Source organism: Archaeoglobus neptunius, from assembly GCF_016757965.1.
Lineage (GTDB): Archaea > Halobacteriota > Archaeoglobi > Archaeoglobales > Archaeoglobaceae > Archaeoglobus > Archaeoglobus neptunius.
This window is the reverse complement of sequence record NZ_JAEKIW010000002.1, coordinates 1-52,863: the sequence shown is the minus strand read 5'-3', so window position 1 is coordinate 52,863 and position 52,863 is coordinate 1. Positions and strand designations below refer to the sequence as shown.

Sequence of the window (52,863 nt, the reverse complement as noted above, 5' to 3'; positions counted from 1 at the left end):
GATGCCCAATTTTGTGAAATCGAAGTTATACTCTATTGGTGTTCGTCCTGAGAATGACATTTTTGCATAAGCTATCCAACCAAATGTGGCAATTACAGGTATTAAAGCAATAAAAGCTAAGTTTTTCCTCTTCCTAGAGGAATATACTATGTAAAACGGGACGTATACCAACGCCGTACTCCTCGCAGCAAAAGATAGCCCAGCAGAGATTGCTGAGAGAAAAGCTTGCTTTTCAAAAGCGTATATTGAAAGGAGGATAAAGAAGAGAGCATACGGTTCCAGATTGTATCTGCTCCCATAACGCAAAATTATAAAGGACATCGTAAAGATGATGGAAGATATTAAACCAACTTTCTCGTTGTATTTATTCCTAACCAGGCGATAGAGAAGTAGGATATTAAAGAGAGTAAATACTGCCGTAGTAATCCTTGATAACCATACAAGTAATAAAAACGAATTCATGCGAGAAATAATATGAACCATCAAAAAGGCAAGAGGTGGACGGGGGGGGAGTATGTCGAAAAACCTTGTTGCCACGTGCAGGTAAAGACCCTCGTCTTGGTAAAAACGAAGAAGGAAGGCTGGTACAAGTACTGATATAAACCAACACACAGTGAGCATTTTTTCAACTTTTGAAGTCATCAAACAATTTTTTTAAAGAGGATTAAAAAAACTTAGTTTAGAGATATGATCTCCGTCATAATTCCGGCATATAACGAGGAAAAGAATATAAGAGATGTTTTGAATGTAACTGCGAAAACATTAGATGGTATTGTCGGCGAGTGGGAGATTGTTTTGGTGGATGATGGCAGCAAGGATTTGACACTTGCTATAGCGAAGGAATTTGCAGCACTTGACGGCAGAATAAAGGTTTTATCCTATGGTAGGAATAGGGGTAAAGGCTTTGCCCTAAAATATAGTTTCGAACGTTCAAGCGGAGATCTTGTGGCATTCATGGATGCGGACCTAGATTTGCACCCGAAAAACTTGGCAACGCTTCTCGAGGTCATGGAAAAAGAAAAAGCTGATGTCGTCGTCGGATCCAAGAGGCACCCAAGATCGAAGATAAATTATCCTCTAAAAAGGAGACTCATGAGTGATGTATATTATCTTATAGTTAAAATATTGTTCAACCTGAACGTCAGAGATACACAGGTTGGACTTAAACTGTTTAGAAGGGAAGTGCTGCGAGATATAATGCCGAGACTGCTGGTAAAAAGATATGCGTTTGATGTAGAACTGCTTGCCAATGCCGTAAGAAGAGGATACAAGATTGTGGAGGCCCCTATTGAGTTGGATTATAGGTCCAGCAGCAACATAAACTGGGCGGAAATCTGGAGAATGTTTGTTGATACTCTGGCAGTTGCTTACAGAATGTATCTAAGGGGGTACTATGATTGAAACTCGGAGTTTTTGTCGTAGATTTTGACGTAGAATTTTTACTTGAGTTGGGAATTGAGGGCTTAATTTTACCTTTCGAGACGCATGAACACATACTAAAAGAAGCGGAAAAAGACTTTGAGATATTTTTGGAGTTTAGGCCCTTTGATGGTGGGGTGATTGAGAACGTTTTCGGTAGGAAGACGAGAATTAGGTCATTAGGCTGTGCATCAGACGAGGGGTTGTGGAAAAGAAATTTCTCCAAACTTGAGGATGTGGAATATGAGATAATACTCGACTTTGTCAGGTTTCCATCCCCAGCTAACGGCAATTTCTTTTACTCTTGCTTTTGTGAAAAATGCCACAAAAAGGCTAGGGACTTTGGCTACAACCTGAGAGTGATTAGGGAAAATGTAAAAGACTATCTGAAAACAGATGATTTGGTCTTGTTGGAAGATTGGTTTCACTTCAGGCAGAATGTAATCAATGAGTATATAGATTGGTCCGAACTCAGGAAGGCGTTCTTCTTCACACCGTCACTTAGCTTCTTGGTCGGTCAGAGATATGATTTCAACATGAAGTGCATTTGTCCAATGTTATATCCAGAGACCGTAGGGCCAGCATGCATAGGATATGAACTCGCATATATGACGGGAACACTTAAACATGTAGTTTTGGAGAATCTTGGGTCGAGTGGTGACGAAGTGATCGGAACCGAATTTAAAAAGGCTTTAAAATCTAAAGCGAAAATTGAGCCGATAATAATGATATCGGACAACATATTACGGAGACTTGAAATGGTTAAAAAAGCTAAAAGAGTCTTCATATTTGCGTATTCAAATGATAAGAAAGGCCTATTTGCCAAAATAAAGGAATTTTAGCGTATTTCTTGATGGTGTTATTTATGGACATTCTATGGTTCAACTGGAGAGATATAAGAAATCCCGAGGCTGGAGGGGCTGAGGTCTACACACATGAAATTGCTAAAAGATTGGCTAAAAAAGGGCATTCGATCACTCTGTTTACATCCAAGTTTAGAAATTGTGAGAAAGAAGAAGTTATAGATGGGATCAGAGTTGTTAGAGAGGGTGGAAAGTATACAGTATATCAAAAGGCAAAGAGATTTTACAAAAGAAATTGTAGTAAATTTGATGTGGTAATCGATGAGATCAATACTAAACCATTTCACACTCCTAAATTCGTCGATAAGGGTAAGATCGTAGCTTTAATACATCAGCTTGCAAGAGAGTTCTGGTTTTATGAAACACCTTTTCCGCTAGATTTAATTGGCTATTATCTCTTGGAGAAAAGATGGTTGAAAAACTACGTAGACTTACCAACGATCACCGTTTCAAATTCTACTAAAGAAGATTTGGAGAGTTTAGGATTCAGGAAAACTTACATCGTCCACAATGGACTTAATGTTAACTTGGTAAATAAGGACTCAGAAAAAGCTGATAAACCAGTCGTCATATTCGTTGGAAGAATGAAAAAGGCGAAAAAACCACAGGATGCAATCAAAGCCTTTGAAATTGTTAAGAGAGAGATAAAAGATGCGGAGCTATGGATGGTTGGGGATGGTTACCTCAGAAAGAAATTGAAATCAAAAGCTGAAAAAGGTGTAAGATTCTTTGGTTATGTTGACTGGAAGATAAAAGACGAGCTGGTAAAAAAAGCGTGGGTTATCGCGGTTCCCGGAGTAAGGGAAGGTTGGGGACAGGTAGTTACGGATGCAAATGCTCTGGGAACGCCCGCAGTAGGTTACAACGTTCCCGGTTTGAGGGACTCGATAAGAGATGGTTACAACGGACTGTTAGTGGATACTCATCCAGAAGCATTGGCAGATGCAATAATAAGAATCCTGACTGACAACAAGCTGAGAGAAAAACTGAGCAGAAATGCCATTGAATGGGCTAAGCAGTTCAGCTGGGATAGAAGTGCAGAGGAGTTTGAGAGGGTTATCGAGGAAGTTGTCCAGCAGAGCTGAAAACCATGTTTGGCTGAAATTTGAATATGGTTATACTGAGTTGCTCATCAGTCCATTGATGGAATATTTTAATAATGTGAAGTTATAAGGAAATGATAGCATGCCCGGAATTGATGTTGATCTTGTAAACAGAAGACTCGCTGAGATTAAACAGCTTCTTGGCGAACTCGGAGATATCGTCGAATTGGGCCTGGGAAAGTTTTTATCTGACCCATACGTCAGGGATGCGGCAAAGTATAAGTTGATTGTAGCGATTGAAGCGGCTATTTCAGTCTGCAACCACATCGTTGTGAGGATTGTTAAGGAAATTCCGAGTAGCTACTCAGATTGTTTCATAATTCTCGGCAAACACGGAATAATTTCACAAGACTTGGCTGAAAAACTTGCTGCTATGGCAAAATTCAGGAACATGCTCGTACGTATCTACTGGAAAATAGACGACGAAAAAATTTACGAAATAATGAAAAAAGACGTTTCAGATCTGGAGGAGTTTATTAAGGAGGTAATGGATTATGCCGGTAAACAAAGAGGAGACAAAGAAAAAGATTAAGGAGATTCTGGCTGAAGGGGATGAGGTTATCTTTGCATACCTTCACGGCAGCTTTAACGAGATTTACATCAGGGATGTTGATATTGCAGTTTACGTTGACGAGAGTAAGGTAGAGGATTTTTTGGATTATGAGTTAAAGCTCTCTGCGGAGATTGAGAAAACCGTAAGATTGCCGGTTGATGTTAAAGTTTTGAATTCTGCACCGCTGAGCTTTAAGTACAGGGCTGTTAAGGGCGAACTTCTGATCAGTAAGAACGAAGAAGTCAGGTTAAGATTTATAGAGAAGACTTTAATGGAATACCTTGACTTCAAACCTATAGAAGAGAAAATAATAGCGGAAATTTTAACGACATGACACCGGCAGTTATACCAATGGCTAGAAGGTGATAAAAATTGTCATTGGGCAAGAATTCTGGAGATTCTTTGGTTTCTGTTATCATTCCAACCTACAATTCAGAAAAAACTATCGATCTATGCCCAAAATCGATAAAAAATCAAAGTTATAGAAATATTGAAATAATGGTAGTGGACAGCTTCTCAAAAGATAATACGGTTGAAATCGTAATCAGATATACACCACAGGACTGGTTCGAGTGGTTTGATGATTTCTGCAACAACCTTCATCGGCTGCATTACCTACCTATTCTACGACTGGAGGAGGGAAAAAGGGGATGGATGGGCTTTAAAGGTTCAAAACAGAATTAAGAAGTTCAGGCGGAAACTATTTTAAATTTCAAATTAATCATAAAATATGCCAAAGGTTATAGAGGTTATTTACGAAAACGGAGTATTCAAGCCACTTGAAAAGGTTGATTTAAATGAAGGGGAGAAGTTAAGAATAGAGATAAGGGAAAAAGTCAGCGAAAAGACTAGAGGTGTGATAAAAGGCTGTGATATAGACTCGATATTGGAGGAGATAGAGAGTGGAGGTATTCTTTGATTCTAACGCGTTCTTACATAATAGAAAAATACAAGCTTCTGCCGAACGATGCTTTAATTGCTGCAACCTGCAAGCATTACGGAATAAAGAAGATAGCCACTTTTGATGAGGATTTCAAGAGGGTTGACTTCTTGGAAGTTATAGAATCTGAATGAATTGCCACTTTACTATTTTATTTTTATTAAAATAATAATATGGTATAGATGGTGAAAGATTCTCGAAAAATAATATTGATGTTGCTGAAAGGTATGCTAAATATTCTGTTTGTGGATTTGGTGTGGGGTAAATAAGGGGTGCGTTTGAACCAACTGATAATGACGACGAAAGCAGAAGAATGGTAGTAGAAAATCTTAAGTAAACAAGAATTGAATTTGTAAACATGGGTGTAATTTCAGTTAGACCAAAACCGGATCTGGAAAAAAAGATCAGGAAGCTCATGGAGTTTGAAAAAGCTGACAAATCGTCCGTAGTCAGGAGGGCTTTGGAGAGAGGGGTCGATGAAGAACTCAAAAAGATTGCGGTGAACCTTTACTCAGAAAGGAAGGTTTCGCTTGCAAAGGCTGCTGAAATTGCGGAAATATCCATAAGGGATATGCTTGAGCTGATTAGGGAGAGGGGATTATCGCTCAACATAACCATCAATGATTTGAGGAGGGATTTTGAGGAGGCAATGAAGTGATATGGGTTTTCAACTCCACACCGCTTATCTATCTCAGTAAGGTAAGTTTGAGCTGGATTTTTGAGGAACTCGAAGGAGAAAAAGTTATTCCGAAGACAGTGTATTCTGAAGTCGTTGTTAAAGGGAAAGAGAGGGGAGAGGTCGATGCGTTTATAGTTGAAAAGCTCGTGAAAAAGGGGGCTTTCAGGATAATCGAAGCTGAACCCATCGACTGGCTGAAGGGAGTTAAAGAGATACATACGGGTGAGATCGAAGCTCTGTCTCTGGCAAGGAAAAAGGGTGGAATTGCGGTAATTGATGACAGTATAGCAAGGGAGATCGGTGAAATCTTAGATGTAAATGTTCACGGAACCCTCTATCTGATATTTCTGATGATGAAAAAAGGTAAACTCGACAGGAGAAATGCAATAGACAAGGTTGACATGATGATCAGAAATGGATTCAGGCTTAGCGTTGAAGTTTACTCGGAATTCCTAAGACTTCTGGGATATGAGGATTGAAGATGCATTTCAGGTTTTCTGAAGATGGAACTGTAAAACTTGCAGAAGAGTACAAAGCCAAGGTTTATCAGCGGAATGTGAGAGGGCAAAGGCCAATTTGGATACATTTTCGAAAAATTGCAGGGAAGTGCGTCGAATTGATCGCGAGTGGTTATGGAGAACTTTAAAGTTTTTACGAATTTTTAGAATATTCTGGTGGAGATTCAGCCATCGATTGTAGAGACATTTAAACGGAAAATTGTAAGTGAAATACATGAATGTAACGGTTAGAAAGCTCAGATTCCCTGTGATTGTTGAAATTGATGAGGACGGATACTATATAGTCAGCTGTCCCCTCCTAAGAGGTTGCCACACTTATGGAAAAACGATAGAAGAGGCTTTGGAGAATATAAAAGAAGTAGTAGAGCTGTGTTTGGAGGAAGAGGATATAGATGATAGCCAGAAGTTCGTGGGTTACAGAGAGGTCGAGGTAGAATATGAAAACTACCACTAATAAAGGCGAGAGATTTGCTTAAATTTCTTGAAGAACTTGGATTTAAACCCGTAAGGATGAAAGGTTCTCATGTAGGGCTAAAGTCGGAGGATGGGAGGGTTACTACTGTTCCGGTACACGGAAACAGAGAAATTCCAAGAGGTCTCCTTAGAAAGATCATCAAAGAGGATCTTCAGATGAGTTTGGAGGAGTTTGTAAGAAGATACAATGAGTTTAAAAAGAAGCATAAAATGTAGGTCGTTACTGAAATTTGATTATGGTGGTTTCAGTTGTCATTCCAACTTACAATTCCGAAGGGATGATTAATATCTGTCTGAAGTCGATAGCAAATCAGAGCTACGATGACATCGAGGTTATAATCGTTGACAGGTTTTCTGAAGATTGAACTGTTGAAATCGCTGAGGGTTTTGGAGCCAAGGCATGTCAGCTCCGATTGTGAGAGAGCCAAGAATGGGCTTGAGAAGGGCGAAAAGGTAAATACGTTTTGAGGGGACTATAATTTGATGAAGGAGAAGATAAGAGAAACAATTCTGGAAGTGGCTGAAAAGTTCGGAATAAAGGTAGACAGGATAATCCTGTTCGGTTCGAGAGCCAGAGGAGATTACCGAGAGGATTCGGATTGGGACATTTTGATTGTCACCGAGGCTGAGATTGATAGAAATACTGAGAGGATGTTCCTGTACGAATGTGTTTTGAAGTTACTGGACTTTAAAATAGATGCGGAACCAATCGTGGTCAGTAAGAGTTACTACATTAAACATAAGGATGTTTTCGGCGACATCTGCGGTGTGGCAACATCAGAGGGTGTGGTTATATGATTGTCGAAAAAGCAAGGGAGTGGTTGAAAAAGGCTGAGACTGATCTAAAAGTTGCAAGCATATTAATTAGAGAAGGAATCTACGATTACTCATTATTTCACTCCCAACAAGCGGTTGAAAAATACCTCAAAGCATTCCTGACTTATCACAACAAACCGTTTGGAAAAACTCATAACATTCCTTTACTCTTAAGTTTATGCGCGGAGATCGATCAAAGATTCGAGGATCTGCTTAAGCTCGATTTTTCCATTTTATTTCCACTCGGTGTTACGATCAGATATCCTATAGGTCGAGAAATAACGGAAGATGAAGCGAAAGAAGCGATGGAATAGCAGAGAAGGTTAGAGAGTTCATTTTGAGGAAGACAGGATAGCTCCGATGGTGTCATTATGAATCAGCTGGTATCTGTCGTAATTCCTACCTGTAATTCCGGAAGAACTCTTGAGCTGTGTTTGAAATCCGTAGTTAGGCAGAGCTATGAGGAAATTGAGGTAATTGTTGTTGATAGATTTTCCAGCGATATGACTGCTGAAATCGCAGAAAGATATGGAGCTAAGGTTTATAAGCTGGACTGCGAAAGGGCTAAAGACCAAAAGTGTGAAAATGCTTAAAAATTAGGAGTTCGCTGAAAGCTAAAGGAGAGGAGTTGGAGGCTATGAGAATGAACACCAATAAAAAAATAAGGAATATTGTTTATGAAATAAAAAAATATTTAATAAATAGATATGGTGAGAGTTGTATAAAGGATGTGATATTCTACGGTTCTCATGCGAGGGGTGAAGCCCGAGAAGATTCGGACATCGATGTGCTTGTAGTTGTTGATAATTCAATGGATCCCATGGAAGTCAGGAAAAGTCTAAGCGAGATGATACTTGATATACTGCTGAACGATGGTGAACTCGTTTCCGTTGTGGTAGTTGGAGAAGATTTCTTTGAAAATTATAAGTCTCCTTTTATCATAAACGTTAAAAGGGAGGGTATAAAGATTTGAGAGAAATTGACGATCTCGTAAAGAAGGCTGAGAAGTTTCTTAATACGGCTGAATACGCCTTAGAATTAGGGGACTGCGATTCGTGCGTGTCCCGATGTTATTACGCAATGTTTTTCATGGCTGAAGCTGTTCTTCTCACCAAAGGTTTAACAGCTTCAACTCACAAGGGTGTGATAGCCATGTTCGGAGAACACTTTATAAAGACCGGAATCATCGAGAGGGAATTCGGTAAGATGCTTAGCGAAGCTCACGATAAAAGGATAATCGGTGATTACGGTGTAGGATTTCAGATTACGAGAGATGAAGCCGAGAGAACCTTAAGAGATGCTCACAAATTTTTTGAAAGGTTAAAGAGTTACTTGGACAGTTTATGAAGGTTTCAGTTGTCATTCCGACCTACAACTCTGAAAATACTGTTGATATTTGTCTGGAATCGATAGAAAATCAGAGTTATAGAAATATTGAAATAATAGTAGTGGACAGATTTTCCGAGGATAAAACGGCTGAAATCGCAAAGGAATATAAAGCCAGGGTTTATAAGCTGGACTGCGAAAGAGCAAAAGCCAAGAACTTCGGGTTGAGAAGGGCGAGAGGGGAGGTATGTCATGTTCGTGGATTCGGACATGGAGCTGATGCCAGATGTGGTGGGGGAGTGTGTTGAGGTTATGGAGGATGAGAAAGTGGGAGGAGTCGTAATTCCGGAGAGATCGGTTGGTGAGGGGTTCTGGGTTAGGGTTAGGGATTTTGAGAGGGGGTTTTATGCAGGGACTGAGGTAGAGTCTGCGAGAGGGAGACCATCAAAGATTGCACTCCTTTTGGACCGAGAAAGACATCCGTATGAGGGAGTTGTAAGACCATTTATTAATTGGGCTAAAGAATTTTCTAAAAACGGCTGGGAAGTGCATTTCCTTCTACTAAATTGTGAAAAAAAATTGACAGAATTTATTGAAAGTATAGATGGAATTAAATACAAGAACTCGAAGAAATTCAAAGAGATTGTGGATTATATAAATATAGTAAAACCAAATATTATTTTAACAGATGATAATTTCCGGAGGTTAAGACTTCTTAAAAAAATTAAAAGCAAAATTCAAATAAAGACTGGAGTTTATGTTCAGATACTATTTGGAGTCCACTCTATCGTTGATGTGTTTGACTTAAAGTATCTGCCAACAAAAGAACGAATATTATTCAAGATTGTAAGAGTCGTTCCGTTTAACTTGCTAAAAGCATCTTATAAAAAGTTACTTCAAAAGCAAGATATATTAATTGCTAATAGCCAAATAACAGCAACACTTTTGCATACACTCTATGGAGTTGAGCCACATGGAATAGTGTATCCACCTGTGAATACCGAAATTTTTAAACCTCAGAATGTAAAGAAAAAAGATCAAGTTTTGCTTTATCTTGGCTCCCACGCTGGTGATACTGATGAAAATTTTGTAAAGGAAATTTGTAAAGTTTTGGAAGATAAGAATTTTAAAATTTTAGCAATAGGAAATAAAATGCTTGCAAAAAAACTTTCGAAGAGATATGAAATACACCATATTTCTGGAGTTTCTGATAAAGAGCTAGCTAAAATATATTCTGAATGTAAATTGGCGATATGTCCTCAAAAATGGGAACAATTTGGATATGTAATAGCCGAATCTATAGCATGTGGAACACCTGTTCTAGTTTTCAACGTAGTTGGGGCAGCTGAAATTGTAAAACAAAGTCGATTTGGTTTTGTCGCTTATAATAGTCGTAACTTCTTAGAAATCTTAGAAAAGTTATTAGAAAGTGAAATAAAGCCACCATGTATAGCTATAGATAAACACAAACTTAAGTATTCTATCGAGAATTCTACGCAGGCATTTATTGAGGTGCTTAAGAATGTTCGGTAGTGAGTATTTTGAAAAAAGTGATGAAAATGCCTGTAGAAAATCACTGAAAAAAAAGCTCAGTAAGCTAATTTATGGATGGGAGGATGTTTACTCTAAACCCCCCTCCTCCTTCAACTTCTTGGCAGATAATATTTTACATTTGCATTACTTATTAGAAGTAATGAAACTTAGACCCAAAAAAGTACTTGAAGTAGGCTGTGGTACAGCTTCGCATTCGATATTTTTAAGCGTCTTTTTACGAAAAACAGAATTTTATTGTTTAGATAGCAACGAAAAAGTTCTTGATGTAGCAAAAAAAAATTCCCAAAGATATAAAAGAAAGAATATAAAGTTTATTTTTGGTGACGCATTTCATTTGAGTGATATTTTCAAAGAAAAGGAGTTTGACATTGCAATTTCACAAGGACTACTTGAGCATTTTTCAAATGAAGAGATTCAAAAGCTAATTAATGAACAATTAAGCGTTGCACATGTTGTTATTATTAATGTGCCATCAGAATATTATCCAAGTGAAGGGGTTTTAGGTGAGAGGCGAATATCAAAAAAAGAGTGGTGGAGAAATATACTTAGAGAATATATGGATAAAGGTTATAATGTGCGGATTGAGAATCTTATAGACATAGGAATCAGAACAAGAGTATTAGCACTAAAAAGAGGATTAAAATATTTCTTAAAACCTATGCATTATCTAATTGTCATAAAGGATGAAGCGGGGGATTAATAATATGGACAAACCTAAGATGATTGTAATAGGACTGGATGGTGTTGATTGGAGACTGTTAAACAAATTTATAAAGACAGGGGATCTTCCAAATCTTGAAAGAATTTTAGAAGATGGAGCTAGTTGTAGAATGATCAGTTCAATTCCTCCTTTAACTGTTCCTAGTTGGATAAATGCATTTACTGGTGTAAATCCGGGAAAGCATGGTATTTTCCATTTCACTAAACTTTTACCTTCCGGAAGTATAAAGATTAATACTTTACGAGACTTGAAGGTAGACCCTGTTTGGAGAATTTTAAGTGACTATGGAAAGAAAGTAGCTATTATACGATTCCCTCTTGGGTTCCCTACATCCAGAGATGGTATTTATGTTGGTGGATTTTTAGCTCCAGATATTGATGAAAGATGCGTTAGACCTATAGAACTTATTGAGAAACTTAAAATAATAGATTATCCATTAGCAAGTAATTTTAGTGATCAAATAATATATCGACTTAAAGGTAAACCAGAAAAAGCACTAAATTATCTTCTTGGAATTTTTAAAAAGAGAGCAAGATTTATGGAATATATCATAAACACCTATAAACCAGATTTTGTGTTTAATTTATTTGATACTACAGATCGACTATTGCATATTTATATTGATTGTGAGGAAATAGTAGTTAGATTTTTAAAAGAAGTAGATAATTTTATAGGTGAAATTCTAAAAGCCTTAGATAAAAATACGCATCTGATAGTGGTATCTGATCATGGATTTGAAAGGATTGATAAGTATCTTTTTCCAAATGAGCTTCTAGCTAGGAATGGATATATAAGAACATCTAGCTTAAGTAAAATTATTAATGGAACTAAATTTTATCTCTTAGAAAATTTTCCTGAATGTGTTATTAGGACATTCCCCAAATATTTACTTGAGCGATTATTTAAAATAACGTCTCGCAATTTATCAGAGAATCTTGTTTTTAGAAATCATGAGATAGCAAAATTTTCTTTAGCATATCATATAAAAATCAATCCAATAATTAATGGAGATGAGTATAATCATATTAGAGATCAAATAGTGAGTGAGTTCAATTCTTTAAAGGACGACATGAGGAATAAAATAGTTGAAGCTTTTAAGAGAGAAGAAGTATATACCGGCAATTACCTAAACCATGCCCCGGATATTATTTTACTAGTAAAAGAAGGTTACACTATTTCTTCCGCCATTTCTGGAAAAATTATAAGAAGGGGATTTGTTGGAAGCAAAGCTGGTGATCATGTGTCTGTAGCAGCTATGCAAAATGCATTTTTTGCGATATATCATAAGGAATATAACTTGAGATTAAATGGTACAGCCCAGATTAAAACGATAGCTCCCACAATATTACATTTAATGGGCATACCAATTCCGAAGTTTATGGAAAAAGATAGCCTTATCCGGTGGTAGAATGAGCAAACACAAGCCATTTGGTCGAAGGCTAATTACAGATTATTTGCCATATTTCGTAATAATTTTAATATCGATAATAACATGTTCAAAAATCATCATTAATGACGGTTTACCATTGCATGGTGATAAAGCATATCCCCTTGCTTTTAGTAGATATATATCCCACTTTTATCCATTATGGAATCCATATGGATCTGTATCAAACTTAGAGAATGTTAGTAAAGCTCTTTTCATGTATCCAATACTAATTTTAGGTATTTTATTTAATATATCTATAGAGACATTTTCAAAATTACAAATGCTTCTACCTTTAATTCTTTCTGGTATTTCAATGTATATTTTTTCTAATTTTCTACTTAAAGAAAGTTACCCCGAGCATGAAATCCCTAAATATATACCTCTAATATCTTCGTTAATATATATGTATACTCCATGGGTATTATTTGAGATCCAAGCTTTTTTTTATTGGGTTGCTTATAGCTTGACTCCATTAATTTTATGGTCACTCGTAAAATCAATAAAATATAGAAAAATTAGACATATTTTTTTGACGGCATACTTATGGTCGTTGGTATCCGCTCCACAATATATTGTATTTACCGGAGGTTTAATTTTGGCATATGTGATATTTGAATCTATAGTGGACAGAAAAAATATTAAACAACACCTTAAAGTGTTTAGCTTGCTGTGTTTTATCTTTGTACTATTAAATTTTTACTGGATTTATGTTTATTTACAATCTCTTTTAATCTCAACGCCATTAGGACCCAACTTTGTAGGTGTTAATTATGAGTTCTCACAAAAAGTACTCAACTTTTTCAGTAGAAATAGTACGATATTGAACATAATACGAACCTTTGATAGAGCACTTTTGTGGTATCATCCACCCCTTTTTGAGAATTCATTATGGATATTGAATAGCCTCTTTTTGCCTATATTATTTTTATCTACTTTAATAATAGTTAAGAGAAATAAATATGTATGTTTTTTAGGCATTATTTACATAATAACGATATTCCTTGCATTGGGAGGTAATAATCCTGCATACGTTTGGCTTAGTCTAAAATCCCCAATATCATACCAATTTGGGTGGGTTTTTAGAGTTCCAAGTAAAATAAGCTATCTAGTATGGTTAGTATATGCTTCTTTATGTTCAATACTTCTTATGGAAATAAGAAATAAATATAAAAAGAATATTATCATTGTAATAGTATATATAGTTCTATCCTTCTCTCTACTTGTTGGAAACATGGTAGTGGAGTTTTTTGGATTTTACTACGCCCCAGTTAAAATACCTTCTGAATATTATGATCTGAATGATTGGTTATCGCACCAATCAGGAGACTTCAAAGTGATATACTTAGCACCTTATTTTGCAGGGATGAATAAAAATAAACTTAAATATGAAACATCTTTTACTTGGAATCCTGAAAGATTAGCTGGAAATGTATTTCCCAGATCATCGAGCAAGCCCTCGATAGGATTCTATCATTATATGAGCCGTTGGCCCACTTTCTATAAAATGTTCTATCCAGATAAATTAACGCGTGTGGATAAATATCTACAACTAGTTAATGTACGATATTTGATATATCATAATGATATTGTTGGGGCTCAACGTCAAGCAAAGGAAGATCTGGAAAAATTAAATAGGTCTAATTTGAAATTAGTTAAAACATTTTCAAACTTTATATACGTATATGAAAATAAAAATTATAGCGAACCTGTAGAAGTCGTGAACTATAGCGAAATAAAACCAATGTCTTTACTAATAAACTTTTTCCATGGCACAACTCTAATTCACTTCGTTGAGGCTGAAAGGGATCTATATAAGCATAGTACTTATACTGTAAATGATGTTGAGTTCAGTAATGGGGAGGCTATTGCATTTGCTGAGAAGGGAAAAGCTTGGCAGGATGTAGAAATCGTCAAAAACGGAACTTACAGGATTGTTTTAAGAGAAATAGGAGAATTCAAAGTAAAGATAGGAGATAAATCGTTCATACTTAAATCTAACTCATTAAACTTCACATACACTCCTCTCTTCCACTTAACAGAAGGTAAATACAGGCTTGAGATAATTCCATTAAACGTCAAAAATCTTGTTAAGAATCCTTCATTTGAAAAAATATTTGCCGGGCTGCCAGAGAGCTGGAATATCGGCAACACTAAAGACTTCAAAATAAGCTTTGACAGAGGTTATGACGGAAACTACAGCTTGAAGGTTTCAACCTCGACAACCGAGAAAAGATGGAGCTGGATAAGGAGCGAGCCTATGGATGTTGAGCCGGGCAGAGATTATCTGATTACAACCCACATGAAATACCGGAATGTCAAGGCATCACATGTGAGGCTTGAGGCGTACTATCCTGAAGAGAACAGATGGAGACAGCTAACCCCGTTCATACCGGGTGGAAAATCCGGAACCTCTGGCTGGCAGGAGTATTCGGCAATAATAAAGATCCCCGAAAATGCAACAGAGATAAGGGTTGTATTGAACGCCGGCTGGGTTCTCGATGAAAATAAAGGAGAAGCGATAACCTGGTTCGACGACATAAGCGTTATCCCCCTCTATGAGGCTCCAAAGCTCGATGTAATCTGGCTATACTCAACCAAAACAAACCAGACAATAAACCAGCTATTCGAGGTAAAAGAAAAACCGGCTGAGGTGATTAGCTACACAAAAGTCAACCCCACTTTGTGGAAGGTCAAAGTTAACGCAACAAAACCCTTCATGCTCTCATTTGCAGAAGCCTACGATCCATTGTGGGAGGCGAGAATATACAAAGACGGCAGGAAGGTTGAAACTGTTAAATCCATCCCATTGTATTCGGTCATAAACGGCTTCTGGATCAACGAAACCGGCGACCTTGAAATAGTAATCCGCTACAAACCCCAGGACTGGTTTGAGATTGGTTTGATGATTTCCGGATTAACTTTCGCCGGGTGTGTTGGCTACCTCTTCTACGACTGGAGGAGGGAAAAAGAAGACAGGTGGGTTAAGAGGATTGAAAATAAGGTAAAAGAGATTTTGCAAAAGGGTTGATGAGTTAATCATGGCAGAGTTTTTGATTTTAGAATATAAATTCATTTTACACTATGTCGAAAAGTATTTCAATATTTCTGATAAGATACTATTGGATGATAGCAAAAACCGAGAGAGAATTTCAGATTCTGAGAAATTCGCTGGAAAGGGAGCTGAAACTTATAGAGTACAGTATCCAAAAGACAACGGAGAAACTCAAGGATTTTGAGAAGAAACATGGTATCAGCAGTGAAGAATTTCACAAAAAGTTTGAAAAAGGTGAAATTGGGGACTCACAGGAATTTATGCTCTGGGCATCCGAATTTGAGGCTTTAGAATTGCTGAAAAAGGATAGAGATGCCATCATCAGGATGTTGAAACTGTGCAGATAGATGATTATTTAGACCAAGTAATAAATACACTGAAAACTAGTCCGGTCATACTTTCTTACGAATTAAATGTTGATGTTAAATCTTCCACACTGGTTCTGCTTTATGGGGCAGTTCTTTTTAAAGACGGTTCGACACTCGAATTTTTGGAACTCATAAAGGATGCCAGTAAAGGTTTGGAGAGAATAAGGTACCGATTCCATTATAGGAAATCTGAAACTCCCATTTTTAGATACGATAACGCACCACACCACAGAGAGGTCGCTACGTTTCCACATCATGTTCATATTGGTGAAAAAGTTTTGCCCTCAAAAAGCAAGAGCCTTTTGGATGTGTTTAAAGAGATTGAGAGCATTTTGTAAAGAAAAATTTTAAACTCACATCTCACATCACAGTCCTTAAACTTCGATACACATCGATTTCCTACCTCGAAGGAAAGACATGCAGATTTAAACACCTCTGAATGATAATGCTACACTGGATGTTGTTCGGCCCTACTTTTCGAACGAGACTATTCCAAAGCTTTTCGAAGTCAAAGAAAAACCGGCTGAGGTAATCAGCTACACAAAAGTCAACCCCACTTTGTGGAAGGTCAAAGTTCAGGCGAAAAAGCCCTTCATGCTCTCATTTGCAGAAGCCTACGATCCATTGTGGGAGGCGAGAATATACAAGGATGGTAAGCTGGTTGAGAAGGTAAAATCCATCCAATTGTATTCGGTTATTAACGGATTCTGGATCAACGAAACCGGCAACCTCGAAATCGTTATAAGATACAAACCTCACTGGTTTGAGATTGGCTTATTAATCTCAGCCACCACTTTCATCGGCTGCATTACCTACCTATTCTACGACTGGAGGAGGGAAAAAGGGGATGGATGGGCTTTAAAGGTTCAAAACAGTGATAGAGGTCATCTACGAAAATGGAGTATTCAAGCCATGGTAAGAGAATGAGGATAGAAATCAAAGAAAATTTAGTAGAGAGGCTTAAGGATTATAGGGCGAAAGCTGAAAAAGACATCCTAAAAGAATTCATCGAGGAGAGAAGACAGGATGCCTGTAGGTTGAAAGGGCTATTAAAAATCTAATCAAGAACCGTAAAAATTAATCACTCCACGACCTTATACCCCCTCTTCTTCCTTCACCAATTTTTGTTGCCAATCCATTTCTCCTGAAAACGAACAAATGTTTATAACTCCCAAGTCGAAAATATTAATCATGATTCAGATCTCAAGAGATGAACTTGAGAAAATAATTGAGGAGAAGCTCAGAGAGGTGCTGTTAAAGATGTTTATGGAAATTATGCCCTATGTTACTGACGAAGAGCAGAGAGAGATAGACCGTATGGCAGGAAGTCCAGAAAACTTCGATGAAAAAGATTTTGAACCATGGAATGGAGAATAGTGTACCATAAAAATGCTAAGAAATTTCTGAGAGATTTAGACGAAAATAGAAGAAATACTGTGTTTAACAAGCTGAATGAGTTGGTGGATGGCCTTCAAGATGGCGTAATCCCCATCAGGCGTCTCGATATACAGAAATTAAAGGGTAAGTGGGAGGGCTTTGTTAGATTGAGGGTTGGTAATTTTAGAGTTATACTCAGAATTGACCTGACAAGAAAAACGGTTTTTGTTTATAATATACATTTTCGAGGTAAGGTTTATTGAAAAACGATTATTTATTTTCTGAGGAGCATAAGACAAAATACAATAGTAAGAGTCTATTAGCCTGATTGCAGAAAATAAAAATCACAATAAAGAAAAAATAATGATATCTGTATTTTTGGAATCTCAAGATCTCTCTACTGTGATGCCGGAATTGTTAAAGACATCAACGCCAGCAACGGCGAAATGCTTGTATTCGAAAATGGAAGGGCATGGCAGGACATCGAAATCGTCAAGAATGGAACCTACAGGCTCGCTTTAAAAGGTGTTGGCAGTTTTGGGGTTACTGTTGTTGGCAACACCTCATTCTACTCCTTCAACCTCAACACATCCGCGAATTACACCTATACACCCCTCTTCAATCTGACAGAAGGAAAGTACAGGCTCGAGATTACCCCACTAAGCGATGACGCAAAGCTCGATGTAATCTGGTTATACTCAACCAAAACAAACCAGACAATAAACCAGCTATTCGAGGTAAAAGAAAAACCGGCTGAGGTAATCAGCTACACAAAAGTCAACCCCACTTTGTGGAAGGTCAAAGTTCAGGCGAAAAAGCCCTTCATGCTCTCATTTGCAGAAGCCTACGATCCATTGTGGGAGGCGAGAATATACAGGGATAAACTGGTAGAAAAAGTTAAATCCATCCCATTGTATTCTGTTATTAACGGCTTCTGGATCAACGAAACCGGCGACCTTGAAATAGTAATCCGCTACAAACCCCAGGACTGGTTCGAGTGGTTTGATGATTTCCGCTACAACCTTCATCGGATGCATCATTTACTCCTTCTACGACTGGAGAAGGGGGAAAGGAGATGGATGGGCTAAAAAGATAGAAACAGAGGTTAAAGACTTGCTCAGGACTTTAAGACAAAGATAATAACAAGCTTTATTTAATCGTACATCCGAGGTATATTTAATGGGTCTAAAAGTATCCGCCTTCCAGAAGGAGATCAACGTATTGCTCAGGAAGTATTCCGAAGAGGAGTTGCTGAAAGAGGCTATAAGAGCTTTGTTCGAGGTAAATCCCCAACTCAAAATAGAGGTAGCCTTGGAATTGTACAAAGATGAAGAGGTATCGCTTGAGAAAGCAGCGGAAATCGCCGGTATGGAGGTAGTAGAATTCAGAGAATTCGTTAGCAGGAAAATTAAGAGAGAAGTTGGCTCAAATGAAGATGAGTTGAGGAAGAGAACAGAGAAGCTGAAAAGCATGCTATGATAGTTCTCGATACCGACATACTGAGTTGTTTTGCGAAGATCAGAAAGTTCGATTTGCTCGAAAAACTCTTTAAAGCTCAGTTCTATACCTCCAAGAGTTTATGAAGAGGTCTTAAGGGCAAAAGAAAAGGGATATGATTTTGTAGATTACGCTATTCAGCTAATAGACAATGAGATAATTAAAATCGCCACCCTAAATGAGATTGAAATTGGCATAGTTAAGGAGCTTTCTAAGAAGAGAAGGCTGGGATTCGGAGAGATGGAAGCAATGGCTCTGGCAAAGAACAGAGGATGGATTATTCTTTCAAACGATAAAGTCGTTGAGAAGGTTGCCAAAGAAATCGGTATCGATGTCTTTAATATTGAAGACCTTCTCTCTGCTATGGTCGATTTGGGAATTATCAAAAATAGAATCGAACTAAAAGATATTATTGAGGAAATTGAAACAAAGGATAGAATAGTAATCAGAAACAAAAGATATCTTTTCAATAAGTTCGAGGAATAACCTTTTGATGTTCTTGTGGCATACAAGGACGATAAGTTAGTAGAAAAGGTTAGATCCATCCCCTTGTGTTCGGTAATAAACGGCTTCTGGATCAACCAAACCGGCAACCTCGAAATCATCATAAGATACAAACCTGGACTGGTTTGAGATTGGGTTGATGATTTCCGGATTAACTTTCGCTGGTTGCATCGGCTACCTCTTCTACGACTGGAGGAGAGAGAAAGAAGACAGATGGGCTAAAAGAATTGAGAAGAAAGTTAAGAACCTCAAGAAGATTTATAAAACAAAAAAGCTATGTAATAGTCATGAGCAAGAAGATTGAGTGCATATACGAGAAAGGGGTTTTAATACCGCTGATCAAACTCGACGTTCCGGAGAGATCTAAGGTGATCTTGAGTATAGAAGAGGTAAAAACATTGAACGATCTGAAACTGCATGGATATTTTAAGCTTCTGAGAGAGGGTGAGGATGCAGAAGAGCTCTTTGAGCTATAAAGAAGGCGATATCGTCATTCTTGAGCTGCCGTTTACAGATTTAATAGGCAAAAAGCTTAGACCGGTGCTCGTTTTAAGTTCAGAAAATTTAAATCGCATATCATCTGACTTTATAGTTGCCAAAATAAGCTCATCCCACCATCTGCCTGATTTTGAAGTTGAGTTGACTCCTAGGGATTTAGAAGAAGGAAAACTCAAGAAAACAAGTTATGTTCACTGCCACTCCATTTTTACTATTGAGAGAAATCTTATTATCAAAAAAGTTGGGAGACTAAAACAGCAAAAACTTTTTGAGGTTAAAAATATAATTAGAAGAGTATTTAATCTTTAGTTAATCGAATAGAATTGAAGAGATGTATGAAGAAAAACAGGGTTATAAACCGCTTGAATAAACGAAATTCAATCTCGAAATCGTAATCTGGTACAAACCTGGACTGGTTTGAAATCGGCCTGATGATCTCAGCCACCACTTTCATCGGATGCATAGGCTACCTATTCTACGACTGGAGAAGAGAGAAGGGAGATAGATGGGCTAAAGAAATTGAAAGAAAAATCAGAGAAATTCTAAGACGAAAGTGATTTAAATACAAAAGAACTAATTAACACCGAGAATCCTTGTAAGGGTTCAAAATTAAAACTCGAGGGAAAACGGTATGAATGTCGAGAGAATCTTAAAGTTATTGAGAGATCATAAGGATGAGCTTAGAAAGAACTTTGGTGTGAAAAAAATAGGCGTTTTCGGATCTTACGCAAAGGGAGAAGAGTCTGCTAGGAGCGACTTGGACATTTATGTCGAATTTTACATGGACGAGCTTACCTTTGAAAAGTATCTGAAATTGACTGAATATCTTGAAGCTCTCTTGGGCAGAAAGGTGGATCTGATCACCAGGGATGGAGTAGAAACCATCAGAATCCCATATATAAAGGAGAGCATCAAAAGAGGCTTAATCTATGCATAGGGGAGACAAGGAATTTTTTGTTTGACATCCTCGAAGCATGTAGGAGAATTCAAAAATATGTGGAAAATTTGAGTTACGAGGATCTTCTTAAAAATGAGGAGAAGCAAGATGCAGTAATTCGCAACATCGAAATTATTGGTGAAGCTGTCAAGAATATTTCAGCAGATCTCAAAGAAAAATACAGGATTGATTGGAGGAAAATATCAGGAATGAAGGACAAGCTCATACATTCTTATTTCGGTGTGAAGATAGAGATCGTTTGGATAGTTGCAACAAAAGAAATACCAGGACTGATGAATAACATAACGATGATAATCAAAAATGAATTCAATTGGATTAAAGCCCATAATATTCATCACTGATTAAGAATAATACATGGCCTTCTGCTCTGTGCTAAGCTTACTGCACTGTGGGAGGCGAGAATATACAGGAAAATTGAGACTGTTAAGTCCATCCTTCGTATTTGGTCATAAACCAGTAGGTATTTTAATCAGGGCAAAGCGTGAAGGTAAAGTAGAGTGTTTAAAGGATGAGATTGAAAAGCTTATGAAAACGGGATTCTGGTTAAATAGAGAATTGTATGAAAGAATACTGGAAGAGTTGGGGGAGTTATAAGCAAGAGATGGGGAGAAAGTGGACCGAAGGTCAGAATAGGAAGTACGCCAAAACGCAAATTATTTATCAACCCTTGTAAATTTTTACACCGTGAAAATCGTCATTCTCGCTGGAGGGAGTGGCACAAGATTGTTCCCACTCAGCAGGGAGGAGTTGCCAAAGCAGTTTATAGAAATTTTCGAAAACAGGTCTTTATTCCAGCATACCGTTAGGAGGGCTCTGATGCTAGCTGATCCAGAGGACATCTATATTGTCGCAAACGAAAAACACAAGTTCCGTGTTCTTGATCAGCTTGCGGAAATTGGGGTGGAAATACCAAACATTCTGCTCGAACCTGTAGCAAAAAATACTCTGCCAGCGGTCATATATGCTTTGAGGGAGATTGGTGGAGATGCAACAGTTGCTGTAATGCCGGCAGATCATCTTATTGATGCAAATGAAGACTTTATAAAAGCCTTCAAGAACGCAGAAAAGCTGGCTGACAACCACATCGTAACCTTCGGCGTTAAACCCACTCACCCACACACTGGATATGGTTATATAAAACCGGGAAAAGAGCTTGGAGAGGGATTTCTGGTTGAGAGGTTTATTGAAAAGCCGAACAGAGAGACAGCGGAAATGCTGATCAGAGAAGGTTGCCTCTGGAACAGCGGAATATTTGTCTTCTCAAAGGATCTGTTTCTCGAGGAGTGCGGAAAGCATGTTCCGGAAGTGCTGGGCTTGTTGGAAAAGACAGACTACATCTCTCTGCCAGAGGTTTCAATTGACAAAGGTGTGATGGAGAAAACGGATAAGGCTGCGGTAATACCGCTTAACACCTTCTGGAGCGATGTCGGAAGCTTTGATGCAATCTATGAACTGTATAAGAAGGATGATAGGGGTAACGCCATCTCCGGGGAGATCCTCATAGTTGACTCTGAAAACAATCTCGCAATCTCTGAAAGACTGCTGGCATTGGTGGGAGTCAGGGACCTCGCTGTGATCGATACCGGAGATGTTGTACTCGTATCCTCAAAGAAGGATTCTCAGAAGATAAGGGATATCGTTAGAATTCTCAGGGAAAAGGGGGATAAACGAGTTGAAGTACACAGAACGGCCTACAGACCCTGGGGATCATATACGGTTCTCGAGGAGGGACAATTTTACAGGATAAAAAGGCTTACGGTGTTGCCAAAGAAGAGACTCAGTTTGCAGAGGCATTACCACAGAAGTGAGCACTGGGTTGTGGTCAAGGGCACGGCGAAGGTTGTTGTTGATGACAGAGAACTCCTTTTGAGGAACGGAGAGAGCACCTTCATAAGGGCGGGAGAGACGCACAGGTTGGAGAACCCCGGCATGATACCTCTGGAAGTCATAGAGGTGCAGATTGGGGAGTTCATCGACGAAGACGACATAGAGAGGCTTGAGGACGATTTCAGGAGAGACTGAGAAATAAGGATAAAGCGGACCCGGCGGGATTTGAACCCGCGATCTACGGCTTAGAAGGCCGTCGCTCTATCCATGCTGAGCCACGGGCCCCTGCAATCACTTCTATGTTGTGAACTTAAAGGTTTCTCTTGCTGCCTTGCAGAAGAATGGCAAAAATGCTAATAATACCTTGTGCCTAATGATTGTGTGGAGAGAAAAGTCAGGGATTCAAAGATTGCCCAGAAAATAGGAGACATAGTTGAGAAAGACCCAGACATCGCTGCGAAGGTAGCTGAAGACCTTGAAGACAGGGAAGCTAAAATTTATGCAATGATGGTGTTGTACAACTTCTCCGGTGATAAAAAATTTCTTGAAAAGGCACTGTCCATCGCTGAGACAGATGAAGATCACCTGAGGATAATCGAATATTCTGAAAATCCACTGGCCGTTGCTGAGGTTGCAAAAAAGATAGACGATCCATATAGAAAAGACGTGGCGTACTCCATACTTCTGGAAAGAACGGGAGATCTGAATTTTTCGTTGAAAATACTCAGTCCCCGTATCCTGTCTGCAGCACTGAAGAGACTGGCGGGCAGAAAGCCATATCCCGAGAACTTGAACATCGCCAGAATGATTCCGGATCCCTACTACAGGTCTCTTGCCCTCATTGAAATTGCCAGCAGGTATGGGGTTGAACTGTCTTCGGAGATAAAAGGTTCGATTGATGCTGTAAAAAACCCCTCGCTGAGGAGACGACTGATCGAAAAATATTAAACTTCAGAAAAGAACATGGGATATGGGAGAAACCAGTATAACCCTCATCGGTCTCGTCGTTGGGTTGATGTTCGGTCTGAGTGGTATTGCTACGCTGCTCAGCCTTATGAGCGACGTCGTGAGTGATGCCCAGGTTCAGCTTTCGCAGCTTGGCATGGCGTCAACGCTCGTTCTGCTCGTGATAGCTCTGATCCTGATAGTAAAGGTAAGGGTTCTTGCATCTCTTATCGTCGGTGCGATAATCGGTGCGGTGCTGAACCTGATTCTTGAGGCCAACGGGATACACATCCTTGAAATGATAAGGGCCGCCGTATTCGGAGCGATATGATGTTTTCATCAAAACTTCGTAACTGATAAATTAAGAAATCAAAAAGTTGAAATCATGGACGAAATAGAGATTATAAGAAAGAAAAAAATGATGGAGTTGATGCAGAAGATGAGTGGAGAGGAGAAGATTAAAGCAGTGGACACCCCAGTAAAGCTTAACACTGCCAATTTCGATGAAACGCTGAAAAAATACGAGAACGTCGTCATCGATTTTTGGGCGGAGTGGTGCATGCCATGCAGAATGATTGCTCCGGTGGTAGAGGAGCTGGCAAAGGAGTATGCAGGGAAGGTGGTATTCGGAAAGCTGAACACGGATGAGAATCCAGCCATAGCTTCGAGATACGGAATATCCGCAATACCAACGCTCATTTTCTTCAAGAATGGCAGGCCTGTTGATCAGGTGGTCGGGGCTCTGCCGAAAAGCGAAATAAAGAGATGGGTTGAGAGAAACATCAAATAAATTTTTTTGCAGTATTGAAATAAAATTTATAAATCAAACAGTTTAACTCCAATCAATGGCTTCAAAAAAATTAGTTTTGATAATAATTTTAGCCGTTTTGATAGCCGCCTGTGTTGGCGAGTCGGGCAAGAGTTACGTGTCCAGTGAAACTCGCGTGCCCGCAACAACCACCATGGCCAAAACGCAGCCATGGAGTTCCCGGACTGAAGCCAAATTTGATTTGGATGAAGTACACGTGAAGTTTGACGGTTTAATTGATAAGAACGAGGAGTTCAACCCCGTGGAAGATAATGACGATACCGATTTTGTTGACCTGTACCAGTTGTACAGCTTCAGAAACTCCTCAACGCTTTATATTGGACTGACGTTCTACGATCTTGCGTTCACCTCAAACTCCATGGTCGTCATAAACCTGAAATCAGACAAAATGTATCAGATCCTGCTGTACGGAGACAGCTTTGAATTCAAGGATTACGGATATGGTGGAAAGGTGTACTACAAAGGAAAGGCCAAGAAGAGCTGCACTTCAATGGAACTCGTCCTCGACCTCGACAAGCTCAGAGATATGGGCATCGATACGGATTTCACGATACGTCAGGTCAGTGTGGTCGCCAAAACCGCAACATTCACACTTAAGGACAGCATGTCCCCCGGAATAAAGCCCTTCAGAGTGAAAAAATTAGAGATAGAGGATGCACCGGGAATCTTCGAGGGGCTTGCCGCTGTACAACCATCAAATGCGTGGAAAGAGCTGAATGCTGATGGTGTGGTAATCAGATACCATAAAGGTGACAGGAGCAGAGACATCGTTCTGAATGCCATTAAAGCTGCCAAGGTCAGAGTTTGCAGCATTTTTAACTGCCCAACCAGCGTTAAGATAACGATCTACGCCAACCACGAGGAATATGAGAATGCGGTTGGAAAAGACCTGCCGGTGTGGACGGTCGGAATAGGACGAGCTGAGGGTATAGAACTGCAGTCCCCCTCCTCCTGGGGCCACGGTAGAAATCAGCACTCTCCAGATCAGGCATGCCAGATCGTTGTTCACGAGTACACCCACTACGTTGTAGCAAACATTGCCGGAAGCTCGCTTCCACGGTGGTTGAACGAGGGACTTGCTGTTTATCTGGCCCTTCAAATTAATGAAGACAGGATCACAAACGCCATGGCGAGTGGAAAGCTAATACCCATAGAAAAACTTGACGATAGCTGGGACAAAAATCCGGGACTTGCCTACTCTGAGTCAGGAGGCTTCGTCAGGTTTTTAGTTGAAAAGTACGGGTGGGATGCGATCAGCAGAATATTGCTGGAGCATGAAAAAGGTATCAACCGTGTTCTGATGGATGTCACCGGAAAAACGCTTGATCAGCTTGAAGATGAGTGGATCGGCTGAATCGCTCAAATGAACATCTGCTTCGGTGGCTGCTTTGAAGGCATTTTTACTTTTTCTGCCGCACTCAACAGATCCTCTGTTTCTATCCTGTCCTTTCCCTCCGCAATCGCCCTGTGAAGTGAAGATTTTATAACCTTCTCTACAAGATCTCTTCCGCTGAAACCTTCGGACGCAGCAGCCACAAGCTCAAGTCTGGCCTTCACCTCCACAGGGAACTCACCCAGATTCCTTTTCAGGATTTCAAGTCTTTCTTCGTAACTCGGCAGCTTGAATTCTATTTCCTCTTCAAATCTGCTTCTTATTGATGAGTCCAGGAGCTCAACCCTATTTGTGGCAGCTATTGTGCATATCCCGTCGTTGCTCTGAGTTCCATCGAGTTCAGTCAGAAGTGCGTTGACAATTTCAGACACGTCACCTCTGATTTCCTGGTATCCTCTGTCAAGAGCTATTGCATCGAACTCGTCGAGAAACACGATGCACGGAGCGAGCTGTCTGGCCCTCTCATAAAGCTCGTGTACCTTTCTTGCCCCGTCACCAACATGGTCACCTATGAGCTTTGTGGATTTTACAGAAAGAAAGGGGGTTTTCGCCTCGTTTGACAGAGCTTTTGCCATCATCGTTTTCCCCGTTCCTGGAGGTCCGTAGAACAGGACGTTTTTCGGAGACCACTTTCCGAACTTTTCGGGATTTTTGAGATATTCCAGAATTACTCTGGCCTTCTTTTTCGCCTCATCCTGTCCGACGACATCTTTGAGCGTGATATCCCTTACGATTTCTGTCTCAATAATTTTAGACTCGCTCTCCACCAGTATTATCGTGGAGTCGGAGATGTATCCTGAAGGCGGCTCACAATCAATAACCTCAAACGCAAAGTCCGGAAACATCCTGATGTCAAATATGAGCTTGTTTTTGTGCACGAACTCCCCCTTCCACTGCTCTTTCGCATAAACATCAAAAACCTTGGGGTTATCTACCTCAGGGTATTCGTGATAGCTTGCTTTAAGCGGATAACCCAGCGGGCGGAGTATGAGGTACTTGATTTCTGCGCTTTCCCTTTTTGGCATTCAATTACTTCTTGTAGAGTATGCTTAATATTTCTTTTTATCAACTTCTGGCATTGATAAAACTGACGAATTGCATGGTTATTAACGCTAATTTTAAGAATAATGGCGCTTCTTTAAATCTATGAGAAGTGATGAAGTGAAAAGGGGAATAGACAGGGTTGCCCACAGAGCTCTTTTGAAAGCTCTTGGCGTTACAGATGACGAGATGGATAAACCTTTTATAGGGGTTGCCAATGCATACAACACGATTGTTCCCGGACATATGACTCTTGACAAGCTAACCCAGGCCGTTAAGGAGGGGATTTACGCTGCAGGTGGCGTGCCTTTTGAGTTTGGCATAATCGGAATATGTGATGGAATAGCAATGGGACATGAAGGAATGTGCTTCTCCCTGCCATCAAGAGAGCTTGTTGCGGACACCATAGAGGCAATGGTTGAGGCTCACAGGTTTGATGGGCTTGTTGTTGTTGCGAGCTGTGATAAGATAATTCCGGGAATGCTGATGGCAATGCTCAGACTGAACATCCCGGCCATTGCCGTCACCGGGGGTCCGATGCCCTACGAGAGGGTTGGTGGAGAGAAAGTTTCGATAAAGGATGCGTTCGAGGCTGCCGGAATGTACAAGTCCGGAAAGCTGGATGACGCCGGTCTTAAGCTCTATGAAGACTACTGCGCCCCGTACTGCGGTAGCTGTCAGGGCCTGTACACGGCAAACAGTATGCAGATTCTGACCGAAACCCTTGGTTTGAGCATGCCTTACTGCTCCACATCCCCCTGCCCATCTTCAAGAAAGCTTAGAATAGCGAAGCAGAGCGGTAAGAGGGTTGTAGACCTGGTAAGGCAGAACATAAAGCCTCTTGATTTCATTAATGAGAGATCTTTTGAGAATGCCATAACCATGGACATGCTGGTTGGCGGATCAACGAACACAGTCCTGCACCTGCCTGCTGTTGCGAAGGAGGCGGGGATAAGGCTAAGTCTTGACCTCTTTGACGAGATAAGCAGAAGAACACCGCATATTGTGTCTATAGATCCGGCAAGCAAGGAAATGGTTGTTGATCTGGACGAGAGCGGTGGAGTGCCGATGCTCATCAGGAAGGCAAAGAGGTACTTCCACAATGAGATGACGGTGAGCGGCAAAACCCTCTACGAGATAGCTGAAGAGGCGGTTTTAAGAGGGAGAGATATAATCAGGAGTCCTGACAGCCCCTTGCATAAAGAGGGAGGTATAGCAATACTTAAGGGGAATATCGCAGAAAACGGTTCAGTGATTAAGGCTGCTGCTGTGAGTGAGGAGATGCAGAAGTTTGAGGGGTATGCGAAAGTTTTCGACAGCGAGAAGGAGGCGCTTAAAGCCATACTCGATGGTAAAATTGAGAACGGGGACGTGGTTGTTATAAGATACATGGGTCCGAAAGGTGCGCCGGGAATGCCGGAGATGCTCCTGCCGACAGCAGCCATATCTGGGCTGGGTTTGGAGAGGGTTGCACTGATTACAGATGGAAGATTCAGCGGAGCGACGAGAGGACCGTGCATAGGGCATGTTTCACCCGAAGCTGCTGTGGGTGGGAACATAGCCCTCCTCGAGGATGGGGATACGATCTCAATTGACATCCCAGCCAGAAAACTGGAGGCAAAGATTTCGGAAGAGGAGTTTGAGGAGAGAAGGGAAAAGTGGAAGCCAAAAGAGAAGGATCTGAAGGGTTATCTGGGGAAGTATGTCAAACTGGTAAAGGGGGCTGAGGATGGTGCCGCCCTTCTTTAATTTTTTCTCACTGGGAATAGCAGCGCTATCGTTTTTCCTGATCTCCATCATTCTTCCGGGATTTTTCATCTGGATCGGTCTCAGGGTGCTTGGAAAGGACAGGGGAATAGTGAGGTGTGGATTCGCCAACTTTGCTGCGTTTACGATAACTGCTGTGGTTGCGATGCTGCTGCACTTTACACCGCTCTTTATCATCGTTCCATTTCTGGCGTTCCTCATATACCTGTATGTTCTCAAGTCTCTGCTCGACATAAGCTTCATTGAGGCCTTTGCAGCAACAGTTATCGCCTCAGTAGTGGTTTTCCTGACAGCGGTGATAATGCTCGCAATGTTTGGCGTCTGGCTACTTCTGACTCCGCCACCACCTCCAATGGTGGGCATGAGGTTTTAAAAAAGAGGTATCCTTGAAAAATCCTCCAGTTCCAGAGATTTTTTCCATTTTTCTCTGCAGGTGCAATCCAGATTTTCAAAAACGCCAGAATCCTGAGTCAGGGAGAAATTTCTTATCGCTCCGGCAACTGTTGAGTCACACTTCCCGCAGTTGTGCGGACCTCTGGCCTTTCCAGCAGCAACCGGGTCACACATGATTTCGATGCCCTTAACGTTTTTCAATACCTCGACTGCACTCCAGAGCCAGGGAGGACGATAAATTCTGGCATTCCAGAGCTTCTCAACCAGAGTCCCCTTCTGAACGTTGGTCAGATTCAGGGAGATAACGTCTGCCAGACCCTTCACAACCTCAATAGACCTCAGGGCGTCATTTATGGCCTCGCTTTCCGAAAGAAACGGTGGTTTCAGCAGCAAGTAGCATTTTACCCTGAAACCTACCTCTTTTATCATCTCTGCTGCCTCTCTGAAATCCTCAAAGGTGAATCCCTTGTTTATGCAAAGTTCTCTGATCTCATCGCTGGCACTCTCAAGACCTATTCCGACCTCGAGATTGACGTCTTTGAAGGTCTCAAGTTTATCCCTGTCAATGAATTCTGGTCTGCTCTCCACAATAAGTTTCTTCACTCCAATCTCCTTTAATTTGTCCAGAAGATAGATCCTCACTTTTTCAGTCAACTCTGCATCATCGAAAAAGCTTCCCGAGGTGAATATCTTCACAACCTCTGCACCATCACTCAATGCGAAATCGATCTGACGAATCAGATCTTCCTCCGTTGCGGGGTAAGCCTCGTTCGTGTAACCACACATGTGGCAGCCATCCCATCTGCATCCTCTGGTGCGGAGTATCACGGTCAGACCGTCAACTATTCTGCCATTTAGCCTCTCTTTTTCCTTCCACACAGCGGGCTTAATAGACCCCATACACTCTCCTTCTTCCAATCCTTTTTCCGTAGTACAGCCCCACTGCCAAACCTGCGAGATGGGCGATGTTCGCAACATTTGTGTAGAAAATTCCAAGAGAGCTTGCCACCATCATCCAGAAATCGTAGGCAGCAAACAGCAGCAGTGCAGTTCTTATGCCAATCGGAATCGGAATCGGAATGATGATGATCCTGATTTCAGGAGCGATAATTGCCAGACAGCCCATTACGCCGAAAATTGCGGCTGAAGCTCCAAGAGCCGGAGAAAAGTTTCCAACAGCATAGGAATAGGCGATATATCCCAGATTCCCTGCAAGTCCGGCTGCAAAGAATATCTCAAGATACTTTCTTTCTCCGAGCCTTCTTTCAAGCTCTGCTCCAAAGAAGAGCAGCACGAACATGTTGATGAAGAAATGCCAGAACTCGATATGGAGAAATATGCTGGTGACGAGCTGCCACGGCATTTCAATGAGGAGCTCAAGTCTCGGATGGAGAGCAAAAAGGTTAACCATCTGAACAGGTGCCAGCATGGAAATGAAGAATAAGATTGTGCAGATGATCAGAACTGTATTGTTTGCACCGTAATTCGGAATTTTGAACCTCCTTACAGGTTGGTTTGATGGTGACAGTCTTTTCTTTACATTAACCGGAACGTTCCAGTAGTCGTCAAGACCATCACAGTCGTGGTTCTCCGGTAACCTGTGCTCGCTGCAGAATGTACCCCCGCAGTACTTGCATCTGTAGGGGAGGGTTACTTCCTCGCCACAAACATCGCACTTGGCCACCTGTTTACTAAAACGCCGGAAGTTAAAAATTTTTGCTACAGAGATTTACCGGAATCAATTTTTTATTAAAAAAAGTTAAAGTTTTCCCTGGAATTTCTTGATTGCTCCTGCCAGCCTCTGGGCTTCCATTATGTTTCCTTCAATTCTGTACTTGCCCATCATGAAGCCACTGACGGGGTCTTCCTGCCCCTTCAGAACGGAAAGCCAGAAGTCTGGCGGGGCAACGATTGTGAAGGTAGGTGAACTGTGAACACCCTCTTTAAATTCGCATGTTCCATCAGCCTTGTACTCCACATAAAATTCCTCTCCATCAAGCTTGTACTGCACAACACCGCTCCAGCCTGCCAGTTCTTTCTGTATTGCCTCATCACTGTTCTGAATCTCACACATTTTCATAATCAAATCCTTTGCCTCACTCATCTGCATCACCTCTTGTACCAACTCATCATCGGGTTCTTTCATATATAAATCTTGTGATTTTTGTCCTAAAGATTCAGTGGCCGAAAAACCTGATTTTTGCATAGATTTTAGCAGTTTAAACTAAATTATGAAAAAATTTAAATTTTTGAAATAAAACCAATAATTAAAAATTATAAACTTGAAGGCTATGTATTTATCACTCAGCCCCTACTGAAAAAAGTGCTGGGGATAATCCTTGCTCTCGTCGCATCGATATGCTGGGCCTTTAACAGCATTGCATACAAAAAGGGGGTTAGTGAGGTTTCGGTATTCACGGCCAACTTTCATCGTACTCTCTTTGCCACACTCTACTTCCTTCCCTTCGCCATTGTTGATCTACCGAACTCACACTTTGATCTGGAGACCATCGCTGTTCTGATCGTCTCAGCAGTACTTTCTTTTTATATCGGGGATCTCAGCTACATGGCCGCCTTAAAAAGAGCACCGGTGAGTGTGGCGCTCCCTGCATCATCAACCTATCCCGTTTACGTTGTTCTGCTATCGACAGTAATTTACGGTGCCACACTGAAACCCAACACCCTTCTCTCTGCGCTGCTTGTAATTCTTGCCGTTTATGTGATATATGGGAAGAAGAATGGAGATATATCTCCGTCTGGACTGTTTTTTGCACTTTTTGCAGCCATTTCATGGGCTCTGGCAATTCTGACACTTGATTTCCTTTCTGACAGACTTCCAATTTCGGTTTTAGCGTTCACAAGAATGCTCTTCTGCCTGCTTCTTCTCAGCATCACGGCAAAACGGAGTGAAATTAAAAACAGGGATTCGACCATTTACGCAGGAATTATCGGCGGTTTTCTCTCTTTTGCAGGAATTGCAGTTTTCATAACCGCAATAAAGCTATCAGCATCTTGGAATGTTGTTCAACCCTCTGCAGCCTCTCCCGTCTTTTCTGCACTTCTGGCGGTGGTTCTGCTAAAAGAGAAAGTAGACCTCAGACTCGCCGTGGGGATAGGAATCGTCGTCTTTTCTATACTTCTGCTTCTTCTTCAGCCGTGAGCTCCTCCTGAATGTAGTCGGGTACTCTGGATTTTCTTTTGAAGAGATCCTTTATTATGATAATGTCGCCTACAGCCTTAACAACCCTGTAGGGTATTATAACGCCCTTGGCGTGAGAATCGATAAGAGCCTTGTTGTAGTCTGAGACAGCCAGACCTCTTATCGACTTCGTGTTCTGATCAATGATCACATCTTCAACCCTGCCAACGTACCTCCCCTCATCAGTGAAAACTCTCATTCCAAAGAAAGTTGTTATTTCTCCGATCATTCCCATGAAAAATAGCAGAACGAAAAAATATATTAATTTTTTCAAGCAGTAAACAGCCTGTACTTGGTCTGAGGATTCTGGATTTCGTAGATTATTCTGCCTACAATGAGTTTTTCGGGCTTCTGAATGCCCTTAACTCTTTTCGCAATATCTTCAAAGCTCTCAAACGGGCGTTTTTTCCTTTCCTCGATTATCGCCCACATCATCTTCTTTCCCACTCCCGGCAGGAGTTCCAACTGATGCATTCTCGTGGTTATGGACTCTGCGTTGTTGAAGAAGTCAACGTACGTTTTCTCGTTGGTTTTGATGATGTGCTCCAGTACAAAGGGAAGCTCCGCCTTCGCTGCAGGAGTCAGATCGTCGTACCTCAGCCTTCTCTTGATTTTCCTGACCACATCCCTCTCTCCCTTTCCGATGTAAACCCTGTCCATCACGAGAGGAGACTTATCCTTTTTGATGCTCACCTCGAGGAGTGTGAAGTACTTTTCTCCAACGACCTGAGCCAGCGGTTCTCTCTTGTGAATGGGTCTTTTGTCATCCGGATGGCCGTAGGGCATGAAGTCCAGAACGTAGGCGTAATCTTCAAGCTTATCTCGGCTATCGGTTCTATCCATTTTTTGCCTTTCCATAGCATCAGCTCCTTTTTCAAAATAGTGTGCTAACTATTTATGTTTTTCTTAAATACGGTACCTATCCAGGATGTCGAGAATTTCTTCTATCTGTTCAGGTGTTAGCGTGACCCTTTCTTTAGCGTAAATTATTCTTACTTCATCCGGGATTCTGGGCATTATATCTGCAAGCTTTACGGCGAGCTCCTTCCTGCCCACCTGGGGCAGTTTGACGAGCTCATCAACAAGCTCCTTTGCCCTATCGGCAGGAAGTTTTGCAAAAAGGCGGAGATGTTTGAGAGCTCTCCGTGTTTCAAAAAGAAGTTCACCCTCTTCCTGCCTCTTTCTGGCAATTTCTTCCATTATTTCTTTCGCTTCCGAAATTGTGATGTATTCAAAATCCTTTACTTCCTTGAACATTTCAACCACTTTGCGGTTTCAGATGTTCAGGCCTCACGATGAGGGTTTTCATTTTTCCTCCGTCCCTCACCTGGACCAGGTATGCTCTCCCTCTCTGTCCGATGACGACTCCTGTTCGTCCCTGAAATCTTGGGTGGGGCATTCCCTTTTGCGAGGCGGGCTCGATGTCAATGTGAACCCTCTGCCCCACCTCGAATGTTTGGAGGAACTTTCTGATTCTTATACCTCTCTCTCTAACTCTCTTTCTCAGTTTTCTTCCTGACTTAAACCTGAAACCATGAGACTTCCAGCCCATCGTCGATCCCCATTTGACTGAATTGCACGGGCTATTTAAGGCTTTTTACTGCAAATATAAAAAATTAATACTCAAAGACCTCCTCATAAAACTTCTTTTCCATCCTTCTATCCTGCAGAATTTCCTTTTCCTTCAGAACTTCTCTCTCAAGCTTTTTAAGTGCTACATGCAGGGCATACTCGACTCCCCAGCTTTCGCCGCTGACCATGAAATTTCCTCTTGCACTGGAAAGCTTCAACCTCACATGTATGAGGGGCAGATTGCGGAAGAATTCCTTGTGTCTCTTTATGTAAACGAAAATATAGCTCTCTCCGAGAAACTCCGAGAATTTTCTCATGAACTTCTCCACATCCTCCTCAATCGTCTTTCTGTCGAACTCATCAAGGGTTATGCCCGTGGTCATTATCTGGATTCCAAACTCCTTTTTCTCCTGCCTTTTAAGAAACTCCTCCAGGATGTCTTTCTTCAAAACTATGCCGTCGGGAATTCCATCTGTTGTGACCACAACACTTGAAATCCTGTTTTCGACCATTAAATCGATAACGTCTCCGACACTGTCGTTTCTGCTCACTGAGAGTACGGGCGAACTCATAATGCTCTCTACCATTATGGAGAGAGTTTTTTCCTTCTCACCGCTCAGATCACCCATCCTGGCCCTTTTTCTCGGTGAAATGACTCTGTCTATAACGTCCTTTCCCGTCAGAATCCCTATCACCCTGTTGTTTTCGTCAACGATCACGACCCTGTCAACCCCATTGTTCCTCATTATTGAGAGCGCTTTGGCGGCAGTATCAAATCTTCTGACGGTTATAACTTCTGGATTCATAACCTCTCTGACCTTCACACCTTTGAAAAAGGGCCTTAACTTTCTTAAGAAATCGTTAATGTAAATTACACCGAACTTTTTGCCCATTTGAACGATAACAAAAGGTGTTGAATCTTCAACAAACCTTCTGGCAACTTTGGCAGGATCCAGATCGGAAATATCTATCTTGCCGGTTCTGACCAGCAGGGACTTTACCTTCGTCTCGTGAGGGTTTTTCAAGACACTACCTCTTATCAGATCCTTTTCCCTCACAACTCCGATAACCTTCCCGCCCTCCTGGACCAGAATTGCATTCGCCTTATCCCTGTCAAGTTTTTCCAGCAGCGGGAACAGTTTTGAGACGGTCTCGCCTGCATCGACCATTTCATAATCCTCTCTGACCAGCTCTTTTAGTTCCTCAACATCCATGAACAATCACCTCCCCTGCTTTTCACACTGTACTTATAACATTAATGTTGCCCACCAGCCAATTACTGAGAGCAAATACACTAATACGGCAAATCCTAAAAAGTTTGCGATAAGAAATGTTGCCCTACTCTGTGCAGCGACCTCCGCATCTTTCAGAAGCTTCTCTCCCATCACCTTGATCCTGACTCTACTTTCACCATACCTCCATTCTCCACTGCTCAGCGATACATTTCTGCACTTATTTACTAGCATTTCTGCTATCTTCCAGTCCTCCTCACACCCACCTGCCGGTCTGTATGATTGTCTCGCCCTGATACCTGTTTTGGCATGGTTATCTGTGGATGTGACAATTGCGGTATAGCCGATATCTCTGAAAAGTTTCTCAACGTGCTTTCTGAACACCAGATCAATGTTGTTGGAGTCAAAAATGACTATGGCGTAACTTTCTCCGTCACAGTTCATAAGGACTGCAGACACATAACCGCATATGCTTTCGCTCTCTGCCCTCATTTTAACAACTGCAAACTTAAACTCTTCAACGGGGTCGCTCCCTTTTTCTTCAGCGATCTTCACAAGTCTTGAAATTTCCTCAATATCCTCCATGTTCGGATCGTAGTCATTTTCGTGAGCATTGTGGCAGTCGATCACGATGTTATCCGAATGCATCACAAAATCATCGATACGTCGTTTTCCGCTGACGAACATGATTTTTAGCTTATCAAATGGCATGCAGAAAACTTCAAAATTCTCTCCTTCTACTCTGAAGGGCTTTAAGGGCTTTAAAATTTCATCCGAGCATCTGAGCGAGGCGGCAATTTTTCTGACCTCATCGCTGTTGACAGGGTTCCTTGTGTGGGATGTGGGGGAGTGGAGATAAACACCATTCGGATTTGAAAGTATTTCAACCATTCTTGCTCCACCCACGTTCCTGAAGGGGCCCGGATGAAAATCTGTGGAGATGATCCTGTAGCCATCCAGACTCAGACATCTAACTCTGCCTTCAAAATCTTCAGAATACCTGCTGAGAAAGGTCTCCATGTATCTGGCATCTGAAGTAAGCCAGAACAGAACGAAGGATTCCACAAAATCTCTGATGTTCACCTTCCCCACAGTTATATCTAAAATTCTTAAGTAGATGAGCGTGAGAGCAAGTGAGATCGCCAGCAAAACAGCAGTTTGGACGGAAGCGTCAACGAGGATGTATGGAACGAATCCGAGAGATAAGGCAGGAAACTTTTTTTCTGAACAGAAATAGTACGTCAGGAAGAGAATAAAGGAGGTTGCAGCCACGTTACCTTTCAGAAGTAAGGATGGTGTGGTCAAGACAGAGATGAAGATGGCGAGAAATGAAATCCTTTTCAGCTCAAATTTCAGCTTTACCAGCTTTATTCCCAACACTGATGTGAAAAAGATTGCCAGCCAGAGAAGCAGAATTTTAAATTGAATGAGAGACAGGAGGATGGCGATGGAAACGGATAAAGATACCATCACTTTTGGTTTTGGAATTGAGAACAGTTTGTAATAAAGGGATTCAAAGCTCCTCATAGCACGATGTTCTTTATGCTCTCCCAGATTTTGTCTACCCTTGCCCTGGTCTCCTCGTCCATCTCAATGACTTCCGGCCATTCTCTGCTGTATCCCTCATCTTTCATTTTCCTGGTTGCATCTATGCCGAGCTTGCCTGCGAGATTCGGCAGGTACGCTGAATGGTCAAGAGAGTCTGTGGGAGAGGGGGGCAGGATCACAATATCCCTCGAGGGGTCAAAACGGGATGTTACTGCCCAGATTACCTCGCTCATGTTGTGAACGTCTACATCCGAGTCCACAACCACGAGAATCTTTGTCAGTGACAGCATTCCCATCCCCCAGAGAGCATACATCACCTTCTTTGCCTGTCCCGGGTACCTTTTCCGTATCGAAACTACTGCAAGATTGTGGAATGCCCCCTCCACTGGAAGATTAATGTCGACAATTTCAGGATGGATCAGCCTTATAATGGGCAGAAAAATTCTTTCCGTTGCCTTGCCCAGCCATGCATCTTCCATCGGTGGTCTTCCAACCACGGTGGCATGGTAAACCGGATCTTCTCTGTGGGTGATGTGGGTTATGTGAAAGACAGGATATGGCTCGGGAGGAGTGTAGTATCCCGTGTGATCTCCGAACGGCCCTTCGATCCTGAACTCGTCTGTCTTCACGTAACCCTCCAGCACTATTTCGGCTGTTGCGGGAACCTGAAGGTCAACAGTATCACAATCGACGAGCTTCAACCTCTCCTTTCTGAGGAATCCTGCAAACATGAATTCGTTCACCCCTGAGGGTAGTGGAGCAGTTGCAGCGTAAAGTGTTGCGGGATCAACGCCTATTGCGACGGCCACCTCTATCTTTCCACCACCAATCTCTGCCATTTTTCTGAAGTGCTCCGCCCCGTGTTTGTGGATCTGCCAGTGCATACCTGTGGTTTTACCATCGTACACCTGCATTCTGTACATTCCCGCATTTATCTCTCCAGTTTCAGGGTCCTTGGTGATCACAACGGGCAGTGTTATGAATTTTCCACCATCCTTTGGCCAGCACTTCAGGATTGGAAATTTATCAAGACTCTCTGCTTCAACTTCTTTGCAGGGAGCTCTGCTCGTTTTTTTGGGTACAAATGACATGAACTCCTTGAAAATTCCTATCCCTTTCAGAGCGTCCATAAAGGAGGAGGGGCGGAATTCCAGAGCGGAAGTCAGCCTGCGTCCCACATCTTCGAGCCTATCAACTTCAAGAGCGAGGCACATTCTTCTCTCTGTACCAAAAGCATTCAGAAGAACTGGAATTTTGTAACCCTTTGGCTTCTCGAAGAGAAGAGCTTTGCCTCCGGATTTCACCGTTCTGTCAGCTACTTCGGTCATTTCAAGAACTGGACTTATTTCGTCGTTTATCCTGGCCAGTTGATTTTCAGCCTCAAGTTTTTCAATAAATTCTCTCAGATCCTCGTAAGCCATTGATGCTCCCTATCCCCCCGGTTTAAAAAAGGTTTATAAAAAATGATTTTCTATCAAAAAAAGACTGGAGTTAAGTTTATTAACTATTTATTACATAATTACTATAATGAGTATTTACAGAAATGCAGTCCTTCTGGGACTACTGTACGTTCTTATTGTGGTCATTCACTATTATAATCTTATTTCTGATTCCATATTTATGACTGTTATTTATTTTTACAATTTGTTTCTCCTTGTTCTGGCCATGTTGATGTCCGGGTTTCTTTCAAGAGTGTCAGATAACGAGAAAAGAGTCCTGTTTCTTTCTCTTTTCTTCCTCACTCTTGTGACCATTGTGGCCACTTTGACTGTCGGTCAAATTGTGTGGGTTGAGGGCTATTTTAGCCTGAACAGAATCGCGTTTTACTACTACCCACCTCTGACGCTTATTTCCAGCATTCCCATTACCGGTTTTTTAATATGGAAAACGCTGCGAGAATGGAGATATTTCCACATGAAACACTTTGTACCGTCAATTTTGGGTCTTGCTGTAATGGGCAGTGTACTGTATCAAACAGCATACAGGGGAATTCAAAATATGACGGAATTCCTCCAGATGGAACTTCTGATTTGCGATATTACCGTACTCACGCTTTTGCTGGTTCTTCTATCGGTGTACTTAAAAACGGAGAGTGCTGCTTACTTCGGATCCCTTACAGGCTATTTCACGGCCAGATATGCAGCGGACATTTTGCTGCTCAATTCTTTTAAAAATCTGGTAAACTACGATTACTCGATGCTGTTTTTTGCGTTCAGCAACATAATCCTCTTTTCAAGCATTCTGCAATTCTACAGGAGTGGAATCAAGTTTTTAAGTTATTACGAGCTTGATATGGAAAGAAAGAGGTATGCAGAGTTGTTCAGGCAGGTCAGTGAGCTTCAGGAGGTTCTGAGGCTGATAAACAGAATGCTTCGTCATGATATTCTCAACAAGCTTCAGATAATTTCCGGGTATATTGAAACGTACATGCTTACCAGGAACGACAATCTTCTTGAGAAGGCGTTAAATGCAGTCAGAGAAAGCAGTGATTACATCGATAAAATCAGAGAACTCGAAAAGATTGTTTCAACTGAAAGTGGCGCTCTGAAGCCGGTTGACATAAGGAAGGTTGTTGAAGAGGTCTCGTCCCCATTCAGCATTCCGGTAAATGTCCACGGATACTGCGTGGCCATGTCCGACGAGGCGATATACTCTGTTATCGAGAATATCATTTCCAATGCAGTAAGGCACGGAAAAACGGACAGAGTTGATGTGTGGTTGAGCGAACTTGAGGATGAGTGCGAGATAAGAGTCGTTGACTACGGACATGGAATACCCAGTGGAATAAAAGGTCAGGTTTTCAGGGAAAGTTTCAGATTCGGAGAGAGTGCGGGCAGCGGTCTTGGATTATACATAGTCAAAAGGGTTGTAGAAAGATATGGTGGGAAAATCTGGATTGAGGATACAAAGCCGCACGGTGCAACATTCGTGATAAGATTAAAAGCAGCGAGGAGAAGTTTAACAGGCGATGATGACAGGGCCCCTCTGAAGCGTGATGAGGGTTTTGAGTACTGAGCCTGTCAAATCTGATCAGCCAGAGTGTTGCAGGCCTCGATTATTTTTTCATTTGCCTTTTTTATGACCTCAAGTGGATTTTTACCGTTTGTGCGAACGTAAAGTTCAGGCTCCCCGACAAGCGGATGGGGAATGTTGTACCTCGCTATGATTACGTCGTCATCCTCGACCAGGTAGTGTTGAAGAAGATTAAGGTATGTATGCTCCTCTCCCTTGACTATGAGCCTGACGTAGTCATCTCCAATTTCAACGATTTTAACTTCCATTTTACCACTCCCCCTTTCCGTAATCCGTTGAAATTTTTCTCTTCTCGGTTCTTCCACATTCCGGACATTTAAGCATGTCGCCCTCCCTCACCATTTCACTTCTGCACACACCGCAGAGGGCCTTCAGAACACCCATTTCATTTTCTTTTGTTGAGAGCCTCAGGTTGTCCCCAATGACCCTTGCCTTGATGATGTCGAGATAGCTGACTGCCTCGTTTATGTTCTTAACGTACTTCTCGTCAACATTTGAAATGTGAAGGATTCCAATTCCCTTATTGGTGAGGGGTCTTTTCTCACCTCTTTTGCTGGCAACCTCCACGAGGGCGAGGGAGTTGCGAACATCAACAACCCTGCCCAAAATCACGTCTCCCTTGACAATTTCAGGAATTGGGGAAAAACTCCTCACGCTTGCCACCCTGTCCTCTATCACAAGATTTCCAGCAACAGCAGCAAAAAGCTCTCCATTTTCCTCGTAAACACCCTCACCTTTAATGTACTCTTCTGACGAGCCTATTCTATCTCCCGGCATTACAACTCTCATGCTTCTCAATCCTGAATACCTCTACGGGTATATATTTAAATGCTTTTTCATGAAACGAGTATGATCTTCTCAGAGGTATGGAGAGTTTCCAGAGATGGGTGATCGTGAATCCGTGTCTTGAGACCATGCTTCTGACAAAAACTTCGCTTCCAGCGGAGTGTATGGTGTATATTACATTTGAAATTTCCAGCGCCTTTTTCAGAAATGACCGATCTGCGTTTCTCCTCTGGATCCCGAACGGTGGGTTCATGACCGTTGTAACTTTCTCCCTGCATCGCAGATCATTCACATCCATGCAGATCAGGTCTATCTCCGCTCCGACTCTGTCTGCATTTTCTTCAGCTATTTTCAATGCCTCCAAATCGAGTTCTACACCAACGGAGTATGCACCAAGCAGTGAGCAGGATATGGCGAGAATTCCCGTTCCACATCCGAGATCAAATACCGTGTGCAAGTCACCAATCAGTTTTGCTGTGGTTGCAATGAATGCTGCAAGCCCCGGTGGTGTAACGTACTGCTCAAGCTTGATTTTAGGATTTTCAAACCCCTTCAGTTCCTCTAGAAGTATCTCAAGCTCTCTTTTCCTCATCAGTCAGTCCCATGCTCAAAAACTTTTTTACCTCTGTCAGATCCACCTCTGTGTCAACGCATCCTGTTTTTTTCAGAGGAACACATTGATGGGCAATGCCTTTCATGGACAGTCTCTCGCTTGCCTCGCACAGTTCAGGAATGCATGCGACGCCAAGGCAGGAGAAACATTCCAACGAGATATCCTTCAAAATTCTGTAAATCATGCTTCCACCCGGAACGATGTAAATGTGTTTGTAACCCATTTTTTCGGCAGTCTCAACAATCTCCGCAATGCTGCACGCTCCGCACCTCTGGCAGATGTAACCTTTTTCCGTAAGCTCCGCCCGACATTCTTTTGAGTTTCTGAGACACTGTGGTAGGAACACAACCCTCTTCGATGGGGGCAGCCTCTCCCAGTCTTTTTTGTATGCCCTGTTTTTAACGAAAATATATATCAGATCTGCCAGCCCTTCATCTTCTCCAATAACCTTCAGCGCCCCTTTAATCGCATTTTTCGAGCTCAAATCTGCTCCTGCAGATATAAGCTTTGATATGATTCTGTCTAACATCCATACGACATGAGCTGTTGGGATTTTAAATTTTATCCTATACTGCCAATCTTCGCTGCCAGTCTGGCCAGCACCTCTTTTCTTTTTGCCTGAACGAACTTGATGGATCCGACAACCAGATGTCCCCCTCCATCAACCCCTGCAACTATTTCTTCCCTTAGTTCTCTGACTATTCTCGGAATATCAAGCTCCACCCCCTCGCTTCTGATCACAGCGAAGTCGGGGCCGTAACCAATGGTAACAATCCTGTCATGCTTTTGCTTCAACCTGTCGTGAACTTCTCCGGTCAGCTTTCCGGGTGGTGGAAATGTAAATTTCTTTGCGTAGTTTTCCACATCCAGTGCTGCAAGGGCAATTCCATTTGGCAGGGTCTGAACCCTGACCCCTTCCATGGCAGTTCTTACCTGCTCCTCTATTGCCTCCTTTGCATAACCGGAGAGCATCTCCACAAGTTTTTTGTGCCTGTCCTGTCTTCCGAAACCGAGTATTTCGTGCATTATCTGGCTGGCAGATCTGAATCTGAGGTAAAACCCCTCATATTCAACAGCAAGTGCTATATCCGCAAGCTCCTTCCTGCTTATTCCTGTCAGTTCTATGTATTTTTCCACCTCACCCTCGGCCCTATCACCAACAACGCTTATGGCGGCAAGATGTTTCATGTCAAGATCGGAGATCATTCTTGCTATTTCAACACACAGAATGCCGGAGGTGTAGTTGCTGTCTCCACCGACCTTGTAAGGATTTACGTGGTGGAGCAGGTAACGATCGACCTCCTCATCGGGAAAGTGGTGGTCAATTGTGATCACATCAGCACCGAAGAGCAGGAACTGCCTTATTGCCGGAATGTCCTCAACTCCGGAACCGTTGTCAACAAGAACGACAAGAGGGATCTTGTCCCCATGCCTCTCCACATCCTCAAGACTCTCATCCAGATCTCTTACAACATCCTCAAGCTCGTAAAACGGCGCTCTTGAAACCTTCCTTTTTACCAGATAGTATTTTGCCTCGCTGTCGGAGTGCACCCTCTCAACCAGGTCAGCAAGCGCTCTCTCAATTGCTACACCTCCGCATGTGCCATCTGCATCCCAGTGGTGTCTGATTATCACGGGCCTCGACTCGTAAATCGCCCTTTTGAGTTCTTTTGCCACCCTCATCATTTCCTCCCTGAGCTCTTCAAGCACTTTGCTCTCAATCAGGAAACCTCTGAACTCGGGTTCACAGGCCCTCTCGATCTCGTCCTCAATTCTTTTTCTTACCTCGTATGCTTCCTTTCCCAGTAGCTTTTCCATTTCAAGAATCTCCAGTTGTAGCTTGGTGTCCCTTCTCTTTACCACACCGACAACCCTTACAACGTCATCAGCTCTAACCTCCGGGTACGCCCTCTCTCCCCCCTCAAAGGCGGCAGCATTAACACTCCCCTTTCCGTCGAGGAGTGTAAAAATCGTCGGACCTCCTGTCAATTTTACATGCGTAACCATTCCTCTGACTTCTACCATTTTTCCGATGTACCGTTCAAGATCTGAGATTTCGACCCTTGTGGCTTCCTTTGAAACATCAACAACAGCAAAACCGTCCATCTTCACCGGCTTTAGGTCGATTTCGCCACTGAGGGTTATATTGCTAACCTGAACAAGCACCTCCTCGTCCTCGTTGAATTTAAAGCCTCCAAGATTTTTTTTATGTATCAAACCCCTGAGCCTTTTGTTCAGGTTGACGAAAACACCTATATCGGTTACGGCCGAAACTCTACCCAGGTAAATTCTGTTGAGCCTGACATCCTCAAGCCCGCAGGAGTTGCTGAGCCTGTAAGCGTGGGGCCTCCTTCTGCAGGAGGGGCAGAGCTCATGGTTGCCCACAACTTTTGCTCCGCAAATCCTGCACTTTCCCACCTTTCCCGTCCCGTTGCACATCCTGCAAACCTGCATGATTTTTACCTTCCCTGCCCCTCCGCAAACGCCGCACACACCACTCATAAACATCTTCAACTGCTCATCCGAAAGTTCAGCAGTAATTTTTGGATCGAAACTCCTAGCCTTTCCGCTCCCGTTGCAGATTTCGCAGGTTTTTTCGACTTCAATATAGCCTCTGCCCCCGCAGGCCTCACATTTCATCAGCCCCACAATTACAGTTGAGTTAATAATACTATCCTGACCGCTGTTGTGACGGTAAAGAAGGCAATTGCGATAAGGCTGAGGAACTTAAAAATTTTTACTGATTCTCTGACGGCATTCAAATCTGCATCTCTGCCCGGTAGAGAGTAGTATCCCGGTTTTTCGAGTTTCACATTCAGAACATACGACATCGCAGCTATGCTGCATCCATTGAACTTTACGCCATTTTTTAAGCCGTATCTTGCAGCCCCCCTCTTCAAGACCTCAAAGAACAGTAGAGAAACTCTTGCTGGGATGTAATTGAGCGCATCATCAAGCCTTGCAGCAAATTTACCGAAGTACTCGTATCGTCCCTTCCTGTAGCCAATCATTGCATCGCATGTGTTCACCGCTTTGAATACCATTGCCCCTCCAATACCGAAAACTGAAAAGTAGAAGAGTGGTGAAACCAGACCATCGACGTAGTTCTCAGCTACGGACTCAATTACCGCCGAACAGAGCTGGCTTTCGTTAAGTTCGGATGTGTCTCTGCTTACGATCTGCTGCACTGCTGTCCTGTCAATTCCACCGGCAATACACCTTTCAGCGTGTTTCACCATGCTTTTTACCGAGATAGCGGAGAAAAGCAGGTACGCATGCCAGACATAACGCAGAGGAGAGGGGAATGGGGCAGAAGCCAATAAAAACGCAAATGCAATGATTACTGCTGTGGAGATGGCACCGTAAATTAGGTCGAGAGCTTCATTGCGGATCACCAGTCTCTCGAAAAAGGATATCAGCTTTCCGAACCAGAAAACAGGATGGATATGAAGCGGTGGTTCAGAAACAAGAAAATCCAGAATTGCTGCTGTTAAAAGCACAGCGATATCCATCGGCAGAAATGGTGTAATTTGCTAGAAAAAGCTTGTGTTCATGTCTCGGCTAATGCACTTGATGCGTACTTCTCAATAATCTCTTTGAGCATTTTTCTTGTGAATGGCTTTTCAACCACCTCCTTTGCTCCGCTCTGAAGCATTTCCTTTCCCCTGCTTCTGGCAAAGGCTGTCAGACCGATAATCACGGCCTTTGGGTCGATTTTCAGTATCTCCTTTGTAGCCTCTACACCGTCCATCTGTGGCATGGAGACATCCATTAAAACGATTTCCGGATGAAATCTTTCGTACAGCTTTATCGCTTCGAATCCATTGGACGCTTCAATTATTTCAAAATCTTTCAGCATAACCTTGATTATCTCTCTTATGCTATCATCGTCGTCAACGACCATTAGTCTGATGCTCATTATTACAACAATTCTTATCTCCTCTTAAAAGCTTTTCTTATAATTTTGAAATTCGGCACCCAAAACCTCCCCGGTTGGCTCTGCAACTTCAAGTACATCAGTACCTTTGAGATAGACTTTATCGGGAAATACAGCGTTAAAACCTTCATATGGTGTCCAGTCACATCTTGAATGCAGGTCCTCCGCCCGTATCTTTCTGACATTTTTCAGATCAAAAACAGCAAAATTTGCATAGTTGCCGACCCTGATTTCTCCATAACCCCTGAAGCCGAAAATTCTGGCAGGGTTGGAGGCAATCTTCTCCACAAGGTCGCCAAATCTTATTATTCTCATCGCTGCGAGATGGACAAAAATGGGATACATCGTCTCAACACCCGGAAATCCTGGCGCACCACTCTTTTTGTCCTCCAGAGTATGTGGAGCGTGATCCGACGCTAGTATATCAGCCATATGGAAGTGCTTCAGCAACCATTCTGCTTCATCCCTGCTCCTGAGGGGAGGATTTACGTTCACGGCATATCCAAGTCTCCTGTAGTCGTCAGTGGAGAGAAGCAGGTGATGAGGAGTTACCTCAAAAGTCGAATCGCTGTTGCAGATTCTTTCTGCTGCATCTCTTGTGGATATGTGGCAGAAGTGGAAATTGGATATGGTAAGGCATTTTTGAACCGCAAACACCTCCGCCTCTTTTTTTCTGAACCTGAAATTTGGAAAGCCCGTATCAACATACGCCGGGTCCTCTGCATGAATTGTCAAAAGTACGTTTTTAAGATTAGAGATGGCCAGTCTGAGTGTTTCGTATCTTATCTGCAGGTTATCATTGCTGTGCTGAATAAAAACCTCCCCTACAGCCGGTACGAAGTACCTGCTCCTGATCTTTTCCAGAATTCCAGCAATTTCTCCGAAATTCGAGTTGGTGAGGGCGAGGTTCAGGGTGTAATCAACGTGAACGTCACTTTTCGCTTTCTCCATCCTCTCGAAATAAACTTTTTCCGAGTCCACGACGGGCCTTGTATTTGGCTGGTCCACCACGAGACAAATGCCACCGTATTTTGCCGCCATGGTTCCGGTTTCAATCGTTTCCTTGTGTGCTTCATCAAAATCTCTGAGATGGACATGAACATCAATTCCGGCCGGCAGAATGACTCCTCTAACTTCTTTACCCTTTACAAGTTTTCCTATTTTCTTGATTCTCCCTCCATCGACCTCAATTCCTGCCTCTATAAACTCTCCTCTGTAGAAAACCTTACCTCTTATCATTCAAAAGCTCCTCAAATCTTTTAACGGCGTTTTTCACCTTTTCCTCGTTGCTGCCAGAGAACTTAACCACCACGTATCCCGGTTTTGGGTAGGATCCGATCTGCACGTCCGGAAACTCCTCCACCACCCTGTTGAGCCTGTCAACTATTCTCACTTCAAAACCCTCTACTCTTACGCTTTTTTCGTAATAACTGCCTTCTTCAAATCTCTCCAGTATTTTTTCAAATGTGTTTTCCATCTCAGCCGGTACACCGGGCATGACGGCAACGTTCTCCACTATAAAAGCTGGAGCTGCACCAACATCATTCCAGATGATTTCGCAGCCCTCAGGAACCGAAGATATCTTTTTAACGGCATCCTCGTTTTTGCTTATTTTATTCAACCACTCATATACCTGTTTGTTGACAACGAGCTTTCTCCCGAAGGCTTTCGCAACTCCTTCGGCAGTAACATCGTCATGTGTCGCTCCAAGTCCACCGGTTACAAGAACAAAGTCGGCTTTTTTTGCAGCCTCTCTTATCTCCTCGGCGATCTCCTCCACATCGTCAGGAATGGTGATTATTCTTCTCACCTTATGTCCGAGTCTGGTAAGCTTTTTTGCCATGTATGCGGCATTTGTGTTGTGTATGTCTCCGCTCAGTATTTCGTTTCCAACGGAAATTATGATGAAGTCCATAATGGAAGAAAGAAGTTTTAATTTAAAATATATTACTGAAAAAGTCTTTTGAACATCCTGCCCTGCAGTCCGTGGAAGGCTGCGAACCCCTCCGCAAGTTTCTGGTCTATTGCCTCTGTATCGAAGGATACCAGTTCCTCCGAGTAAAGGGCGAAATTCGAGTATCTTGCAACCGGGAATGCATATCCCTTGTAAAGCCTGATTTTGACCCACCCGGTAACTCTCTTCTGTGTTGTATCGATAAAGGCGTTCAGAGCATCGTAGAGCGGATCGTTGGTAAGACCATGGTAAACGAGTTCTGCCCACTCCTCTTCAACAAGCTTTTTGAACTTCAACTCTTTTCTGCTCAAAACGAGCTTTTCCAAATCTCTGTGAGCCGTTATAAGAATCGTAGCTGCTGGATGCTCGTAATTTTCCCTCGCCTTGAGACCGAGAACCCTGTCCTCAATCATATCCGTTCTGCCCACGCCATGCTTTCCTCCAATTTCGTTCAGTTTTTTAATCAGCTCAAAGCCATTCATTTTCACGTCATTAAGTGCGACGGGTATACCCTCCTCGAAATCGATTTTTATAATTTCAGCCTTTTCCGGGGCCTTCTCAGGACTTACCGTCCATTCGTAGATCTCTTCAGGCGGTATGAAGGATGGATCCTCCAGTTTTCCCCCTTCAATACTTCTGCTCCAGAGATTCTCGTCAATACTGTACGGTTTTTCCTTTGTAGCGGGAACGTCGATGCCGTGTTCTCTTGCGTATTCAATCTCCCACTCTCTCGTAAGATTGAGATCCCTTACCGGGGCTACAACCTTAAAACCGTACTGCCTGAATACATTTTCGAATCTGAGCTGGTCATTTCCTTTTCCTGTGCATCCGTGAGCAATGGCATCTGCATTTTCTTTTCTGGCAATTTCAACAACTTTACCAGCGATAAGCGGTCTTGCAAGAGCTGTGCCGAGAACGTACCCTTCGTATTCCCCATTGGCCTTAATAAGCCTGAACAGTTCGTTTACAAAATCGCTTTTCGCATCCACCGTATAATGTCTGTCGGCGTATTTCGTCCCTCTCTCCTCTGCCTGCCTGATGTCGGATTCTGGCTGGCCAATATCAACTGTGACCGTAATCACCTCATCGTAACCGTACCTTTCCCTGAGAAGTGGAATGCAGACCGTCGTGTCCAGGCCACCTGAGTACGAGAGCACTGCCTTCATGTAACAAATATGCCGGAATGTTTAAAGCTTTTTAGCCGAAGAAGAATATCAGCTTTGATCAGGAAAAATTTTTTAAACCCATAATTAAAAAAGAGTTCTTCGCAAGGAGGTGGAGAGATATGATAAAGAAGGTGCTGTTTCCAGTTGATTTCTCGGTGGTCTCGGAATATGCCTTCGGCAACTGCATACCGAGATTCTTTTCAACGGGTGTGGCACACGAGCTTATTCTGTTTCACTCTCTCGATGTAGGATTGCAGACTCCAGAGGAACTTAAAGTTGCTGAAACTCTTGTAGAAAAGTATCAGAAAAAACTTGACCAGATTTCCAGCGAGTTTGAAGAGATAGGCATAAAAACAAGAGCCATCGTAAGAATGGGGACTCCGGCACTGGAAATTGCCAGGCTGGCGGAGGAAGAAAATGTTGACCTGATTTACATGCCAATGAAAGGAGAAAATATATTCAGAGAGATGCTGATAGGCTCCACTGCAGCAAACGTTGCCAGAGCCGCAAAAAAACCGGTACTTCTTGTCAGATATGAATGGGATCGGGGTAAAAAAGCCGTTAAGTGCTACTGGGATGCGAGAAGGGTGTTTGACCGGCCACTGATATCGGTTGATTTCTCGCCATGCTCCGATAGGATAATGCAGTCTACCGACCTCTTCAAAGAGCTCGTAAAAGAGGCAATTTTACTGCATGTTGTGGATTACGGGAGTGCAAAGGATATTGAAGAAAATATAAAGAAGGCAACAGAAAACATGAAAAAGTATGCAGAGAGACTGGACTTCCCCAGCCAGATTGTTGTCCACAGCGGTGTTGCATCGAAAGAAATACTCATGACCGCTCCTGCAATGGGCTCAACACTTATAGTAATAGGAAAAAGGGGACGCAGCATACTTCAAATACTGATGGGCAGCACCGCAGAAATAGTCATCAGAAACTCGGTATTGCCCGTACTGATTGTGCCGTGCGATTAAAAAATTAGAATCCAAGCTCTTTTTTAACCTCTTCAATCTCTTTCTCCAGTTCATCAAGCTCTGCAAATCCAAACTCCTTCTCCCCTGCTCCTGCGAGTTTCCAGAACAGCCTTGCCACTATCGGCATCATCTTTCCTGCATATCCGGGGGAGTGTGGAAGAAGTTTTGCTGCAAGGTCTCCGAGTTTTTCCAACTGCTCACTGGTCAATTTATCCAGATTCATGCTCGCTTCTCCAAGCAAGGCCACCCCAGATCCCACAACTCTTTCTCTCTGTGCATAATATTTGGCAGCCTCACTCGTTATTCTGTGCACACCCATACTATCACCCAATTTTATCTTTGTTTTCAAAATATAAGAATATTGCGGTAAATTAAAATCATTCAGATTTCCAGGCTAATCTCTGAGAGATACTATGATTACAGCCACTAATATTAAAAATGCACCAAAATACTGCGTTAGAGACAGCATTTCGGTAAGCAGAAGAACGCTGAACAGATGAGAGAATACACCTTCAAGAGATAGAATTACTGCCGCATCGGATGATTTTGTATAGCTTTGAAGCCAGTTTTGAAGCATTTTGGCCACAAAGGTTGCAAAGAATGCTGTGATTAGCAATGCAGCCACAACTGTTGTATTCACTTCGAATTTTAGCGTGGTGAATGCTGCAAAGGGTGCGGAGAGGATGAATATTGCAAAGGACTGCCAGAAGGCGAGCATTGTCGGGTTGCTTATGCGGGAGTAATGGGAGATCATGGCAATTTCAGCCCCAAAAAACAGGGCACAGAACAGCATCAGTATATCGCCAAAATTGAATCCGGAATATCCCGAAAGGAAGTAGAAGCCAATAAACGCCAGAAACACACCAAACACGTCTCTTCTGTCGAATAAATCCTTGTAAACCAGCCATGAGATTATCGGGGCCAGAACAACATAGGTTGAGGTTATGAATCCCGCATTTGTTGCTGTGGTGTACTCCAGACCCACCGTCTGGAATGTGTATCCGAGAAACGAGGCTATGCCAATTTTAAAACCGGCTTTGAAATCCCAGCCTCTTAAAAAAGGTAAGAAGAACAGGCATGCGATAAAAAATCTGACAGTATTAAACGCAAACGGGGACATGCTTTCCAGCGCTACCTTAACCACGGGAAAAGTCGAACCCCATATTAAAGCAACGACCATAAGCCCGAGATCTGCGTGCAATCTTCTCATTTCTCCCAGACCCCAAATTTTGTTTAAAAACTTAACCTTTTAAGTATCGAAAATTTTTTAAGTATCCAAACATGGTAAAGGCGAGGTGTTGATATGAAAAAAATTGTTCCGATATTGTTAATTCTGGCGGCTGTTCTGGTACTCGGATGCGCACAGCAGCAGGCCCAGGAAGAGCAGAAAATCAAGCTGGTTGAGAAAGGTGTACTGACTGTTGGAAGTGACATCGCATATCCTCCATTTGAGTATACCGATGAAAAGACGGGTAAGTACACGGGATTTGACATAGATCTGATGACAGAAATAGCAAAAAGACTTGGTCTGGAGGTGAAATTCGTTAACACAGCCTGGGACGGTATCATTCCGGGACTTCAGGCCCACAAATACGACGTGATATGTTCAGCAATGACTATCACGGAAGAGAGGAAGAAGCAGGTGGATTTCAGTGACCCGTACTTCGAGGCAAAGCAGGTGATTCTGACAAGGGCTGACGACAAAAGCATCAACAGCGCTCAGGACCTTGCTGGGAAGGTGGTTGCGGTGCAGCAGGGTACAACCGGTGATTTTGCTGCTCAGAGACTCATAGACGAGAAAGGCATCAAAATAGTGGAGATAAAAAGATTTGAGGGCACTCCAGAGGCTCTGATGGCCGTTCAGAAAGGTGATGCTGACGCTGCCATCATAGATAACTTCGTTGCATACCTCGCTGTGAAGGAGAACCCGAAAGTTTACAGGGTTGTTGAGGATCCCGCCTTCCCACCGGAGTACTACGGTATAGCGGTCAACAAGGATAACCCTGAGCTTTTGAAGGCAATAAATCAGGCGTTAAAGGAGATCAAGGAGGACGGAACGTACGATAAAATCTACAAGAAGTGGTTTGGAGAGTAAGAAAAAATTTTTTTATATCTTAACTTTTTTCCCAGTGCGATGGCGGCCATAAATCAGTTCGACGTGGATCTGTTCATCAGGATAATACCGGACCTTGCATTTGGTGCGATGGTAACTTTGAAGCTCACTCTGGTGTCAATACTTTTTGGGTTGATTATAGGCACCATTGCCGGGCTTGGAAGGGTCTCAAAAAACTTAATTCCTTTTGCACTCTCTACCGCATATGTTGAGGTTATAAGAGGTACTCCGCTTCTTGTCCAGATCCTCATTGTTTATTTTGGTCTTCCGGCAATTGGGATAAATCTGCAACCTGAGCCGGCTGGAATAATCGCTCTGAGTGTATGCAGCGGAGCTTACATAGCGGAAATAGTAAGGGTTGGAATAGAATCAATTCCTCTCGGCCAGATGGAGGCTGCAAGAAGTCTAGGGATGACCTACCTCCAGGCGATGCGTTACGTCATTTTTCCTCAGGCGTTCCGCAACATACTTCCGGCTCTGGGCAACGAGTTTATAGCACTGCTCAAGGATTCCTCACTTCTCTCCGTGATATCTATAGTTGAGCTGACAAGGGTTGGGAGACAGATTGTCAACACGACCTTCAATGCGTGGACACCGTTTCTCGGAGTGGCCCTCTTCTATCTCCTCATGACCATACCGCTTAGCAGGCTTGTTTCCTACTCACAGAAGAAGCTTGGTGTATATGAGGTAAAATGAAAAAAGTATTTATCTTTAATTAGAAATATCCATCGATGGTCGAGGAGGAGATTCTGAGCATTCTCGAGGAATCGGGTGCTTTGAGCTCGATCGAAATCGAAAAAGAGCTCGAGCTTCGCGGTGTAAGCATTAGAGCGAGGACTGTCAGGTATCACCTGAAAAAACTTGAGGAAAAGGGACTGGTCAGGAGAAACAGTGGTGGAAAAGCTGAGCTGACTGAAAAAGGGCTGAAGGAGCTTAAAAGGAAGAGTGCCTTTGAACGGCTTGGAGAGTTCTCGGAAAGAATAGAGTTCAATGTTTACTTCTGCGATTTCGACGTGTACTCTCTCTCGGGCCTTGTACCAACAAATGTTGCCTTTATTGACAAAAACGATTTCGACATGGTTCTATCGACAATCCGGGAAATCTGTGATGGCTTTCCGTTTCTAATTGCAAAGAAGGTCGTCATCACCGATGAAATGGAAGAAATAGGAGGAATCAGAGTTCCAAAGGGAAAGTTCGCTCTTGGGGCGATATCCAACACCCTTCTAGACGTGATTCTGAGGGGAGCCGGGATCAGCACATATCCGGAATACGCTGCTTTGCTGAGCGTCGAGGATATGAACCCCAGAGGGATAACGGAGCTTATAAGCTACGTTGGTACGACTTTGAGCCCGGGACAGCTTTTACTGAAGGCCGGACTGACTTCGGTACACTCTGTGATTGAAAAAGGAAGAGGAGAAATCATCGTGGCCATAAGGTCATTCAGCAGGTATGCGATCGATATAGCACGAAGGGAGTTGGAGCTTGCCGAGTCTAAAGGCATTGGTGGTGTGATAAAACTGCTGCATCCAGCCGACAGGAGATTTGGTCTACCCGCAGGGCGAAGAGCGAGAATGATTGTAAGTGCAGGCCTGAATTTTCTTGCACCCATCCATGAAAAGGGCGTTTCAATGGATATCAAGGTGAACGAGCTTTTTGTTGATTTCAAAGAGTTTCGTGATTTGTGATTTTATGGCAAAATTTTTCCGAAAGTCTTATATGTAATAAATTTTGAAAATTTTAAATACATACAGTTCGAGGTGGTCAGATGTTCAGAGGAGTTGACTTCTACAACGTTGACGAGCTTTTGAGTGACGAGGACAGGCTTGTGAGGAGTGCTGTCAGAGAGTTTCTGGAGAAGGAAATTGTTCCGCTCATTGTCGATGCGTGGCACG

At 42.4% G+C, this 52,863-nt stretch carries 75 protein-coding genes, 1 tRNA gene and 1 pseudogene (1 of these 77 only partly in view); 52 read left to right on the top strand and 25 right to left on the bottom strand.

Going from position 1 to position 52,863, the window contains the following annotated elements:
* A protein-coding gene (locus tag JFQ59_RS01555; RefSeq protein WP_269140539.1) for an ArnT family glycosyltransferase crosses the window boundary here: on the bottom strand, positions 1 to 621 show its 5' portion. Its footprint begins 675 nt before the window's first position; 621 of the gene's 1,296 nt are visible here — the first part of the coding sequence; the start codon lies at positions 619 to 621; its stop codon lies beyond the left edge, outside the window.
* Between the two features lie 66 nt (positions 622 to 687).
* On the opposite strand from JFQ59_RS01555, the gene JFQ59_RS01550 reads away from it, so the two are divergent.
* The 40 genes and pseudogenes from JFQ59_RS01550 (at position 688) to JFQ59_RS01370 (ending at position 22,671) form a co-directional block, all read left to right on the top strand.
* Positions 688 to 1,401, top strand: a complete 714-nt coding sequence (locus tag JFQ59_RS01550; protein WP_202318644.1) for a glycosyltransferase — start codon at positions 688 to 690, stop codon at positions 1,399 to 1,401.
* Positions 1,398 to 2,261 carry a hypothetical protein gene (locus JFQ59_RS01545; protein WP_202318643.1) on the top strand — a complete coding sequence of 288 codons (864 nt, stop codon included), beginning with the start codon at positions 1,398 to 1,400 and terminating at the stop codon, positions 2,259 to 2,261. Before JFQ59_RS01550 ends, JFQ59_RS01545 begins: the two co-directional genes overlap by 4 nt.
* Before the next feature lie 23 nt (positions 2,262 to 2,284).
* Positions 2,285 to 3,367, top strand: a complete 1,083-nt coding sequence (locus JFQ59_RS01540) for a glycosyltransferase family 4 protein (protein WP_202318642.1) — start codon at positions 2,285 to 2,287, stop codon at positions 3,365 to 3,367.
* Between the two features lie 100 nt (positions 3,368 to 3,467).
* Positions 3,468 to 3,917: a type VII toxin-antitoxin system HepT family RNase toxin gene (gene hepT / locus JFQ59_RS01535; protein ID WP_202318641.1), complete on the top strand. Its 450-nt coding sequence runs from the start codon at positions 3,468 to 3,470 to the stop codon at positions 3,915 to 3,917.
* Positions 3,880 to 4,272, top strand: a complete 393-nt coding sequence (locus JFQ59_RS01530; RefSeq protein WP_202318640.1) for a nucleotidyltransferase domain-containing protein — start codon at positions 3,880 to 3,882, stop codon at positions 4,270 to 4,272. The genes hepT and JFQ59_RS01530 overlap by 38 nt, the downstream gene beginning before the upstream one ends.
* A gap of 38 nt (positions 4,273 to 4,310) precedes the next feature.
* Positions 4,311 to 4,490 (top strand): annotated as a pseudogene (locus JFQ59_RS12735) (glycosyltransferase family 2 protein); the annotation flags it as partial.
* Positions 4,491 to 4,518: 28 nt separating this feature from the next.
* Positions 4,519 to 4,647 carry a hypothetical protein gene (locus tag JFQ59_RS12525; protein ID WP_269140533.1) on the top strand — a complete coding sequence of 43 codons (129 nt, stop codon included), beginning with the start codon at positions 4,519 to 4,521 and terminating at the stop codon, positions 4,645 to 4,647.
* Between the two features lie 21 nt (positions 4,648 to 4,668).
* The gene (locus JFQ59_RS01520) at positions 4,669 to 4,857 is read left to right on the top strand and encodes an antitoxin family protein (RefSeq protein ID WP_202318637.1); all 189 of its coding nucleotides are present in this window, start codon (positions 4,669 to 4,671) and stop codon (positions 4,855 to 4,857) included.
* A complete protein-coding gene (locus JFQ59_RS01515) occupies positions 4,854 to 5,012 on the top strand; it encodes a PIN domain-containing protein (protein WP_230972195.1) in 159 nt (52 codons plus the stop codon). The genes JFQ59_RS01520 and JFQ59_RS01515 overlap by 4 nt, the downstream gene beginning before the upstream one ends.
* Positions 5,013 to 5,236: 224 nt before the next feature.
* Positions 5,237 to 5,536: a UPF0175 family protein gene (locus tag JFQ59_RS01510; protein WP_202318636.1), complete on the top strand. Its 300-nt coding sequence runs from the start codon at positions 5,237 to 5,239 to the stop codon at positions 5,534 to 5,536.
* Positions 5,533 to 6,036, top strand: coding sequence for a DUF3368 domain-containing protein (locus JFQ59_RS01505; protein WP_330999820.1), 504 nt, complete (start codon positions 5,533 to 5,535; stop codon positions 6,034 to 6,036). The genes JFQ59_RS01510 and JFQ59_RS01505 overlap by 4 nt, the downstream gene beginning before the upstream one ends.
* 253 nt (positions 6,037 to 6,289) lie before the next feature.
* A complete protein-coding gene (locus JFQ59_RS01500) occupies positions 6,290 to 6,529 on the top strand; it encodes a type II toxin-antitoxin system HicB family antitoxin (protein ID WP_202318635.1) in 240 nt (79 codons plus the stop codon).
* 14 nt (positions 6,530 to 6,543) lie between these two features.
* Positions 6,544 to 6,765: a type II toxin-antitoxin system HicA family toxin gene (locus tag JFQ59_RS01495; protein ID WP_202318634.1), complete on the top strand. Its 222-nt coding sequence runs from the start codon at positions 6,544 to 6,546 to the stop codon at positions 6,763 to 6,765.
* 20 nt (positions 6,766 to 6,785) lie between these two features.
* Positions 6,786 to 6,914: a glycosyltransferase family 2 protein gene (locus tag JFQ59_RS01490; RefSeq protein WP_202318628.1), complete on the top strand. Its 129-nt coding sequence runs from the start codon at positions 6,786 to 6,788 to the stop codon at positions 6,912 to 6,914.
* Positions 6,915 to 7,032: 118 nt separating this feature from the next.
* A complete protein-coding gene (locus tag JFQ59_RS01485) occupies positions 7,033 to 7,347 on the top strand; it encodes a nucleotidyltransferase domain-containing protein (RefSeq protein ID WP_202318627.1) in 315 nt (104 codons plus the stop codon).
* Positions 7,344 to 7,679: a HEPN domain-containing protein gene (locus JFQ59_RS01480; protein ID WP_202318625.1), complete on the top strand. Its 336-nt coding sequence runs from the start codon at positions 7,344 to 7,346 to the stop codon at positions 7,677 to 7,679. Before JFQ59_RS01485 ends, JFQ59_RS01480 begins: the two co-directional genes overlap by 4 nt.
* 57 nt (positions 7,680 to 7,736) lie before the next feature.
* The gene (locus tag JFQ59_RS01475; protein WP_202318624.1) at positions 7,737 to 7,958 is read left to right on the top strand and encodes a glycosyltransferase family 2 protein; all 222 of its coding nucleotides are present in this window, start codon (positions 7,737 to 7,739) and stop codon (positions 7,956 to 7,958) included.
* 44 nt (positions 7,959 to 8,002) lie between these two features.
* The gene (locus JFQ59_RS01470; RefSeq protein WP_230972215.1) at positions 8,003 to 8,338 is read left to right on the top strand and encodes a nucleotidyltransferase domain-containing protein; all 336 of its coding nucleotides are present in this window, start codon (positions 8,003 to 8,005) and stop codon (positions 8,336 to 8,338) included.
* Positions 8,335 to 8,712, top strand: coding sequence for a HEPN domain-containing protein (locus tag JFQ59_RS01465; protein ID WP_202318622.1), 378 nt, complete (start codon positions 8,335 to 8,337; stop codon positions 8,710 to 8,712). Before JFQ59_RS01470 ends, JFQ59_RS01465 begins: the two co-directional genes overlap by 4 nt.
* The gene (locus JFQ59_RS01460; RefSeq protein WP_202318621.1) at positions 8,709 to 8,999 is read left to right on the top strand and encodes a glycosyltransferase family 2 protein; all 291 of its coding nucleotides are present in this window, start codon (positions 8,709 to 8,711) and stop codon (positions 8,997 to 8,999) included. The genes JFQ59_RS01465 and JFQ59_RS01460 overlap by 4 nt, the downstream gene beginning before the upstream one ends.
* On the top strand, positions 8,944 to 10,224 hold the full coding sequence (locus JFQ59_RS01455; RefSeq protein WP_202318620.1) for a glycosyltransferase family 4 protein: 1,281 nt from the start codon (positions 8,944 to 8,946) through the stop codon (positions 10,222 to 10,224). The genes JFQ59_RS01460 and JFQ59_RS01455 overlap by 56 nt, the downstream gene beginning before the upstream one ends.
* On the top strand, positions 10,214 to 10,945 hold the full coding sequence (locus tag JFQ59_RS01450; RefSeq protein WP_202318619.1) for a class I SAM-dependent methyltransferase: 732 nt from the start codon (positions 10,214 to 10,216) through the stop codon (positions 10,943 to 10,945). The genes JFQ59_RS01455 and JFQ59_RS01450 overlap by 11 nt, the downstream gene beginning before the upstream one ends.
* Before the next feature lie 4 nt (positions 10,946 to 10,949).
* Positions 10,950 to 12,374, top strand: coding sequence for an alkaline phosphatase family protein (locus JFQ59_RS01445; protein WP_202318618.1), 1,425 nt, complete (start codon positions 10,950 to 10,952; stop codon positions 12,372 to 12,374).
* Positions 12,375 to 12,999: 625 nt separating this feature from the next.
* Complete coding sequence (locus tag JFQ59_RS01440) at positions 13,000 to 15,423, top strand: carbohydrate binding domain-containing protein (RefSeq protein WP_330999823.1); 2,424 nt, start codon at positions 13,000 to 13,002, stop codon at positions 15,421 to 15,423.
* Between the two features lie 95 nt (positions 15,424 to 15,518).
* Entirely contained in the window at positions 15,519 to 15,794 is a 276-nt protein-coding gene (locus JFQ59_RS01435) for a hypothetical protein (RefSeq protein WP_202318616.1), read from the top strand.
* Positions 15,785 to 16,153 (top strand): toxin-antitoxin system TumE family protein, encoded by a 369-nt coding sequence (locus tag JFQ59_RS12380; RefSeq protein WP_202318615.1) that lies wholly within the window; start codon positions 15,785 to 15,787, stop codon positions 16,151 to 16,153. Before JFQ59_RS01435 ends, JFQ59_RS12380 begins: the two co-directional genes overlap by 10 nt.
* A gap of 220 nt (positions 16,154 to 16,373) precedes the next feature.
* The gene (locus tag JFQ59_RS12830) at positions 16,374 to 16,742 is read left to right on the top strand and encodes a hypothetical protein (RefSeq protein WP_456237159.1); all 369 of its coding nucleotides are present in this window, start codon (positions 16,374 to 16,376) and stop codon (positions 16,740 to 16,742) included.
* The gene (locus JFQ59_RS01425; RefSeq protein WP_230972194.1) at positions 16,739 to 16,876 is read left to right on the top strand and encodes a hypothetical protein; all 138 of its coding nucleotides are present in this window, start codon (positions 16,739 to 16,741) and stop codon (positions 16,874 to 16,876) included. Before JFQ59_RS12830 ends, JFQ59_RS01425 begins: the two co-directional genes overlap by 4 nt.
* 130 nt (positions 16,877 to 17,006) lie before the next feature.
* Positions 17,007 to 17,192, top strand: a complete 186-nt coding sequence (locus JFQ59_RS01420) for a hypothetical protein (protein ID WP_202318614.1) — start codon at positions 17,007 to 17,009, stop codon at positions 17,190 to 17,192.
* Positions 17,177 to 17,455 (top strand): type II toxin-antitoxin system RelE family toxin, encoded by a 279-nt coding sequence (locus tag JFQ59_RS01415; RefSeq protein ID WP_202318613.1) that lies wholly within the window; start codon positions 17,177 to 17,179, stop codon positions 17,453 to 17,455. Before JFQ59_RS01420 ends, JFQ59_RS01415 begins: the two co-directional genes overlap by 16 nt.
* 183 nt (positions 17,456 to 17,638) lie before the next feature.
* Complete coding sequence (locus JFQ59_RS01410; RefSeq protein ID WP_202318612.1) at positions 17,639 to 18,280, top strand: hypothetical protein; 642 nt, start codon at positions 17,639 to 17,641, stop codon at positions 18,278 to 18,280.
* 91 nt (positions 18,281 to 18,371) lie between these two features.
* The gene (locus tag JFQ59_RS01405; protein ID WP_202318611.1) at positions 18,372 to 18,671 is read left to right on the top strand and encodes a UPF0175 family protein; all 300 of its coding nucleotides are present in this window, start codon (positions 18,372 to 18,374) and stop codon (positions 18,669 to 18,671) included.
* Positions 18,672 to 18,701: 30 nt separating this feature from the next.
* Positions 18,702 to 19,175, top strand: a complete 474-nt coding sequence (locus JFQ59_RS01400; RefSeq protein WP_202318610.1) for a hypothetical protein — start codon at positions 18,702 to 18,704, stop codon at positions 19,173 to 19,175.
* Between the two features lie 305 nt (positions 19,176 to 19,480).
* The gene (locus JFQ59_RS01395) at positions 19,481 to 19,669 is read left to right on the top strand and encodes an antitoxin family protein (protein ID WP_202318609.1); all 189 of its coding nucleotides are present in this window, start codon (positions 19,481 to 19,483) and stop codon (positions 19,667 to 19,669) included.
* Positions 19,644 to 20,000: a type II toxin-antitoxin system PemK/MazF family toxin gene (locus tag JFQ59_RS01390; RefSeq protein WP_202318608.1), complete on the top strand. Its 357-nt coding sequence runs from the start codon at positions 19,644 to 19,646 to the stop codon at positions 19,998 to 20,000. The genes JFQ59_RS01395 and JFQ59_RS01390 overlap by 26 nt, the downstream gene beginning before the upstream one ends.
* 122 nt (positions 20,001 to 20,122) lie before the next feature.
* Positions 20,123 to 20,248, top strand: a complete 126-nt coding sequence (locus tag JFQ59_RS12520; protein WP_269140532.1) for a hypothetical protein — start codon at positions 20,123 to 20,125, stop codon at positions 20,246 to 20,248.
* A gap of 74 nt (positions 20,249 to 20,322) precedes the next feature.
* On the top strand, positions 20,323 to 20,628 hold the full coding sequence (locus JFQ59_RS01385; RefSeq protein ID WP_202318607.1) for a nucleotidyltransferase family protein: 306 nt from the start codon (positions 20,323 to 20,325) through the stop codon (positions 20,626 to 20,628).
* A gap of 17 nt (positions 20,629 to 20,645) precedes the next feature.
* Positions 20,646 to 20,990 carry a HepT-like ribonuclease domain-containing protein gene (locus JFQ59_RS01380; RefSeq protein ID WP_202318606.1) on the top strand — a complete coding sequence of 115 codons (345 nt, stop codon included), beginning with the start codon at positions 20,646 to 20,648 and terminating at the stop codon, positions 20,988 to 20,990.
* Positions 20,991 to 21,003: 13 nt separating this feature from the next.
* Entirely contained in the window at positions 21,004 to 21,243 is a 240-nt protein-coding gene (locus tag JFQ59_RS12730; RefSeq protein ID WP_202318605.1) for a DUF3368 domain-containing protein, read from the top strand.
* A gap of 90 nt (positions 21,244 to 21,333) precedes the next feature.
* Positions 21,334 to 22,671 (top strand): mannose-1-phosphate guanylyltransferase/mannose-6-phosphate isomerase, encoded by a 1,338-nt coding sequence (locus JFQ59_RS01370; protein WP_202318604.1) that lies wholly within the window; start codon positions 21,334 to 21,336, stop codon positions 22,669 to 22,671.
* Positions 22,672 to 22,686: 15 nt separating this feature from the next.
* Here the strand turns inward: JFQ59_RS01370 and JFQ59_RS01365 are convergent.
* Positions 22,687 to 22,761, bottom strand: a tRNA-Arg gene (locus JFQ59_RS01365).
* A 96-nt stretch (positions 22,762 to 22,857) separates the two neighbouring features.
* Here JFQ59_RS01365 and JFQ59_RS01360 point away from each other — a divergent pair.
* From JFQ59_RS01360 to JFQ59_RS01345, 4 genes are read left to right on the top strand one after another with little or no spacing between them, the layout of a single operon-like run.
* Positions 22,858 to 23,424, top strand: a complete 567-nt coding sequence (locus JFQ59_RS01360) for a hypothetical protein (RefSeq protein WP_202318603.1) — start codon at positions 22,858 to 22,860, stop codon at positions 23,422 to 23,424.
* A gap of 22 nt (positions 23,425 to 23,446) precedes the next feature.
* Positions 23,447 to 23,752, top strand: a complete 306-nt coding sequence (locus JFQ59_RS01355) for a hypothetical protein (protein ID WP_202318602.1) — start codon at positions 23,447 to 23,449, stop codon at positions 23,750 to 23,752.
* A 54-nt stretch (positions 23,753 to 23,806) separates the two neighbouring features.
* Positions 23,807 to 24,211 (top strand): thioredoxin, encoded by a 405-nt coding sequence (gene trxA, locus JFQ59_RS01350; protein ID WP_202318601.1) that lies wholly within the window; start codon positions 23,807 to 23,809, stop codon positions 24,209 to 24,211.
* 55 nt (positions 24,212 to 24,266) lie between these two features.
* On the top strand, positions 24,267 to 25,604 hold the full coding sequence (locus JFQ59_RS01345; protein ID WP_202318600.1) for a peptidase MA family metallohydrolase: 1,338 nt from the start codon (positions 24,267 to 24,269) through the stop codon (positions 25,602 to 25,604).
* Between the two features lie 5 nt (positions 25,605 to 25,609).
* Here JFQ59_RS01345 and JFQ59_RS01340 read toward each other — a convergent pair whose 3' ends face one another.
* Positions 25,610 to 26,668, bottom strand: a complete 1,059-nt coding sequence (locus JFQ59_RS01340; protein WP_202318599.1) for an AAA family ATPase — start codon at positions 26,666 to 26,668, stop codon at positions 25,610 to 25,612.
* Between the two features lie 121 nt (positions 26,669 to 26,789).
* Here JFQ59_RS01340 and ilvD point away from each other — a divergent pair, with 121 nt between their 5' ends.
* Complete coding sequence (gene ilvD / locus JFQ59_RS01335; protein ID WP_202318598.1) at positions 26,790 to 28,433, top strand: dihydroxy-acid dehydratase; 1,644 nt, start codon at positions 26,790 to 26,792, stop codon at positions 28,431 to 28,433.
* Positions 28,414 to 28,824 (top strand): hypothetical protein, encoded by a 411-nt coding sequence (locus JFQ59_RS01330; protein ID WP_202318597.1) that lies wholly within the window; start codon positions 28,414 to 28,416, stop codon positions 28,822 to 28,824. Before ilvD ends, JFQ59_RS01330 begins: the two co-directional genes overlap by 20 nt.
* Here the strand turns inward: JFQ59_RS01330 and JFQ59_RS01325 are convergent.
* The 3 genes from JFQ59_RS01325 to JFQ59_RS01315 form a co-directional block, all read right to left on the bottom strand.
* Positions 28,821 to 29,744: an archaeosine biosynthesis radical SAM protein RaSEA gene (locus JFQ59_RS01325; RefSeq protein WP_202318596.1), complete on the bottom strand. Its 924-nt coding sequence runs from the start codon at positions 29,742 to 29,744 to the stop codon at positions 28,821 to 28,823. The genes JFQ59_RS01330 and JFQ59_RS01325 overlap by 4 nt on opposite strands.
* A complete protein-coding gene (locus JFQ59_RS12645; protein ID WP_330999819.1) occupies positions 29,731 to 30,528 on the bottom strand; it encodes a rhomboid family intramembrane serine protease in 798 nt (265 codons plus the stop codon). The genes JFQ59_RS01325 and JFQ59_RS12645 overlap by 14 nt, the downstream gene beginning before the upstream one ends.
* A gap of 75 nt (positions 30,529 to 30,603) precedes the next feature.
* Complete coding sequence (locus JFQ59_RS01315) at positions 30,604 to 30,948, bottom strand: SCP2 sterol-binding domain-containing protein (RefSeq protein WP_202318595.1); 345 nt, start codon at positions 30,946 to 30,948, stop codon at positions 30,604 to 30,606.
* Positions 30,949 to 31,167: 219 nt separating this feature from the next.
* Between JFQ59_RS01315 and JFQ59_RS01310 the strand changes: the two genes are divergently transcribed.
* Complete coding sequence (locus JFQ59_RS01310; protein WP_202318594.1) at positions 31,168 to 32,004, top strand: DMT family transporter; 837 nt, start codon at positions 31,168 to 31,170, stop codon at positions 32,002 to 32,004.
* Here JFQ59_RS01310 and JFQ59_RS01305 read toward each other — a convergent pair.
* The 7 genes from JFQ59_RS01305 to JFQ59_RS01275 all read right to left on the bottom strand — a co-directional run bounded on the left by JFQ59_RS01305 (position 31,976) and on the right by JFQ59_RS01275 (position 37,816).
* A complete protein-coding gene (locus JFQ59_RS01305) occupies positions 31,976 to 32,278 on the bottom strand; it encodes a PRC-barrel domain-containing protein (protein ID WP_202318593.1) in 303 nt (100 codons plus the stop codon). The two genes, JFQ59_RS01310 and JFQ59_RS01305, sit on opposite strands and share 29 nt — an antisense overlap.
* 35 nt (positions 32,279 to 32,313) lie before the next feature.
* Positions 32,314 to 32,901 (bottom strand): DUF655 domain-containing protein, encoded by a 588-nt coding sequence (locus tag JFQ59_RS01300; protein WP_202318592.1) that lies wholly within the window; start codon positions 32,899 to 32,901, stop codon positions 32,314 to 32,316.
* 48 nt (positions 32,902 to 32,949) lie between these two features.
* On the bottom strand, positions 32,950 to 33,300 hold the full coding sequence (locus tag JFQ59_RS01295) for an RNA polymerase Rpb4 (RefSeq protein WP_202318591.1): 351 nt from the start codon (positions 33,298 to 33,300) through the stop codon (positions 32,950 to 32,952).
* Between the two features lies 1 nt (position 33,301).
* Positions 33,302 to 33,595, bottom strand: a complete 294-nt coding sequence (locus JFQ59_RS01290; protein ID WP_202318590.1) for a 50S ribosomal protein L21e — start codon at positions 33,593 to 33,595, stop codon at positions 33,302 to 33,304.
* Between the two features lie 64 nt (positions 33,596 to 33,659).
* Positions 33,660 to 34,829: a CBS domain-containing protein gene (locus JFQ59_RS01285; RefSeq protein WP_202318589.1), complete on the bottom strand. Its 1,170-nt coding sequence runs from the start codon at positions 34,827 to 34,829 to the stop codon at positions 33,660 to 33,662.
* 33 nt (positions 34,830 to 34,862) lie between these two features.
* Positions 34,863 to 36,374 (bottom strand): DUF2070 family protein, encoded by a 1,512-nt coding sequence (locus JFQ59_RS01280; RefSeq protein WP_202318588.1) that lies wholly within the window; start codon positions 36,372 to 36,374, stop codon positions 34,863 to 34,865.
* Positions 36,371 to 37,816: a menaquinone biosynthesis decarboxylase gene (locus JFQ59_RS01275; RefSeq protein ID WP_202318587.1), complete on the bottom strand. Its 1,446-nt coding sequence runs from the start codon at positions 37,814 to 37,816 to the stop codon at positions 36,371 to 36,373. Before JFQ59_RS01275 ends, JFQ59_RS01280 begins: the two co-directional genes overlap by 4 nt.
* A 106-nt stretch (positions 37,817 to 37,922) precedes the next feature.
* Here JFQ59_RS01275 and JFQ59_RS01270 point away from each other — a divergent pair, with 106 nt between their 5' ends.
* Positions 37,923 to 39,410, top strand: a complete 1,488-nt coding sequence (locus JFQ59_RS01270) for a sensor histidine kinase (protein ID WP_202318586.1) — start codon at positions 37,923 to 37,925, stop codon at positions 39,408 to 39,410.
* Positions 39,411 to 39,415: 5 nt separating this feature from the next.
* Here JFQ59_RS01270 and JFQ59_RS01265 read toward each other — a convergent pair whose 3' ends face one another.
* From JFQ59_RS01265 to JFQ59_RS01220, 10 genes are read right to left on the bottom strand one after another with little or no spacing between them, the layout of a single operon-like run.
* Positions 39,416 to 39,676 (bottom strand): RpoL/Rpb11 RNA polymerase subunit family protein, encoded by a 261-nt coding sequence (locus JFQ59_RS01265; protein ID WP_202318585.1) that lies wholly within the window; start codon positions 39,674 to 39,676, stop codon positions 39,416 to 39,418.
* Between the two features lies 1 nt (position 39,677).
* Positions 39,678 to 40,217, bottom strand: coding sequence for an exosome complex RNA-binding protein Csl4 (locus JFQ59_RS01260; protein WP_202318785.1), 540 nt, complete (start codon positions 40,215 to 40,217; stop codon positions 39,678 to 39,680).
* Positions 40,192 to 40,806, bottom strand: a complete 615-nt coding sequence (locus tag JFQ59_RS01255; RefSeq protein ID WP_202318584.1) for an METTL5 family protein — start codon at positions 40,804 to 40,806, stop codon at positions 40,192 to 40,194. Before JFQ59_RS01255 ends, JFQ59_RS01260 begins: the two co-directional genes overlap by 26 nt.
* Positions 40,787 to 41,356, bottom strand: coding sequence for a DUF116 domain-containing protein (locus tag JFQ59_RS01250; protein ID WP_202318583.1), 570 nt, complete (start codon positions 41,354 to 41,356; stop codon positions 40,787 to 40,789). Before JFQ59_RS01250 ends, JFQ59_RS01255 begins: the two co-directional genes overlap by 20 nt.
* A gap of 32 nt (positions 41,357 to 41,388) precedes the next feature.
* Positions 41,389 to 43,467, bottom strand: a complete 2,079-nt coding sequence (locus JFQ59_RS01245; RefSeq protein WP_202318582.1) for a DHH family phosphoesterase — start codon at positions 43,465 to 43,467, stop codon at positions 41,389 to 41,391.
* Between the two features lie 11 nt (positions 43,468 to 43,478).
* Positions 43,479 to 44,339, bottom strand: a complete 861-nt coding sequence (gene cbiB / locus JFQ59_RS01240; protein ID WP_230972193.1) for an adenosylcobinamide-phosphate synthase CbiB — start codon at positions 44,337 to 44,339, stop codon at positions 43,479 to 43,481.
* 38 nt (positions 44,340 to 44,377) lie between these two features.
* On the bottom strand, positions 44,378 to 44,746 hold the full coding sequence (locus JFQ59_RS01235) for a response regulator (protein ID WP_202318581.1): 369 nt from the start codon (positions 44,744 to 44,746) through the stop codon (positions 44,378 to 44,380).
* A gap of 24 nt (positions 44,747 to 44,770) precedes the next feature.
* Positions 44,771 to 46,003: a dihydroorotase gene (locus tag JFQ59_RS01230; RefSeq protein ID WP_202318580.1), complete on the bottom strand. Its 1,233-nt coding sequence runs from the start codon at positions 46,001 to 46,003 to the stop codon at positions 44,771 to 44,773.
* Complete coding sequence (locus JFQ59_RS01225; protein WP_202318579.1) at positions 45,990 to 46,679, bottom strand: competence/damage-inducible protein A; 690 nt, start codon at positions 46,677 to 46,679, stop codon at positions 45,990 to 45,992. The genes JFQ59_RS01230 and JFQ59_RS01225 overlap by 14 nt, the downstream gene beginning before the upstream one ends.
* Positions 46,680 to 46,711: 32 nt before the next feature.
* Complete coding sequence (locus tag JFQ59_RS01220; protein ID WP_202318578.1) at positions 46,712 to 47,884, bottom strand: argininosuccinate synthase; 1,173 nt, start codon at positions 47,882 to 47,884, stop codon at positions 46,712 to 46,714.
* Positions 47,885 to 48,003: 119 nt separating this feature from the next.
* Between JFQ59_RS01220 and JFQ59_RS01215 the strand changes: the two genes are divergently transcribed.
* On the top strand, positions 48,004 to 48,858 hold the full coding sequence (locus tag JFQ59_RS01215) for a universal stress protein (RefSeq protein WP_202318577.1): 855 nt from the start codon (positions 48,004 to 48,006) through the stop codon (positions 48,856 to 48,858).
* Between the two features lie 4 nt (positions 48,859 to 48,862).
* On the opposite strand, the gene JFQ59_RS01210 is transcribed toward JFQ59_RS01215, so the two are convergent.
* A complete protein-coding gene (locus tag JFQ59_RS01210; protein WP_202318576.1) occupies positions 48,863 to 49,177 on the bottom strand; it encodes a hypothetical protein in 315 nt (104 codons plus the stop codon).
* Positions 49,178 to 49,252: 75 nt separating this feature from the next.
* Positions 49,253 to 50,068, bottom strand: coding sequence for a DMT family transporter (locus tag JFQ59_RS01205; RefSeq protein WP_202318575.1), 816 nt, complete (start codon positions 50,066 to 50,068; stop codon positions 49,253 to 49,255).
* Between the two features lie 93 nt (positions 50,069 to 50,161).
* Here JFQ59_RS01205 and JFQ59_RS01200 point away from each other — a divergent pair, with 93 nt between their 5' ends.
* The 3 genes from JFQ59_RS01200 to JFQ59_RS01190 are packed head-to-tail and all read left to right on the top strand — an operon-like array spanning position 50,162 to position 52,656.
* Positions 50,162 to 50,953, top strand: coding sequence for a basic amino acid ABC transporter substrate-binding protein (locus tag JFQ59_RS01200; RefSeq protein WP_202318574.1), 792 nt, complete (start codon positions 50,162 to 50,164; stop codon positions 50,951 to 50,953).
* Positions 50,954 to 50,992: 39 nt separating this feature from the next.
* Positions 50,993 to 51,667 (top strand): amino acid ABC transporter permease, encoded by a 675-nt coding sequence (locus JFQ59_RS01195; RefSeq protein ID WP_202318573.1) that lies wholly within the window; start codon positions 50,993 to 50,995, stop codon positions 51,665 to 51,667.
* Positions 51,668 to 51,702: 35 nt separating this feature from the next.
* Positions 51,703 to 52,656: an NrpR regulatory domain-containing protein gene (locus JFQ59_RS01190; RefSeq protein WP_202318572.1), complete on the top strand. Its 954-nt coding sequence runs from the start codon at positions 51,703 to 51,705 to the stop codon at positions 52,654 to 52,656.
* Positions 52,657 to 52,863 lie beyond the last annotated feature (207 nt).

Bases quoted from the DNA above. Each gene is read 5' to 3' on its own strand.
- JFQ59_RS01205 (WP_202318575.1), bottom strand. From the start codon at position 50,068: ATGAGAAGATTGCACGCAGATCTCGGGCTTATGGTCGTTGCTTTAATA.
- JFQ59_RS01480 (WP_202318625.1), top strand. From the start codon at position 7,344: ATGATTGTCGAAAAAGCAAGGGAGTGGTTGAAAAAGGCTGAGACTGAT.
- JFQ59_RS01385 (WP_202318607.1), top strand. From the start codon at position 20,323: ATGAATGTCGAGAGAATCTTAAAGTTATTGAGAGATCATAAGGATGAG.
- JFQ59_RS01220 (WP_202318578.1), bottom strand. From the start codon at position 47,884: ATGAAGGCAGTGCTCTCGTACTCAGGTGGCCTGGACACGACGGTCTGC.
- JFQ59_RS01330 (WP_202318597.1), top strand. From the start codon at position 28,414: ATGGTGCCGCCCTTCTTTAATTTTTTCTCACTGGGAATAGCAGCGCTA.
- JFQ59_RS01455 (WP_202318620.1), top strand. From the start codon at position 8,944: ATGTTCGTGGATTCGGACATGGAGCTGATGCCAGATGTGGTGGGGGAG.
- JFQ59_RS01195 (WP_202318573.1), top strand. From the start codon at position 50,993: ATGGCGGCCATAAATCAGTTCGACGTGGATCTGTTCATCAGGATAATA.
- hepT (WP_202318641.1), top strand. From the start codon at position 3,468: ATGCCCGGAATTGATGTTGATCTTGTAAACAGAAGACTCGCTGAGATT.
- JFQ59_RS12520 (WP_269140532.1), top strand. From the start codon at position 20,123: ATGATCTCAGCCACCACTTTCATCGGATGCATAGGCTACCTATTCTAC.
- trxA (WP_202318601.1), top strand. From the start codon at position 23,807: ATGGACGAAATAGAGATTATAAGAAAGAAAAAAATGATGGAGTTGATG.
- JFQ59_RS01210 (WP_202318576.1), bottom strand. From the start codon at position 49,177: ATGGGTGTGCACAGAATAACGAGTGAGGCTGCCAAATATTATGCACAG.
- JFQ59_RS01345 (WP_202318600.1), top strand. From the start codon at position 24,267: ATGGCTTCAAAAAAATTAGTTTTGATAATAATTTTAGCCGTTTTGATA.
- JFQ59_RS01460 (WP_202318621.1), top strand. From the start codon at position 8,709: ATGAAGGTTTCAGTTGTCATTCCGACCTACAACTCTGAAAATACTGTT.
- JFQ59_RS01245 (WP_202318582.1), bottom strand. From the start codon at position 43,467: ATGAAATGTGAGGCCTGCGGGGGCAGAGGCTATATTGAAGTCGAAAAA.
- JFQ59_RS01500 (WP_202318635.1), top strand. From the start codon at position 6,290: ATGAATGTAACGGTTAGAAAGCTCAGATTCCCTGTGATTGTTGAAATT.
- JFQ59_RS01485 (WP_202318627.1), top strand. From the start codon at position 7,033: ATGAAGGAGAAGATAAGAGAAACAATTCTGGAAGTGGCTGAAAAGTTC.
- JFQ59_RS01405 (WP_202318611.1), top strand. From the start codon at position 18,372: ATGGGTCTAAAAGTATCCGCCTTCCAGAAGGAGATCAACGTATTGCTC.
- JFQ59_RS01425 (WP_230972194.1), top strand. From the start codon at position 16,739: ATGAGGATAGAAATCAAAGAAAATTTAGTAGAGAGGCTTAAGGATTAT.
- JFQ59_RS01255 (WP_202318584.1), bottom strand. From the start codon at position 40,806: ATGAGGAAAAGAGAGCTTGAGATACTTCTAGAGGAACTGAAGGGGTTT.
- JFQ59_RS01490 (WP_202318628.1), top strand. From the start codon at position 6,786: ATGGTGGTTTCAGTTGTCATTCCAACTTACAATTCCGAAGGGATGATT.
- JFQ59_RS01250 (WP_202318583.1), bottom strand. From the start codon at position 41,356: ATGTTAGACAGAATCATATCAAAGCTTATATCTGCAGGAGCAGATTTG.
- JFQ59_RS01475 (WP_202318624.1), top strand. From the start codon at position 7,737: ATGAATCAGCTGGTATCTGTCGTAATTCCTACCTGTAATTCCGGAAGA.
- JFQ59_RS01470 (WP_230972215.1), top strand. From the start codon at position 8,003: ATGAGAATGAACACCAATAAAAAAATAAGGAATATTGTTTATGAAATA.
- JFQ59_RS01190 (WP_202318572.1), top strand. From the start codon at position 51,703: ATGGTCGAGGAGGAGATTCTGAGCATTCTCGAGGAATCGGGTGCTTTG.
- JFQ59_RS01225 (WP_202318579.1), bottom strand. From the start codon at position 46,679: ATGGACTTCATCATAATTTCCGTTGGAAACGAAATACTGAGCGGAGAC.
- JFQ59_RS01275 (WP_202318587.1), bottom strand. From the start codon at position 37,816: ATGGCTTACGAGGATCTGAGAGAATTTATTGAAAAACTTGAGGCTGAA.
- JFQ59_RS01300 (WP_202318592.1), bottom strand. From the start codon at position 32,901: ATGGAAAGGCAAAAAATGGATAGAACCGATAGCCGAGATAAGCTTGAA.
- JFQ59_RS01520 (WP_202318637.1), top strand. From the start codon at position 4,669: ATGCCAAAGGTTATAGAGGTTATTTACGAAAACGGAGTATTCAAGCCA.
- JFQ59_RS01285 (WP_202318589.1), bottom strand. From the start codon at position 34,829: ATGGATGTTGAGGAACTAAAAGAGCTGGTCAGAGAGGATTATGAAATG.
- JFQ59_RS01235 (WP_202318581.1), bottom strand. From the start codon at position 44,746: ATGAGCATCAGACTAATGGTCGTTGACGACGATGATAGCATAAGAGAG.
- JFQ59_RS01230 (WP_202318580.1), bottom strand. From the start codon at position 46,003: ATGATAAGAGGTAAGGTTTTCTACAGAGGAGAGTTTATAGAGGCAGGA.
- JFQ59_RS12730 (WP_202318605.1), top strand. From the start codon at position 21,004: ATGGCCTTCTGCTCTGTGCTAAGCTTACTGCACTGTGGGAGGCGAGAA.
- JFQ59_RS01540 (WP_202318642.1), top strand. From the start codon at position 2,285: ATGGACATTCTATGGTTCAACTGGAGAGATATAAGAAATCCCGAGGCT.
- ilvD (WP_202318598.1), top strand. From the start codon at position 26,790: ATGAGAAGTGATGAAGTGAAAAGGGGAATAGACAGGGTTGCCCACAGA.
- cbiB (WP_230972193.1), bottom strand. From the start codon at position 44,339: ATGGATATCGCTGTGCTTTTAACAGCAGCAATTCTGGATTTTCTTGTT.
- JFQ59_RS12525 (WP_269140533.1), top strand. From the start codon at position 4,519: ATGATTTCTGCAACAACCTTCATCGGCTGCATTACCTACCTATTCTAC.
- JFQ59_RS01550 (WP_202318644.1), top strand. From the start codon at position 688: ATGATCTCCGTCATAATTCCGGCATATAACGAGGAAAAGAATATAAGA.
- JFQ59_RS01325 (WP_202318596.1), bottom strand. From the start codon at position 29,744: ATGGGGTCTATTAAGCCCGCTGTGTGGAAGGAAAAAGAGAGGCTAAAT.
- JFQ59_RS01265 (WP_202318585.1), bottom strand. From the start codon at position 39,676: ATGGAAGTTAAAATCGTTGAAATTGGAGATGACTACGTCAGGCTCATA.
- JFQ59_RS01355 (WP_202318602.1), top strand. From the start codon at position 23,447: ATGGGAGAAACCAGTATAACCCTCATCGGTCTCGTCGTTGGGTTGATG.
- JFQ59_RS01295 (WP_202318591.1), bottom strand. From the start codon at position 33,300: ATGTTCAAGGAAGTAAAGGATTTTGAATACATCACAATTTCGGAAGCG.
- JFQ59_RS01435 (WP_202318616.1), top strand. From the start codon at position 15,519: ATGATAGCAAAAACCGAGAGAGAATTTCAGATTCTGAGAAATTCGCTG.
- JFQ59_RS01530 (WP_202318640.1), top strand. From the start codon at position 3,880: ATGCCGGTAAACAAAGAGGAGACAAAGAAAAAGATTAAGGAGATTCTG.
- JFQ59_RS01340 (WP_202318599.1), bottom strand. From the start codon at position 26,668: ATGCCAAAAAGGGAAAGCGCAGAAATCAAGTACCTCATACTCCGCCCG.
- JFQ59_RS01200 (WP_202318574.1), top strand. From the start codon at position 50,162: ATGAAAAAAATTGTTCCGATATTGTTAATTCTGGCGGCTGTTCTGGTA.
- JFQ59_RS01420 (WP_202318614.1), top strand. From the start codon at position 17,007: ATGATTCAGATCTCAAGAGATGAACTTGAGAAAATAATTGAGGAGAAG.
- JFQ59_RS01510 (WP_202318636.1), top strand. From the start codon at position 5,237: ATGGGTGTAATTTCAGTTAGACCAAAACCGGATCTGGAAAAAAAGATC.
- JFQ59_RS01415 (WP_202318613.1), top strand. From the start codon at position 17,177: ATGGAATGGAGAATAGTGTACCATAAAAATGCTAAGAAATTTCTGAGA.
- JFQ59_RS01270 (WP_202318586.1), top strand. From the start codon at position 37,923: ATGAGTATTTACAGAAATGCAGTCCTTCTGGGACTACTGTACGTTCTT.
- JFQ59_RS01450 (WP_202318619.1), top strand. From the start codon at position 10,214: ATGTTCGGTAGTGAGTATTTTGAAAAAAGTGATGAAAATGCCTGTAGA.
- JFQ59_RS01260 (WP_202318785.1), bottom strand. From the start codon at position 40,217: ATGAGAGTTGTAATGCCGGGAGATAGAATAGGCTCGTCAGAAGAGTAC.
- JFQ59_RS01305 (WP_202318593.1), bottom strand. From the start codon at position 32,278: ATGGGAATGATCGGAGAAATAACAACTTTCTTTGGAATGAGAGTTTTC.
- JFQ59_RS01445 (WP_202318618.1), top strand. From the start codon at position 10,950: ATGGACAAACCTAAGATGATTGTAATAGGACTGGATGGTGTTGATTGG.
- JFQ59_RS01215 (WP_202318577.1), top strand. From the start codon at position 48,004: ATGATAAAGAAGGTGCTGTTTCCAGTTGATTTCTCGGTGGTCTCGGAA.
- JFQ59_RS01290 (WP_202318590.1), bottom strand. From the start codon at position 33,595: ATGGGCTGGAAGTCTCATGGTTTCAGGTTTAAGTCAGGAAGAAAACTG.
- JFQ59_RS01315 (WP_202318595.1), bottom strand. From the start codon at position 30,948: ATGAGTGAGGCAAAGGATTTGATTATGAAAATGTGTGAGATTCAGAAC.
- JFQ59_RS01280 (WP_202318588.1), bottom strand. From the start codon at position 36,374: ATGAGGAGCTTTGAATCCCTTTATTACAAACTGTTCTCAATTCCAAAA.
- JFQ59_RS01395 (WP_202318609.1), top strand. From the start codon at position 19,481: ATGAGCAAGAAGATTGAGTGCATATACGAGAAAGGGGTTTTAATACCG.
- JFQ59_RS01410 (WP_202318612.1), top strand. From the start codon at position 17,639: ATGCTTGTATTCGAAAATGGAAGGGCATGGCAGGACATCGAAATCGTC.
- JFQ59_RS01390 (WP_202318608.1), top strand. From the start codon at position 19,644: ATGCAGAAGAGCTCTTTGAGCTATAAAGAAGGCGATATCGTCATTCTT.